43 protein-coding genes and 1 tRNA gene are annotated in these 43,825 nt (G+C 61.8%); 21 read left to right on the top strand and 23 right to left on the bottom strand.

The annotated features are described in order from the left end of the window. Positions 1-321 precede the first annotated feature (321 nt). The 7 genes from Q363_RS45405 (at position 322) to Q363_RS11610 (ending at position 6,299) form a co-directional block, all read left to right on the top strand. The gene (locus tag Q363_RS45405; protein ID WP_051978663.1) at positions 322-636 is read left to right on the top strand and encodes an SOS response-associated peptidase family protein; all 315 of its coding nucleotides are present in this window, start codon (positions 322-324) and stop codon (positions 634-636) included. A 49-nt stretch (positions 637-685) separates the two neighbouring features. Beyond that, entirely contained in the window at positions 686-889 is a 204-nt protein-coding gene (locus Q363_RS45400; protein ID WP_051978662.1) for an SOS response-associated peptidase family protein, read from the top strand. Positions 890-1,543: 654 nt separating this feature from the next. Continuing rightward, a tRNA-Arg gene (locus Q363_RS11630) sits at positions 1,544-1,620 on the top strand. Between the two features lie 211 nt (positions 1,621-1,831). Further along, positions 1,832-3,106, top strand: a complete 1,275-nt coding sequence (locus Q363_RS11625) for a Fe-S-containing protein (protein WP_035350250.1) — start codon at positions 1,832-1,834, stop codon at positions 3,104-3,106. A 9-nt stretch (positions 3,107-3,115) separates the two neighbouring features. Further along, the gene (locus tag Q363_RS11620; RefSeq protein ID WP_035350249.1) at positions 3,116-4,429 is read left to right on the top strand and encodes an ABC transporter permease; all 1,314 of its coding nucleotides are present in this window, start codon (positions 3,116-3,118) and stop codon (positions 4,427-4,429) included. Further along, the gene (locus Q363_RS11615; RefSeq protein WP_035350247.1) at positions 4,426-5,538 is read left to right on the top strand and encodes an ABC transporter permease; all 1,113 of its coding nucleotides are present in this window, start codon (positions 4,426-4,428) and stop codon (positions 5,536-5,538) included. Before Q363_RS11620 ends, Q363_RS11615 begins: the two co-directional genes overlap by 4 nt. A 26-nt stretch (positions 5,539-5,564) precedes the next feature. Beyond that, the gene (locus Q363_RS11610) at positions 5,565-6,299 is read left to right on the top strand and encodes an ABC transporter ATP-binding protein (protein ID WP_051978668.1); all 735 of its coding nucleotides are present in this window, start codon (positions 5,565-5,567) and stop codon (positions 6,297-6,299) included. 6 nt (positions 6,300-6,305) lie between these two features. Here Q363_RS11610 and Q363_RS11605 read toward each other — a convergent pair whose 3' ends face one another. Together Q363_RS11605 and Q363_RS11600 are read right to left on the bottom strand one after the other, a co-directional pair. Next, on the bottom strand, positions 6,306-7,163 hold the full coding sequence (locus Q363_RS11605) for an NAD(+)/NADH kinase (protein ID WP_035350246.1): 858 nt from the start codon (positions 7,161-7,163) through the stop codon (positions 6,306-6,308). Positions 7,164-7,190: 27 nt separating this feature from the next. Then, entirely contained in the window at positions 7,191-7,958 is a 768-nt protein-coding gene (locus Q363_RS11600; RefSeq protein WP_035350244.1) for a TlyA family RNA methyltransferase, read from the bottom strand. A gap of 127 nt (positions 7,959-8,085) precedes the next feature. Here Q363_RS11600 and Q363_RS11595 point away from each other — a divergent pair, with 127 nt between their 5' ends. Both Q363_RS11595 and Q363_RS11590 read left to right on the top strand, forming a co-directional pair. After that, positions 8,086-8,640, top strand: a complete 555-nt coding sequence (locus Q363_RS11595) for a sigma-70 family RNA polymerase sigma factor (protein ID WP_245632169.1) — start codon at positions 8,086-8,088, stop codon at positions 8,638-8,640. Further along, the gene (locus Q363_RS11590; RefSeq protein WP_035350241.1) at positions 8,637-9,560 is read left to right on the top strand and encodes an anti-sigma factor; all 924 of its coding nucleotides are present in this window, start codon (positions 8,637-8,639) and stop codon (positions 9,558-9,560) included. The genes Q363_RS11595 and Q363_RS11590 overlap by 4 nt, the downstream gene beginning before the upstream one ends. A gap of 49 nt (positions 9,561-9,609) precedes the next feature. On the opposite strand, the gene Q363_RS11585 is transcribed toward Q363_RS11590, so the two are convergent. Further along, a complete protein-coding gene (locus tag Q363_RS11585; protein ID WP_245632168.1) occupies positions 9,610-10,974 on the bottom strand; it encodes a YncE family protein in 1,365 nt (454 codons plus the stop codon). A 77-nt stretch (positions 10,975-11,051) separates the two neighbouring features. Here Q363_RS11585 and Q363_RS11580 point away from each other — a divergent pair, with 77 nt between their 5' ends. Beyond that, entirely contained in the window at positions 11,052-11,903 is an 852-nt protein-coding gene (locus Q363_RS11580; protein ID WP_035350240.1) for a DUF92 domain-containing protein, read from the top strand. Here Q363_RS11580 and Q363_RS11575 read toward each other — a convergent pair. Together Q363_RS11575 and Q363_RS11570 are read right to left on the bottom strand one after the other, a co-directional pair. Further along, entirely contained in the window at positions 11,900-12,508 is a 609-nt protein-coding gene (locus Q363_RS11575) for a YdcF family protein (protein ID WP_245632167.1), read from the bottom strand. The genes Q363_RS11580 and Q363_RS11575 overlap by 4 nt on opposite strands. A 131-nt stretch (positions 12,509-12,639) precedes the next feature. Next, positions 12,640-13,284 (bottom strand): L-threonylcarbamoyladenylate synthase, encoded by a 645-nt coding sequence (locus tag Q363_RS11570; RefSeq protein ID WP_035350237.1) that lies wholly within the window; start codon positions 13,282-13,284, stop codon positions 12,640-12,642. Between the two features lie 102 nt (positions 13,285-13,386). Between Q363_RS11570 and Q363_RS11565 the strand changes: the two genes are divergently transcribed. Next, positions 13,387-14,247, top strand: coding sequence for a TrmH family RNA methyltransferase (locus Q363_RS11565; protein ID WP_084080254.1), 861 nt, complete (start codon positions 13,387-13,389; stop codon positions 14,245-14,247). Then, a complete protein-coding gene (locus tag Q363_RS11560) occupies positions 14,244-15,581 on the top strand; it encodes a replication-associated recombination protein A (RefSeq protein WP_035350235.1) in 1,338 nt (445 codons plus the stop codon). Before Q363_RS11565 ends, Q363_RS11560 begins: the two co-directional genes overlap by 4 nt. A gap of 4 nt (positions 15,582-15,585) precedes the next feature. Here Q363_RS11560 and Q363_RS11555 read toward each other — a convergent pair whose 3' ends face one another. The 7 genes from Q363_RS11555 to lnt all read right to left on the bottom strand — a co-directional run bounded on the left by Q363_RS11555 (position 15,586) and on the right by lnt (position 22,586). Then, positions 15,586-16,188: a thioredoxin family protein gene (locus tag Q363_RS11555; protein ID WP_035350277.1), complete on the bottom strand. Its 603-nt coding sequence runs from the start codon at positions 16,186-16,188 to the stop codon at positions 15,586-15,588. 65 nt (positions 16,189-16,253) lie between these two features. Then, positions 16,254-16,658 (bottom strand): YybH family protein, encoded by a 405-nt coding sequence (locus Q363_RS11550; RefSeq protein ID WP_035350234.1) that lies wholly within the window; start codon positions 16,656-16,658, stop codon positions 16,254-16,256. Next, positions 16,655-18,757, bottom strand: a complete 2,103-nt coding sequence (locus Q363_RS11545; protein ID WP_035350231.1) for a protein-disulfide reductase DsbD family protein — start codon at positions 18,755-18,757, stop codon at positions 16,655-16,657. Before Q363_RS11545 ends, Q363_RS11550 begins: the two co-directional genes overlap by 4 nt. 42 nt (positions 18,758-18,799) lie before the next feature. Then, on the bottom strand, positions 18,800-19,219 hold the full coding sequence (locus Q363_RS11540) for a CoA-binding protein (RefSeq protein ID WP_035350230.1): 420 nt from the start codon (positions 19,217-19,219) through the stop codon (positions 18,800-18,802). A 34-nt stretch (positions 19,220-19,253) separates the two neighbouring features. Beyond that, complete coding sequence (locus Q363_RS11535; protein WP_051978661.1) at positions 19,254-19,760, bottom strand: DinB family protein; 507 nt, start codon at positions 19,758-19,760, stop codon at positions 19,254-19,256. Positions 19,761-19,812: 52 nt separating this feature from the next. Beyond that, positions 19,813-20,944 (bottom strand): peptide chain release factor 2 gene (gene prfB / locus Q363_RS11530; RefSeq protein ID WP_157466756.1). Its coding sequence is split into 2 segments (ribosomal slippage): positions 19,813-20,874 and positions 20,876-20,944, totalling 1,131 coding nucleotides; the frame shifts between segments, so codons are not numbered across the junction. Positions 20,945-20,948: 4 nt separating this feature from the next. Next, positions 20,949-22,586: an apolipoprotein N-acyltransferase gene (gene lnt / locus Q363_RS11525; RefSeq protein WP_245632166.1), complete on the bottom strand. Its 1,638-nt coding sequence runs from the start codon at positions 22,584-22,586 to the stop codon at positions 20,949-20,951. Positions 22,587-22,637: 51 nt separating this feature from the next. Between lnt and Q363_RS40395 the strand changes: the two genes are divergently transcribed. The 3 genes from Q363_RS40395 (at position 22,638) to Q363_RS11515 (ending at position 25,717) form a co-directional block, all read left to right on the top strand. Next, complete coding sequence (locus Q363_RS40395; protein ID WP_157466754.1) at positions 22,638-22,790, top strand: hypothetical protein; 153 nt, start codon at positions 22,638-22,640, stop codon at positions 22,788-22,790. Between the two features lie 123 nt (positions 22,791-22,913). Continuing rightward, positions 22,914-25,298 (top strand): APC family permease, encoded by a 2,385-nt coding sequence (locus Q363_RS11520; RefSeq protein ID WP_035350228.1) that lies wholly within the window; start codon positions 22,914-22,916, stop codon positions 25,296-25,298. 128 nt (positions 25,299-25,426) lie between these two features. Continuing rightward, on the top strand, positions 25,427-25,717 hold the full coding sequence (locus Q363_RS11515) for a hypothetical protein (RefSeq protein WP_051978660.1): 291 nt from the start codon (positions 25,427-25,429) through the stop codon (positions 25,715-25,717). 106 nt (positions 25,718-25,823) lie between these two features. On the opposite strand, the gene Q363_RS11510 is transcribed toward Q363_RS11515, so the two are convergent. Then, positions 25,824-26,462: a class I SAM-dependent methyltransferase gene (locus tag Q363_RS11510; RefSeq protein WP_035350227.1), complete on the bottom strand. Its 639-nt coding sequence runs from the start codon at positions 26,460-26,462 to the stop codon at positions 25,824-25,826. A 19-nt stretch (positions 26,463-26,481) separates the two neighbouring features. Further along, on the bottom strand, positions 26,482-26,892 hold the full coding sequence (locus Q363_RS11505; protein WP_051978659.1) for a bactofilin family protein: 411 nt from the start codon (positions 26,890-26,892) through the stop codon (positions 26,482-26,484). 178 nt (positions 26,893-27,070) lie between these two features. On the opposite strand from Q363_RS11505, the gene Q363_RS11500 reads away from it, so the two are divergent. Beyond that, positions 27,071-28,057 carry a hypothetical protein gene (locus Q363_RS11500; protein WP_035350226.1) on the top strand — a complete coding sequence of 329 codons (987 nt, stop codon included), beginning with the start codon at positions 27,071-27,073 and terminating at the stop codon, positions 28,055-28,057. Positions 28,058-28,068: 11 nt separating this feature from the next. Here the strand turns inward: Q363_RS11500 and menC are convergent, their stop codons facing one another. The 3 genes from menC to mazG form a co-directional block, all read right to left on the bottom strand. Further along, positions 28,069-29,196 (bottom strand): o-succinylbenzoate synthase, encoded by a 1,128-nt coding sequence (gene menC / locus Q363_RS11495; protein ID WP_035350268.1) that lies wholly within the window; start codon positions 29,194-29,196, stop codon positions 28,069-28,071. Between the two features lie 48 nt (positions 29,197-29,244). Then, a complete protein-coding gene (locus tag Q363_RS11490) occupies positions 29,245-30,036 on the bottom strand; it encodes a GNAT family N-acetyltransferase (protein ID WP_035350225.1) in 792 nt (263 codons plus the stop codon). 241 nt (positions 30,037-30,277) lie between these two features. Continuing rightward, positions 30,278-31,099 (bottom strand): nucleoside triphosphate pyrophosphohydrolase, encoded by an 822-nt coding sequence (gene mazG / locus Q363_RS11485; protein ID WP_035350224.1) that lies wholly within the window; start codon positions 31,097-31,099, stop codon positions 30,278-30,280. A 71-nt stretch (positions 31,100-31,170) separates the two neighbouring features. Here mazG and Q363_RS11480 point away from each other — a divergent pair, with 71 nt between their 5' ends. Beyond that, positions 31,171-31,425: a DUF3311 domain-containing protein gene (locus Q363_RS11480; RefSeq protein ID WP_051978658.1), complete on the top strand. Its 255-nt coding sequence runs from the start codon at positions 31,171-31,173 to the stop codon at positions 31,423-31,425. A gap of 171 nt (positions 31,426-31,596) precedes the next feature. Here the strand turns inward: Q363_RS11480 and Q363_RS11475 are convergent, their stop codons facing one another. Further along, complete coding sequence (locus Q363_RS11475; protein ID WP_051978657.1) at positions 31,597-32,358, bottom strand: OmpA family protein; 762 nt, start codon at positions 32,356-32,358, stop codon at positions 31,597-31,599. Positions 32,359-32,622: 264 nt separating this feature from the next. Here Q363_RS11475 and uvrC point away from each other — a divergent pair, with 264 nt between their 5' ends. After that, on the top strand, positions 32,623-34,752 hold the full coding sequence (uvrC, locus tag Q363_RS11470) for an excinuclease ABC subunit UvrC (RefSeq protein ID WP_035350222.1): 2,130 nt from the start codon (positions 32,623-32,625) through the stop codon (positions 34,750-34,752). A 480-nt stretch (positions 34,753-35,232) separates the two neighbouring features. Here uvrC and ypfJ read toward each other — a convergent pair whose 3' ends face one another. Then, a complete protein-coding gene (gene ypfJ / locus Q363_RS11465) occupies positions 35,233-36,102 on the bottom strand; it encodes a KPN_02809 family neutral zinc metallopeptidase (RefSeq protein WP_035350221.1) in 870 nt (289 codons plus the stop codon). Between the two features lie 176 nt (positions 36,103-36,278). On the opposite strand from ypfJ, the gene Q363_RS11460 reads away from it, so the two are divergent. Further along, positions 36,279-37,886 (top strand): ArnT family glycosyltransferase, encoded by a 1,608-nt coding sequence (locus tag Q363_RS11460; RefSeq protein WP_035350219.1) that lies wholly within the window; start codon positions 36,279-36,281, stop codon positions 37,884-37,886. A 50-nt stretch (positions 37,887-37,936) separates the two neighbouring features. After that, complete coding sequence (locus tag Q363_RS11455; RefSeq protein WP_035350217.1) at positions 37,937-39,307, top strand: APC family permease; 1,371 nt, start codon at positions 37,937-37,939, stop codon at positions 39,305-39,307. Here the strand turns inward: Q363_RS11455 and glgA are convergent. Further along, a complete protein-coding gene (glgA, locus tag Q363_RS11450; protein WP_035350215.1) occupies positions 39,304-40,755 on the bottom strand; it encodes a glycogen synthase GlgA in 1,452 nt (483 codons plus the stop codon). The two genes, Q363_RS11455 and glgA, sit on opposite strands and share 4 nt — an antisense overlap. A gap of 77 nt (positions 40,756-40,832) precedes the next feature. On the opposite strand from glgA, the gene rsmA reads away from it, so the two are divergent. Next, a complete protein-coding gene (rsmA, locus tag Q363_RS11445; RefSeq protein WP_035350214.1) occupies positions 40,833-41,636 on the top strand; it encodes a 16S rRNA (adenine(1518)-N(6)/adenine(1519)-N(6))-dimethyltransferase RsmA in 804 nt (267 codons plus the stop codon). Positions 41,637-41,664: 28 nt separating this feature from the next. Here rsmA and Q363_RS11440 read toward each other — a convergent pair whose 3' ends face one another. The 3 genes from Q363_RS11440 to Q363_RS11430 form a co-directional block, all read right to left on the bottom strand. Next, complete coding sequence (locus Q363_RS11440; protein WP_157466752.1) at positions 41,665-42,390, bottom strand: hypothetical protein; 726 nt, start codon at positions 42,388-42,390, stop codon at positions 41,665-41,667. After that, positions 42,387-42,896: a crossover junction endodeoxyribonuclease RuvC gene (gene ruvC, locus Q363_RS11435; RefSeq protein WP_035350210.1), complete on the bottom strand. Its 510-nt coding sequence runs from the start codon at positions 42,894-42,896 to the stop codon at positions 42,387-42,389. The genes Q363_RS11440 and ruvC overlap by 4 nt, the downstream gene beginning before the upstream one ends. A gap of 63 nt (positions 42,897-42,959) precedes the next feature. Further along, on the bottom strand, positions 42,960-43,730 hold the full coding sequence (locus tag Q363_RS11430; protein ID WP_035350209.1) for a thiazole synthase: 771 nt from the start codon (positions 43,728-43,730) through the stop codon (positions 42,960-42,962). Between the last annotated feature and the right edge of the window lie 95 nt (positions 43,731-43,825).

Below are 43,825 nucleotides of genomic sequence, written 5' to 3'. Positions count from 1 at the left end.
GGTCTGGCCGGAAGTAAAGTTGAGCGCTCGTGATCCGTTCGATGACCAGCATGGTGCCGGAGCAGGCGGGACAACGCAGCTGGTTTGTTGTTTCGGGGCGATCTGGGCACGCAACAGCTCTGCTGCCCCTCTCTCGCGACGGGGCAATTCCGCTCAGCACCTGACCCGTCTCGGAGTTTGTTGCAGATCCTCACGTGGGCGAACGCACGTCGATTCCGACGTCACGTTGAAAGTAGCTAATTTGGGTGTCCGCATTCAAGAATACGCGAACCTCAGTCATAACCGAGGGATATTCCTGAAGCCGAGGCCTTTCACGCCCACGTGGTCGATGACGGTACCCCGTCGACGCCGTGGGACTACAACGTCGCGCCCACGAGCATGCAACCAATCATCCGTCACAGGCGACGTGAGCTCGTCTTGCTGCGCTGGGGCCTAATTCCCTTCTTCACGAAGGACAGTAAGGACGTCAAAGGCCTCTCCACCGTCAACGCCCGCGCCGAGACAGTCGTCTCGCGCACCTACCGCGAGCCCTTCAAGAAGCGCCGCTACCTCGTCCCCGCCTCCGGCTTCTACGAGTGGCGCCTCGATACGAAGAACAAGATTCCCTTCGCCTTCGACCTCCCAACGGCAGGATGATGGCATTCTCCGGTCTGTGGGATGCCTGGAAGGACCCCGCGAACGACCAGTGGCTGCAGAGCTACACCATCTCACCACCGACGCGAACGAGCTCATGGCCGCGGTCCACCACCGCATGCCTGTCATCCTGCACCCCGGAGACTTCGATCGTTGGCTCGACCGCGACTTCGACCCCACCCGCCCTCCAATCGACCTGCTGCGCGCCCCTTCCCCGCCGACGAGATGGAGGCCTTCGAGGTCTCGAAAGACGTAGGCAACGTCCGCAACAACGCTCCCGAGCTACTGAATAGCGAGTGAAACAATCTGGGCTTCCCAAAAACGGAACATTTGAGGGCAAGAATGAGGGCAAGCTAACGAGGCGCTATGGCTCGGACCCGCATAAATGCTGGAGTTGTTTGGAGGATGCTGGAGGCGTAAGTTATTGAAAGGACATGGAGCGATCTCGCTTCGAACCAGAGGGTCGGAGGTTCGAGTCCTTCCGGGCGCACCACTTACAGGCGGCGTGAGTCAAATCTGAAATCCAGATACGATTCACGCTGCCAACAGCTTCCCTCAGCTCCTTGAGCAGCCGCGCAAGGTCGTTCCGTATCAGGTGCGTGGGGCCTCACCTTTTCCGCCTATCGTCCAACTCGGGATGGTCTGCTGACAAGGGAAAATGGAGGGCTAGGATCGCAGCCAGCGGGAAGCCGATTCATCTCGGATACTTCTCTGACCCAGCCTTCGCACATGCTACCTATTGCCAAGCTGCAGAAGAACATTTGGCCCGCTTCGCAAGGTTCGAATAGACGAGGTATCAGGGTCCAACTGGCGTCCGTTTACGAGCGGCGTCTCAGACAGATTCGATGCCTTCGATTTGCCCTCAGACCCAAAATCCGGTATCTTGAAAAGGTTGCATTCAACGCAATGTGCGCCCGTAGCTCAGCTGGATAGAGCAACTGGCTACGAACCAGTAGGTCGGGTGTTCGAATCACTCCGGGCGCACCATTCTTCCCCCTTTACTTCTCAAAAAAACATAGCAACTGGCACTCTTCCGACAACTTGCATTCTGGACTAAATCAGTCCGAATGATTGACGACCATTTTAGTCCGCATTAGACTGAAAGAGGTCCAGGTGTTTCGGTTTCGATCCGCTCCCCAGGTGGGCTGCGGGCTCATCCGATCTCTTCGGCTGCGCTCGTTGAAGGAAGAACTACCTTATGCTGCAGGCATTTATTATCACTCTTCGAGAGGGTGTAGAAGCGTCCCTGATCGTCGGCATTGTCTTCGCCTACCTCACCAAGATCGGGCGATCGGACCTCAAGCGAACCGTCTTCTGGGCCCTCGGAGCAGCCCTGGCAGCAAGCGTCGTCGGAGCCATCATCATGGCCCACACTCAGTTCAACACCGACATCTTTGAAGGCTGGGTCATGCTCGGCGCCGCCGTCTTCGTCATCAGCATGATCTGGTTCATGCACAAGACGGCACGCACCATGCGCGGCTCCATCGAAGAAAAGGTTGCTAGCTACACTGGCTCCGAGGGCGTCTCCAAACTAGGGCTCTTCTTCTTCGTCTTCCTTCTGGTCCTTCGCGAGGGCGCCGAGACGGTGCTGATCCTCTCCGCCGTCACCCTCAACTCCACCGAACTGCTCAGCTTTACAGGAACGCTGCTCGGCGTGGCCGTCGCGGTCGTCTTCGGCATACTCTTCGTCCGTGGCAGCGTCAAGATCAATTTGCAGCGCTTCTTCCGCGTCACCACGGTGATCCTCTACTTTGTGGCGTTTCAGCTCATGGTCAGCGGCCTGCATGAACTGAGCGAGAACGGCGTGCTTCCCTCCAGCCAGGCTGAGATGCGGCTGATCGGCCCCATCGTGCGCAACGATCTCTTCTTCTTCGTCACCATGGTGGCTCTCGCCGGCCTGATGATCCTGCTGGAGTACAAGCGCCGCGCGCCCGTGACGCTCGCCGCCAACGCCACCCCTGCCGACCGCCGCCGCGCCGAGTGGACCCAGCGCCGCGAGAAGATGTGGATGAACGCCGTCGTCGGCACCAGCTTCCTGTTCATCTTCCTCTCGACGGCAGAGTTCATCTACGCCAAAAGTTCCACGGCACTCTCGCCCACGGCCACGGTGACTCTCGTCGGAACCCAGGTCACCGTCCCCACCACAGATATCAACGACGACAAGCTGCACCGCTACGGTGTGCACGTCGAAGATGGCAAGGGCGGCAGCGTAGAGGTTCGCTTCCTGCTCTACAAGAAGCCGGACGGAAACATCGTCTCAGTCGGCGATGCCTGCCGCATCTGCGGCCCAGTCGGTTTCTACATCGGCAGCCAGGGAATCACGTGCAAAATGTGCGCCTCTCCCCTGACCCCCTCTTCGATGGGCCAGGAGGGTGGCTGTAATCCGATCCCGCTCAAGAGCTCTATCAGCGACGGACAGGTCGTCATTCAGGCAGCAGACCTCAAGACCCTCGTCACGGTCTTCGAGCGATAGGCAGACCCAATGTTCTTTCGCCTTCTGATGGAGAGCTTTCGCCGCCAGCGACGTCGCAAGACGCTCGCCGGCTTGGCGATCCTCCTCGGTACAACCGCCGTCACGGCCATGCTGGCGCTTGCCACAACCATCGGAGACCGCATCCACAAAGAGCTCGCCGTCTACGGGGCAAACATCGTCGTCTACCCTGCCGCCGATCTGCTGGACGTAAAAATCGGCGGCATCGATGTAAAGCCAGCCTCAAGCGGAGCCTTCCTCAAAGAGAGCGATCTCAGGAAGCTCCGCGGAATCTTCTGGGCCAACAACGTCACCGGCGTCTCGCCCGAGTTGCCGCTCCGGATCATCGGAGCTGCGTCGACAGGCACCATCGATGCAGCTGCAACTGGTCTATGGTTCAGCCACGATCTCTCCAACGGCGGCGCAGCGCTCAAGACCGGAGCCGTCGCCCTCCATCCCTGGTGGAAGATCGATGGCGCCTGGCCGAACGAAGCCAAGACAACTCCAGAGAGCGCGGAAGCCGCCGCAGGAAAGGCCCTCGCAACACGGTTCGGACTCAAGGCCGGCGACGTCGTTCAGGCAACAACAAAGGACAAGACGACATATGCGCTCCGCATCACCGGCGTCTTCTCGACTGGCGACGCTGCGGACGCAGGTTTTCTTCTACCCCTGAACGCCGCGCAGACGATCGCAGGTACTCCTGACGCCGTTCGCCGCGTTGAAATCTCCGCCCGCACCAAGCCCGAGGACGCCTTCGCGCGCAAGGACCCCGATTCCCTGTCGCCCAAGCTGCGCGAGGTCTGGTACTGCCGGCCCTACGCCAACTCCATCGCCTACCAGATTCGCGAAGTGATCCCCGGCGCGCAGGCCGAGCAGGTACGACGCGTCGAGCAGAATGAGGGCAACGTCCTCAAGCGCATCAGTGGCCTCATGTGGCTCATCTGTTTGGCCGCACTGCTGGCGGCCGGTTTCGCCGTAAGCGCCGCAATGGCCACGGCGATCCTTGAGCGGCAGGCCGAGATCGGTCTCATGCGTTCGCTCGGCGCAAGCAAGGCAACCATTGCGATGCTCTTCTACGCCGAGACCGGCCTGCTGGCGATCCTCGCCGGTGGCCTCGGCTACCTCGCAGGCTCCGGACTCGCTGCCTGGCTCGGTGCGCGCATCTTTCCCGGAGACGGTCCCGCCTCTCTTGGAACCGTGCTGAACCCGGTGCTGCTTCCCGTCGTTATCACGCTTGCCCTCACCGTCGCCATCGCAGGCAGTACGCCCTCCATTCGCCGCGCCCTGACCATGAACCCCTCCGCCATCCTGAGGGCCGACGTATGAGCCGACTGAGCATGGGAGCGCTGCTGCGTCGCTCGCTGCTTCACCGGCGGGCACGAAGCCTCTCCGCACTTGTCGCCATGACGGTCTCGGCGGCCGTCGCAACCGCACTCCTCACGCTCTACGCCGATCTCGACGCCAAGCTGCACCACGAGTTTCGCAGCTTCGGCGCAAACATCATCGTCACTGCCCCGTCCTCGGACGACGCAAAGGGCCTCCCCGCCAACGCGCTCAAGCGAGTGAACGACGTCGTTGGCGAGAACGCCATCGCCGCCGAATTCGGCTACGCCGTCGCAACCACCGACCGAGGAACCCCCATCGTCGTCGCCGGAACGGACTTCGATGCGGCCCGCCGTCTCAACGCCTGGTGGCAGGTCGATGCGTGGCCCACCTCCAGCGACTCCAGTGCGGCGCTTGTCGGCCAGCGCGCGGCAAACTTCATCGCCGACGAGCACAACGTGCAGCTCACCTTTGCCGGCAAGCCCCTGGACCTTCACGGTGCAGGAAGACTCCGCACCGGAGGCGACGAGGACAGCCGAATCTACATCCCAATGGCTGCCTTCACCGCCTGGACCGACACACGTCCAGGCGTCATCGAGGTGCAGGTTCCCGGCGGCGCCGCGCAGGTTGAAGCCGCGATCACCCGCCTCAGACAGCAACTCCCTGAAGCGAAGATTGAGCCGGTCCGGCAACTCGTCGAGGGCGAGAGCCGCATCGTCGACAAGACCCATGCGCTGATGTACGGCGCCGTGCTTCTGATTGCCCTTACCGTTGCCGTCAGCGTTCTGGCGACGCTCTCCGCCAGCGTGCTTGAGCGGCGCCGCGACTTCGCGCTGATGAAGGCGCTCGGCGGCTCACAGAAGCAGCTGATGGCAATGTTCCTGCTTGAGGCACTCGTCCTGGCCCTGGCCGGCGTAGCGGCAGGATTCGTTATCGGCTCCGCGGCAGCATGGGCGATCAGCCAGCTCAACTTCCACACCGCGTCGCTGCCACACGTAGGAGTCCTTCCGCTGGTCCTGCTCCTGAACATTTTGATTGCTGTGCTCGCCGCTGTCTTCCCCGTTCGCGTTCTGCGCACGCTCGAGCCAGCGGCGCTCCTGAAGGGTGACTGACGATGATGGTAAAAGAGAACTCTGCGATGGATAATCTGGTCAATCTCGGGACGCGTCCTGATTGCGCAGTCATTGCCCTGAACGCGGTCACGCGGGAGTACGCCGGTCACGCCGGAGTAGTCCGTGCACTCGATCGAGCCTCGTTCTCGATCGTCGCTGGCGAATGGGTCGCGATCACCGGGCCTTCAGGCTCAGGCAAGAGCACGCTCGTCAACCTGATCGGCTGCCTCGATCGCCCCACCGAGGGTCAGCTCCGCATCGACGGCGCCGACGTCGCCACCATGTCGGCTAACGAGCTCGACCGCTTTCGCGCCGACAAGATCGGCTTCATCTTCCAGCAGTTTCACCTGATCCCTTATCTCTCGGCGTTCGAGAACGTGATGCTCGCTCAGTACTTCCACTCCATGACCGACGAGAAGGAGGCGCGCGCGTCGCTTGAGCGAGTCGGCCTCGGCCAGCGCGCCGAACACCTTCCCAGCGAGCTCTCCGGTGGCGAGCAGCAGCGCGTCTGCATCGCCCGCGCCCTGATCAACAACCCGCCCATTCTGCTCGCCGATGAGCCGACTGGAAACCTCGATGCCGCCAATCAGAAGATCGTCGCCGGACTCCTGCAGGATCTCCACTCCCAGGGCCACACCATCGTGATGGTCACCCATGATCCCGAGATGGCCGCTCTGGCCCAGCGCAAGATCGCCCTGAGCCACGGCAAGGTCTTCTGCCATCCGGTCGGCGGCGGCCCGGTGATCACTCTCAAGCGATAGGCATCGTCAGCGCTCGCCCCAGCTCAGCTTGCTGCGCAGCACACTGAACAATCCATTGCGCCGCGGCCGCAGGAGACGCACGCTGTGCTCCGAGCGGCAGCACCGTATCTCATCGCCCAACTGAAGCTCCACAGCCTCCTGTCCATCCACCGTAAGATAGGTCAGGTTCGGCACACCTTCAATGTGAATTGCCACGGTCGCATCGCCCGGCACGACGATCGGGCGAATCGTCAGCAGGTGGGGACAGATCGGCGTAACCACCAGCGCATTCACCGATGGCATCACGATAGGACCATCAGCCGCAAGGTTGTAGGCCGTCGAGCCAGTGGGCGTGGAGACGATGATCCCATCGGCTCGCATCGCGGCCACAAACTGCTGGTCGATCTCTACCGAGAAGTCGGCCATGCGGGCGATCGCCCCCTTTGAAACCGCAATGTCGTTCAGAGCATCCCACTGCTTGACGATCGAACCCATGCGGAACAGCTCCGCGCGCATCATGTCGCGCTGCTCGATGCTGGCGCAGTTGTCGCACCACGCCTCGAGCGCAGTGTAGAGGTCGGCCAGCGGAACCTCGGTCAGGAATCCAAGCGAGCCCAGGTTGATGCCAAGAATCGGTGTCGGCGAATGGGCGAAGGCGCGCGCCGCCGCCAGGAGCGTGCCATCCCCTCCAAGAACGATCACAAGATTCGGATGGTGCCGGGGCATATCGCCCCGCTCGATGGCGTTCGCCGCATCCAGGTAGGCCGCGCTCTGCGGATCGAGCAGAGGTTCGTAGTCGCGTGCCTCAAGCCATGCGATCAGTTCGCGCAGGATGGCGGCAAGCTCGGGCTTCTGAGGCTTGGAGATGATGGCTGCCTTGAACATTATTGTTAGTGTACTGGCTCGCCGCCTTCAATCCGGCTTCCCGAAGACAGCGCGGAGAAGATACTCGTGGTTCCCTTCCATTCCCTGGATCGGCGAATCAATCACATCCAGGCAGGTCCCCCCGAGTTCTGCGGCGCATTGAGTGACCCGCTCGATCGCCAGCTTGCGCGCCTCCGGGTCGCGGACGATCCCTCCCTTGCCGATGTGCTGGCGTCCCGCCTCAAACTGAGGTTTGATCAGGATTACCGCGGTCCCATGCCATGGCTCACCGGCAATGCTGAGCGCATTGAGCACAGCCGGCATCACCAGCGTCGCCGAGATGAATGACACGTCCATCGCCAGAAAGCTCGGCGGAGCAACGCCATTCGCAAGCAACTCACCCGCACCAAGAAGGCGTGCATTCGTGCGCTCCCGCAGCATCACCCGCAGGTCGTCGCGCAGCTTCTGAGCAATCTGTCCGTAGCCTGTATCGACCGCGAGCACCGTGGCGGCACCGGCCTGCAGCATGCAATCGGTAAATCCGCCAGTCGAAGCGCCAATATCCACCGCGTGGACACCCGCGAGCGAGATTCCCCAGTGCGCCAGCGCATACTCCAGCTTCAGGCCGCCGCGGCTCACATACTTCAGGTCGGAACCCAGCATTCGAATCGTCGCATCGGCCGGAACGCCGACGCCCGGCTTATCGACACGCTGCTCATTCACCAGCACCCGCCCCGCAAGGATCAGCGCCTGCGCCCGCTCACGCGATGCCGCGTGGCCGTGATCGACGAGCAATTTGTCCAGGCGGCTCTTCATGGCTGGGTGGTGGGGTGGCTCTTTCGTTAAGGTACATTGTGCCACTTGAGTTAGAGTGGCTAGGTATCTACCTGAATCCTTAGAACCAATCCGCTCACGGCGCAGGTGCGTTTTGATGTATAGAGAGATGGGATTAGCCAACGCTTCGCCGCAATCGCCGCAGGATGACGCTGCCCTCCTCGCATTGGTGCGGCGTGGCGACGAGCACGCGATGGCATCCCTATTCGACCGTTACTCAAGAGTCGTCTACTCCGTTGCCCTGCGCGTCCTCCGCGACCCGGCCTCAGCCGAGGACATCCTCCAGGAGGTCTTTATACAAATATGGCGCAGCCCGGAGGGATTCATCGCGGTTCGAGGCAGCCTGGGAGGATGGCTTACCGTCGTCGCCCGCAATCGCTCGATCGACGCGTTGCGAAGAAAGCGCCCGAGTGAGACCATCGACGATCTATCACTGGCCTCGCAATACGATCTTGCGAACGAAGCGGAGCGAAACACCATGGTGGAAAGAGCACGCGGAGTCATGGCAAAGCTTCCTGTGGAGCAGAGAAAGACGCTTGAGATGGCCTTCTTCGATGGCCTCACCCACACCGAGATCGCCGAGATGACCGGCGACCCCTTGGGCACAGTGAAGACGAGAATCCGCAGCGCGTTGATGACCCTAAGAAAGGCCTTCCTGGCATGAGCGTCGCACACTACGAACCGGCTGACCTGGCTCTCTTCGCCATGCAACTGCTCCCGCGCGACGAGTCCGCGACCATGTCAGCGCATGTAGCCGACTGCACCTACTGCCGGCAGGAGCTGGCGCACGTGCAGGGCGACCTCGCCGTCTACGCCCACACCGTCGAGATGCACTCCCCTCCCGCTCTCACCCGGGAGCGCCTGCTCAACCAGGTGGTCCGCGAGAAGCGGCAGGCGACGCCCATCGAGCAGGCTGAACGTGTCGAGCGAGTTGAGAGGATCGAGGCCGCCGTCGTCCCACCGCCCGGATACACTCGGACCCAGAACTATGCAGCCGGGCTCGGCAGCGGCCGTTACCGCACCGAGGACGAAGACCAGCAGCCCAGCCTTCTGAACAAACTCGTCACTAACGTCTTTCCCTGGATCGGCTGGGCTTTCGCAGCCGGCCTCGCAGTCACGGCGGGAGGTCTCTACCACGAGCGCGAGGCTCAACGAACCCGGCTATCCGCACAGGCAGGTGAGATCGACCGTTTGAGCGCTGATGCTGCCGCCGCAAAGCAGCTTCTGTCTACAATCACAGACCCTTCTGCGAAGCAGGTCACCCTTTCCCGCGCCTCCACCCCCGCAGTGCCTCCCGCGCCTCTGGGACGCGCCACCTACGTCGCCGACAAGGGTGCGCTGGTCTTTATCGCAAGCGGGCTGGATCCCCTTGAGACCTACAAGACCTACGAGCTGTGGCTGATTCCCGCTGATGGCCGTGACCCCATCCCGGCCGGCACCTTCCATCCCGACTCCCGCGGCAACGCAAGCGTCATTCTGCCGCCACTGCCCAAGGGAATCGAGGCGAAGGCGTTCGGAGTCACAATAGAAGACGAAGGCGGATCGCAGACCCCGACCATGCCGATCGTTCTGGCCGGAAGTTAGGGATCTAGGCCCTATCAAACGCGAAACGGTTCGGGCGTCCTGAGATGCCCTAAGGCAGCTGCGCCCGAACCATCACACCTTTTCCTTGCAGCGGAATCGTCGTCTCCACCCTGTCAGTATCCGTCCGGATGATCGTCATCTGGTCCGACTCAGGCGAAGTCACGTAGACCTTGCCGGTCGGAGTTCCGTTGATGACCGCAATAAAGTTCGGGTGCGTCGTTGCCGGAACAGGAATCGTAGCCGTCACAGTGTTCGTCGTCAGATTGACGACCGACACCGTACTGTCCGCCTGATTCACCACATACGCGCGGCTCCCATCCTGCAGTACCGCGATCATGCGCGGATTCACTCCCACTGGAACCGTCGCCAGCACCTGTCCGAAACCATTCGCATCGATCGGATTGTTGACGTCGCAGTTCGGATTGCCCGGGAGCGCCGATGCCGAGCACAGCGGAATATTGACAACGCTGACCGAACCCTTGGCGTCTCCGCTGCCCGCGTTCACAACCACCAGTTCGTTGCGGGTCGGCGCCAGGTCCGCCCACACCGGCGAGGTTCCAACCGGCACCGGATTCACCGCCGGAGCAGGCACAGCATCGAGCTGATTGGTCTGCGAGTTGATCACCGAGACCGTGCCGTCGCCCTGGTTCATAATGAACGCGCGCTTGCCGTCCGCCGTCATCACACCGTAAACGGGGCTGCTGCCGACAGGAATCGTACTCGAGATAGTGTTGCTTGATATCTCAATCGCCGCTACCTGCCCGTTACCTCCGCCCGTGCTCTGGCTGATCACGTAAGCGCGCGGCGAACTTGAGAACCCGGCAATGTAGACCGGCGTGTAGCCTGCGGCCACAGGAAGCTCCTGGTTGAGAGCAGGCGGCGCGCCCTTCAGCTGCGCCACTGCACCGCGGCCCGGCTCCGTAATGAAGGTTGATGTAACGTCCGGAAAGATGCTGTTCGGTGCTGCTCCATTCAGCAGCGTCGTCTGGATCACGTCCCTGGTCTGCAGCTGGTTCGAGACATCGAAACTGGTCAGGGTGCCGTCCCCGTTCAGCGTGTACCCCGTCGTGCCCGAGGCGTCCAGGATGAAGTAGTACGGAGCAACGCCGATGTTTGCGTTAATCAGCACCGTATCGCCGGAGAAATCGACGATCGTGATCAGGCCCGGAAGTCCCGGACCGGGGTTTGAGATCGCAATGGCATACTTCTGCGGCTGAGCCGCCGGACCCACTGGGTTGATAGCAGTCACCACAGGGCGGTACACGTTGCCACAACCCGTAAGCGCCGCCAGGCCCGCGACTGCAAGGGCGAATGTAGTGATGGCCTGGAGCCGAGAACTGACTCGAAACCGCCTGGACCGCCGGTTGGCCCCGGCCGCTGTGGTTTCCTCTGCTTCGATTCTTGCTAAATGCAAAACTGCTCCCACGGTGCTGCTGATGTTGGCTATGCTCTGGATGTGATTGTAAATCACCGCGAGAGAGGAGAATCGGCATGACCGGGGAATTCGATGGCTGGCACAAGACGATCGCCAAAGACAAAGACCGCCTGCAGTCCAGCATTTTGGCCTGGGTCGTCGGCATACTGCTAGTCCTGGCAGCCGTGGCCCCGCCGGTCGGCGCCCTCAAGCTGGGACTTCCCCTCTGGCCCCTCGCACGTCCCCTCCTCTTCAGCGCCGGATTCGCCCTGCTCGTCTGGCTGCTGCGCGCCGCAACCACCGCGGCCTCGTTCATGGGCTTCCTCATCTGCTTCATCCTCGCCCAGTCGCCGGAGGTGTGGACGCGCTACTCCGCCTATCCCGTCCCGCGTCCCGCCGTGGCAGCACTCGTCGCAGTCTTCGTCCTCTCCTTCGCTGCGACAAAGTTCGGACGAGCGAAGAAGGAGGCGCGCGGCCTCTCCGAGTCTCGCCATGGCCGAAAGGCCTCGCAGATCGTAGCCAATCTCGGAGTCGCAGCCCTCTTCGCCACCGCTGGCCGCTACGATGGCTCCATCGCCGCGCTGGCCGAGGCCGCTGCCGATACCGTATCCTCCGAGGTCGGCCAGGCCGCAGCCGGCCCCGCTCGCCTGCTGACCACTTGGCGAAGCGTTCCGGAGGGAACCGACGGCGGCATCAGCCTCATCGGAACCGCCGCCGGCCTTGCGGCCGCAGCCGTCATCGTAGCCATCGGCGCAGCCCACGACTCGCTCTCACCCGGCAAGGTTCGTATCTTTCTCGCCGCCTCCGCGGGTCTTTTCTTCGACAGCCTCCTCGGTGCCACCGCGGAACGACATGGCTGGATCGGAAACGATCTGGTCAACTTCGCCTCAACTCTCGTCGCAGCCCTGATCGCGACCGCCCTGAGCTAGATATCTTCCTCGCCCGCCAGCCACCGGCGCGGCCAGCCGATATCCAGATGAAGCTTCGACGCAGCATAGCTCACAATCTCGTGGATATACCGCATCACAAGGTCGTAACTACTGAGGTGTCCTACCGTCGCACGCGGAGAGGTGTAGACATCCAGGCCCGCATCCCGGCAGAGCTCGCGTATACGAAACAGATGCGTACCATCCGAAACGACGACGATATGGCGCAGGTTGTACTCGCGCGCAATCGCCGCCAGCCGCTGCACCTGCTGCTCTGTATCCATCGAGTGCGTCTCCGCGATGATGTTCCCGAACGGAATGCCATTCGCAAGCAGGTAGTCGCGCCCGACCGCACCCTCCGTATTGCCTGAGTCCTTATCACTGCCCCCGCCCAGCGTAATCACGATCGGAGCAATCTGCCTGCGATACAGATCCACCGCATGGTCCAGCCGGAAGTGAAAGGTCGGTGAGGGGCGGCCCCGGTACTCCGCCGCCCCAAACACGGCGATGGCATCGGCTTGCTGCGCCTCATCATGATCCGCCACCTCCGAGATCTGCTGCGCGACGTAGACAACCCATGCCCCCCCACCAAGCAGAAGCGCAAGCATCAGACTGCGAAGCAGCGTTCGTCCCCTTGAGGAACCCTTGTACCGTAGGTTGGATGCCGGGACGATCATGGCAGGATCGAGTGTACGGTATCCGGCCTCTCAGGAGTGAGAGATTTCCTCTCTCCTGAGCGCTAGCGTTGCAGCGTAAGCACAACCTCGTGCGTCGGAATGGCGCCCTCGCGAAGGATCATCCACGAGTTGCCCCCGCCCGAAAGATCGACGATCGTCGTCGCGACCGAGCGCGCCGTAGGTCCACCATCCACTATCAGCGGAATCTTGTCGCCCAACTGATCCCGAACCCCATTCGCATACGTGCACTCCGGCATGCCGGAGAGGTTCGCCGAGGTCGCCGTAATCGGCAGGCCGAGCGTAGCGACCACAGCGCGTGGAATCGCAGCCTCGGGCACGCGCAGCGCAACGTTGCCCGTGTTCGCCGTCACCCGAAGCGGGAGCTTCGACCCCGCCTTGACCACCAGAGTAAGCGGCCCCGGCCAGAAGCGCTCCGCCAGACGGTCGAACGCCGTATCCAATCCCCGCGCAAGCTCATAAGCCTGGGCGACATCATGGATCAGCAGCGAGAGCGGCTTGTGCCGCGCGCGCGACTTCAGCTCGTAGATGCGCTCCACTGCCCGCAGGTTCACCGGATCCACCGCAAGCCCATAAAAGGTATCTGTCGGTAACGCAACCACCTGTCCCGCGTGAAGTCTCGTCGCAACCTCGGATACCAGCTCCGGCTCGGGTTCGTCGGGATGAATGCGGAGAGTCTCGGCCGTCAAATCACGAAGCTCCTGTGCCTTATGCGGGCATCTCGGAACATAGCACACCGCTACTGCAGGCTCAAGGCACGCCCGCAAAACCAAACGGCGTAAGATTTTGAGATGGCGGTTGTAACAGCGGCGATCTCAAGTCGAACCAACGCACGAGTGAAGCAGCTCCGCGCTGCCTTTTCCGCGAACACTCGGCTCAGCGACGGCTTCGTCGCCATCGAAGGCGATCATCTGCTCGAGGAGGCACTGCGCAGCGGCATCACTCCCAAAGTCGTCTTCCTCAGCGAGCGGCGCGAGCCTCCCCGCGCCCTGCCGCACAGCGTTGAAGTCGTTCGCCTCACCGACCATGTCTTCGCCAGCGCTGTCGACACTCGCTCGCCGCAGGGCATCGCAGCTCTCGTCACCCCTCCCGTGCACCAGCTTCAGGAAATCCTCGAGTCTGCCTCTCCACTCGCGCTCGTCGCCGTCGGATTGCAGGACCCCGGCAACCTCGGCACCCTCATCCGTTCAGCCGAGGCCTTCGGCGCAGACGCCGTCCTCACGACCCCCGGCACCGTCAATCAGTGGAACCAGAAGGCCCTCCGCGCCAGTGTCGGCAGCACCTTTCGCATGCCCATCCTCTCCGTCACCAAAGCAGATCTCGAGGATCTACGACAGCGCGGCATCCATCTGCTGGCCGCCGTAGGAGCAGAGGGCAAGAGCGTTCTCTCTGCGCAGGATGCCGACCTCACCCAGGCCTGTGCCATCATGATCGGCAACGAGGGCGCGGGCCTCGCGCCCGAATGGATATCGCTCGCCACATCGCGCATCACCATCTCTTGCCCCGGCCCCGTGGAGAGCCTCAACGCCGCAGTCGCAGGCTCCCTGCTACTCTACGAGGCATCGCGTCAGCGCGCTGCATCGCATTCCGCCTCCGCTCCCGAACGTATCCCCGGCCCACTGCGGCGCCGCCCAACCGGAGCCAACCGATGAACCTCTTCGACACATCCCCGGTCGTCGCCGCCTCGGCCCCCTCCCGGCAGGCCCCGCTCGCCGAACGCATGCGTCCGCGTACCCTCGACGAGTACGTCGGCCAAGAGCATCTGCTCGCGCCCGGCAAGCCCCTGCGCGTCGCCGTCGAGAACGACGACGCCACCTCGATGATCTTCTGGGGACCGCCCGGCACCGGCAAGACCACCCTCGCCAAAATCATCGCCCATCGCACCCAGGCTAGCTTCATCGAGTTCTCCGCCGTCCTCAGTGGCATCAAGGAGATCAAGCAGGTCATGGCAGACGCCGAGAAAGCCTCGCACCTCGGCTCCCGTACCATCCTCTTCGTCGACGAGATTCATCGCTTCAACAAAGCCCAGCAGGACGCCTTCCTCCCCTACGTCGAACGCGGAACCATCCGGCTGATCGGCGCCACCACCGAGAACCCCTCCTTCGAGATCATCGCCGCGCTGCTCTCACGCTGCCGCGTCTACACGCTCGCCGCGCTCACCGAAGAACAGATCGTCGCCCTTTTGCGCCGCGCCCTCACCGACCCTGACCGCGGCCTCGGCGACTGGGGCATCACTGCTGCAGACGAAGCCCTCGCCACCATCGCCTCCTACTCCAGCGGAGACGCACGCAACGCCCTCAACGCACTCGAGGTCGCCGCGCGTCTCGCCCAGGGACGCAACGAGCACACCCTGACCAAAGACGTCGCCGCCGAAGCCCTCCAACGCCGCGTGCTGCTCTACGACAAGCAGGGCGAGCAGCACTACGACATCATCTCGGCGCTCCACAAGAGCGTCCGCAACTCCGACGCGGACGCCGCGCTCTACTGGCTGGGTCGCATGCTCGAGGCAGGCGAAGACCCCATGTACGTCGCGCGCCGCGTCGTCCGCATGGCCGTGGAAGACATCGGCCTCGCCGCGCCCGAAGCGCTCAATCTCTGCCTCTCGGCAAAAGATGCCATGCACTTCCTCGGTCACCCCGAAGGCGAACTCGCCCTCGCACAGGCAGTCGTCTATCTCGCGCTCGCTCCAAAATCGAACGCCGTCTACACGGCCTACAACACTGTACGCGGCGACATCCAGGCCACCGCGGCGGAGCCCGTGCCCCTACACCTGCGCAACGCACCCACAAAACTCATGAAGGAGCTCGACTACGGCAAAGGCTACCAGTACGCCCACGACGTCGAAGGCCGTGTCGCCGACATGGAGTGCCTGCCGCCCTCGCTCGCAGGCCGCCGCTACTACCATCCCACCGCTGAAGGCCGCGAAAAGCTCCTCGCGCAGCGCATGGAAGACATCGCGCGCATTAAGTCCCAAAAGCGCGGCTAGCGCATCAATCCTTGTACTTCACCGAACAGCCATAGGGACGCGTGCTAGCCACAGGAACCGGCTTCCCTGCCATCGCCGCAGTCAGCGCGTCATTCAGATAATTGCGCGCCGTCTTGATATCCGCCTGGTCCGTTGTCGGCTTATCGTCGATCGCCCCCTGATAGATCAACTTGCCCTGCGGATCGATCACGAAGATGTGCGGCGTAGTCTTGGCCTGATACAGATGCCCGATCGTGCCGTCCGGGTCGAGCAGCGCCGCAGTTGGCACCGCCTTCATCATCTTCAGGTACTGATTCTCTTCCGCGGCCGTCACGTGACCCTGTTCCCCCGGAGCTGATGAGATCACCGAGAGCCACACGACGCCCTTTGCAGTCCACTCACGCTGCAGCGACTCCATGTTACCGCTCAGGTAGTGCTTCTGGTCGTACGGACAACCCTTGTTCGCCCACTCCAGCACAACATACTTGCCGCGATACTGCGAGAGCGTATGGTTGACGCCGTTCGAGTCCGTCCCCTTGAAATCGGGCGCCGACGAGCCCGGTGCAAGCGCAAAAACGGAAAGGGTACTCAGACTGAAGGCGAAGGAAAGAATACGGCGATGAATCATGACGATCACCTCCACGCCGCTATTTTCTCCCCTGATGAAGACAGTGTGCAACGCAATCTGTCACATTACGCCGGCGCCAGCATATTGGCATCGCGCCATATGCGCCACTGGCCATCGTCGCCGCGGCGCAGCACCGTAAGCGTGTTGCCCGCTCGCTTCATCGTCTCGCCTCCGGCCAGCGGAGTAATGCTCACCTCCAGCAGATTCCACAGCACGGCAACATCCCCCGTCACCGTAATCTCCCGCGGGCTCGACCGGACCTCCAGCTTTACCTGCTCGATCATGGAGCGATAGCGCTCGGCAAACTCCTCGCGCCGCATCGGCACGCTGCCCGCAGTCAGAAAGACGACGTCGTCGGTCACCATGTTCAGCTGCGCGGCAAGATCACCTGTGCAGGAAGCCTGCCCCCACGCATCCACAAGCTCGCGGATGCGCTGTTCATCCTCGTGTGCCGCAACAGCTACGCTCATTGCTTCGCGTCCTTCTTCAGTGCGGTCAGAACAATGTCTTTGGTCAGCAGCTCAGGCAACACATCGGCCGCGCCCTTCCCTGCTGGATAGATCACATACGTCGGAACCCCGCTCCGGCCCACCGACGCCAGCTGCTTCGTAATCTCCGGATCATACTGCGTCCAGTCCGCCCGCAGCAGCGTCACCTTGTTATCCCGGAACTGCTGTTGAACATCCGACGACTTCAGAACCACGCGCTCGTTCACCTGGCACGACAGGCACCACGCCGCCGTAAAATCGATAAACACCGGACGCCCCTCAGCTCGCGCCTGCTCCAGTGTCTGCTGCGTATAAGGCTGCCATGCAAGCGTCGTGTCCTTCCGCTGATAGAGCGGCACTGCAAGCGCAATCACCCCAATCAAAAGAGCCGCAATCGAGCTCGACCACCGCGCCGGCCACTTGCCCAGAACCCACCCCGCCACCGCCAGCAGCAGGAAACAGCTCAGCAGCAGAGCGGCATGATAGACACCCTGCCCACCGGCAAAGAGACTCCCATACACATACGTCAGCCAGATCACCGTGGCAAAGAAGATGACTGCGGTGATCTGCTTGAAGGTCTCCATCCACGCGCCCGGACGCGGCAGCAGGCGTGTCCACGCAGGCTGGAGGCTCAACAACAGGTACGGCGCGGCCAGCCCAAGCGCCAGCGCCGTGAAGACCGCGAAGGTCACCCAGCCAGGCTGTGCCAGAGCGAAGCCGATGGCAGCCCCCATAAACGGCGCCGTGCAAGGAGTCGCAACCACCGTCGCCAGAACCCCGGTAAAGAAGCTCCCCGTATACCCCTGCTTCTGCGCCAACTCGCCGCCAACGCTCGTCAGCGACAGACCAATATCGAACATTCCCGCCAGTGACAGCGCAAAGAAGAAGATGCCCGACGCCAGAATCGCCAGGAAGGCAGGTGACTGCAACTGGAAGCCCCACCCTGCCTGACTTCCTCCCGCGCGCACAATCAAAAGCGCTGCCACAATCACCCAGAACGAGACCAGAATGCCCAGCGTGTACACCAGACCGTGGCTGCGAATCCGGCCGCGCTCTTCGTTCGACGACTGCACCAGCGCCAGCCCCTTGAGAAAAAGCACAGGAAAGACGCACGGCATCAGGTTCAGAATGATTCCGCCGACAAACGCAAAGCCCACCGCTGCCAGCGTCGTCAGACTGCCCGCCGCTCCGGCCGCTCCCTTGCCCTGCGACGACCCCGGCACCTCGCCGGCCACCACGGGAGTCGTCACCTCGTAGGCGTGCTCCTCGTCCAGCTTGATGACCCCATGCAGCGTCGCCGGCAGCTTCGTCAGCTCAGGCGCTCGTGGCACGCGCAGCCGCACGCCATCGGACAGCGGCTCAACATTCTGCTCGCCTGCGTTTGCAATCTGCTCCTGGTCATACGGATAGAACTCGGCGTCAGGAATGCTCTCGCCCGTGATCAGGTCGATCACAAACTCCTTCATGCCCCCGGTCACCGTCACCTTCAAGCCAGTCGCAACCGGCTTCGGCAGCAGTCCCAGCGCCTCACCCAGCGCACCAACAGGCTGTGCCGGAGCCGTAGCATGTGGATCGACAGTCAGGTTTAATCCCAGATGCGCCTTGCCCGGAATGCAGACCTCACGGCACACCAGCCAGTCCACCTTGGCATCCAGATGAATCGGGCCCGGCTTCAGGTTCTTCGCCGCAGTCAGCCGAACCGGAAACGCAACCTCGTCTTCGTAGCCGAAGTCCATCAGCGGCCCCAGCGGAAGCCGGCTAGGAATCGGAAAGTGCATCGGCCCGGCAGTAATGCCCTTGGGCAGCGTCCAGTTGATACGCGGCGGCTCACCCGAATCGCCGGCGTTGATCCAGTAGACGTGCCACTTCTCCTCGAGAGTGATGACAAGCCCAACGTCCAGCGTGCCGCCGGGCGCAATCGACGGCGCCAGCGAGACCAGCTCCGCCGTCAGGTGCTGCGCCTTCACCGGGCCCGGCCCACCATCCCCGACGACTTTTATTTGCGCACCGGCAAACCTACTGGTGAATGCGGCGCAGACGAGAAGAAGGAACGTGGCAAGCTGGCGGTAGCGAATGTTCATGAATCTCAATTGTAGGCTGTAGGTTCGACGTGGACGAAGCACTTAAGAGAGCCTCGCGTACCGGTGCTCCACCATAATGCAGCGATCCATCACCACGCGCATGCCTCCCTGCTCCGCGCGCGCAGCCGCCTCCAGGTGAATAATCCCCTGCTGAACCCAAATATTCTCAAAGCCCAGCCGAAGCATCTCATCGACGATCGCCGGAATAAACTTCGGCAGCCGAAAAACATTCACAACATCCGGCTTAATCGGCAGATCCGACAGCGACGGATAAGCCCTCTCACCCAGCACACTCTCCACCAGCGGATTCACCGGCAGGATGCGATAGCCATGCTGCTGCATATACGCCGGCACATAGTGGCTCGGCTTGTCCGGATTATCCGAGAGCCCTACAACCGCAATCGTGCGCGCCTCCGCAGGCGGCCGCCCAAGCATCGCGCGAATCGCCTCGGGCTCGTTCATCGTCCGATTTCTTTCTTCCGTCCTGAGATCACGTCTACTTGCCCCATATCCCCAGTAGCCGACGCAATACAACCAGCTCACCCAGATGGTACGCGTTGTGATCTGCAATCAGCAGAGCCTCGCGCAGCAGGTTCTGCCCCTCGCCCCACCGGAAGGGCTTGTAAAGATCCATCCCGGGCCGCGTAATCAGCCCCTCAAAGCTCTCGAGATCCTTGCGGATCGCCGCGATACACACGTCCCACGCCCGAGGCCCAGGTGGCTCAGGTGACTTCGGCCAGTAACCCTCCGGCCACTCGATTGGCTGATAGCCTCCGGTAGGAGGCGCGCTGAAGTCCAGAATGTCGCGCTGCGTTATGCGCAAATGCTCAAGAATCTGCCACGCCGAGTACGGCAGCCCCGCAGGCACCGTGCCGCGATGCTCCTCCGGAAAGTCCTGGACGACCTCATCGAAGGTGGCATGCGCCTGCCCACCACGCAGCAGCGCAAGCAGTTGCTTTTGGATCTCGTCCGTGCCCGTCGTGGCCTCCCCCGCCTTTGCCATAAACGCTCTTCTCCTCAATCCCGCAAGTTAGATGCGCCGGCACCCAGTCCGGTCACAGGTCGTCATCCACCGCAACGGCTGCCGGAACGCCCCCCTCGCGCCGCATCCGCAGATAGCCGCGGATGAACGGTTCAAGATCTCCATCCAGCACGCGATCCACATCGCCCACCTCCACCCGCGTGCGCAGGTCCTTCACCATCCGGTACGGCTGCATCACGTAGCTGCGAATCTGCGACCCGAACTTGATATCCAGCTTCGAGTCCTCGAGCTTCTTGCTCACTGCCTTCTTCTTCTCCAGCTCATACTCGTACAGCCGCGAGCGAAGCAGCTTCATCGCCTTCTCTTTGTTCTTATGCTGCGACCGCTCGTTCTGGCAGCCCGCCACCAGCCCCGTCGGAATATGGGTAATGCGCACCGCCGAGTCTGTCGTATTCACGTGTTGCCCGCCCTTGCCGCCCGAGCGGTACGTATCGATCCGCAACTCCTCCGGCTTGATGTCGATCACAATCGTGTCGTCGATCTCCGGCGAGACAAACACGCTCGCAAAGCTCGTATGCCGCCTCTTCGCGGAATCGAACGGCGAGATCCGCACCAGCCGATGCACGCCCGTCTCACCCGACAGCAGCCCATACGCAAACTCGCCCGAGATCGTAAACGTCGTCGACTTGATCCCGGCCTCGTCGCCGTCCTGAACCTCGTTGATCTCCACCTTGAAGTTCTGCCGCTCGCCCCAGCGGATATACATCCGCATCAGCATCTCCGCCCAGTCCTGGCTCTCCGTACCGCCGGCCCCGGGATGCACCACAACAATCGCATTCAGCGGGTCGCTCTCCTCCGAGAGCATCGTCTTCGCCTCCAGCTTCTCGGCAAAGTCCACCAGCGCCGGAATCTCCCGCGCCAGGTCCCCCTCCGTGTCCTCGCCCTCGCGGGCAAGCTCGAAGTAGGCCTCGATGTCCTCCGTCCGCCGCGCAAGCTCTGCGTCGTCGGCCAGCAGGTTCTCGATGCGCTTCCGGTCGCGCATCAGCGGCTGCGACCTCGCCGGATCGGCCCAGATAGCCGGATCGGCGGTCTTCTCTTCAATAACGGCTAGTTCACGCTTCAGGCGGGGCGAGTCAAAGATACTCCCGCAGATCGCGAATCTTCTCGCGCACCGGGGAGTACGTGTATTCAAGGTCACTCAGCATAGCTCTAGTCTACGGCAAACCTCGCCCGCAGGCTCAAGCCCAGCGCCGCCGCCGTCACCAGCGCGCACCCATACGCAAAAAGATCGCCGTGCTTCGCGTAAAAAGTAAGGTCATCCTCATAGCCAAACCCCACACGAACACTCGTCCGCACATGCCGTGGCGCCGCCTCCACGACCCGACCGTAAGGATCGATCGAGCCCGTCACCCCCGTATTAGTCGCCCGCAGCACCCAACGGTGATTCTCAATCGCCCGCATCCGCGCCATGTTCAGATGCTGCCACGGCGCGCTCGTATCGCCGTACCACCCGTCGTTCGAGATGTTGATCAGCACATCCGCGCCCTGCTCTGAGAAGTGGCGAACCTCGTCCGCAAAGATCGACTCATAGCAGATAAACGTCCCATAGCGATGCCCATTCACCGCAAATACCGTGCGCGTCCCGCCCGAGTTGAACGTGCCAGCCTCATGCAGCAGATTCTGCGCAAAGAAGAACAGCTTCTGAAACGGCACATACTCGCCAAAGGGAACCAGGTGCATCTTGTCATACCGCCCGGCGAACTCTCCCTGCGGAGTTACAAATGACGCCGAGTTGAACAGATAGTATCCCCGCGCATTCGCCGTCGTACGGTCAATCGCAATGTTGCCCACGATCACCGGCGCGCCCGCCTCCTTCGCCAGTCCCGAGATCGCCGCGCGAAACGCCGGATCGTTCTCCTGAAACGGCGCCGGTGACTCCGGCCACACAATCAGATCCGACCGCCGCGGCCCAGCCTTCGGAACAAACCTCACCAAAGGCGTCCCCGGCAGTTCCGGAATCCCCAGGTAAACCCTCTCTCCCGGATAGCGGCTCAGATACGCAAACGACTCCAGCATCTGCTGCTCCGAGGGCTCAGGTCCCTTCGCCGCCGCCCCCACCTCCAGATTCTCCTGCACCAGCGTCGCCGTCGCACTCGCCCGAACCCGAGGAGGCCGTACACGCCGCACTCCCAAAACGTACACAACGATGAACACCACGCCCGCGACCGTCAGCGCCAGCCTCGTAAACCGCCGCTCGCGCACCTGGATGCGCACCAGCCACAGCGCGTTGATCGCCGCAATCACAAACGACAGACCATAAGCTCCCGTCACCGGAGCCAGCCGCGTCAGCAGCGGATTGTCCACCTGCGCCACTCCCAGCAGGTCCCACGGCAGACTCGTAATCCGTGCCCGTGCCAGTTCCACCGCAACCCACGCAAACGGGCTGAGCAGCAGCGCCCCCTGCACTCCGAAGCGCGCCCGGAACGCCCCGAGCAGTCCACCAAACAGCGCGTGGTACAGGCCCAAATAGAGGCAGAACAGCACCAGGATCCCCGCGGCCACCGGCTTATCCAGCCCGCCGTACAGATACATCGTCTGGTAGATCCAGTAGCAGTTCCCCAGGTACCACAGAAAGCCGCAAAGATATCCCAGCTGCGCGCTCTGCCCGATCGTAAGCGGCTGGCCATTCCTGTCCTCGCCGCCAAGAGCCCAAAGCAGCGGAAGAATCGCCACCCAGCAGAAGGCGGTGCGCCACACCGGCGTCGGTCCGGCGATAGGGAACGGCAAGACCTGCAGAATGCCGGAGAGAGCGGACATGGCCCACAGCCGGGCGGGGATCAGTCGCATCGCTCCTGGAGTCTACCATCCGCCGTTTCCCGGACTACAATAGAGATCGGAATGGATCACCTCATCCATCTGCTCGCCGCCGTACTGGTACCGCTGTTCTTCATCGGAATGGCAGGCTCCATGCTCGTCGTGCTCGTCACCGTCGCCCGGGATCTGCAGCAAGTCTTCACCAGCGACGAGGAATCCAGCCAGGAGCCGCACTAGGCAAATCTCCCGTCGCGACAGATTTACCCGATTGACGCTAATGACCGACCCTCTTAAACTAAGCAGCTGACGGACGGTGGTTTTCTGGACGCGGACACAGCCGGAAATGCGCCCGCACACTCAATGGCTTCAGCGAAACAGACTATCGTTCTTCCGCAATCGAACCGGGTTCGCCTCGTTGTGGCGTCCTCGGTCATGCTCACCTTCATCTCCTTCTGGCGCGCCGCAGCCATCGTCCTCAACGATCTCGGCTCCTCCGCCTTCTACGCCGGTGGTCTGGCGGAAGAGGCGGTAGGCAAGGCAGCTCCCTGGCTCATCCTCAGCGTCGTCTTCTTCGCCTATGCGGTCCGCGCCGTATACGTCGAAAGCTGCTCCATGTTCACGCGCGGCGGCGTCTACCGCATCGTCAAAGAGGCCCTCGGCAGCACCTTCGCCAAGGTTAGCGTCTCGGCGCTGATGTTCGACTACGTCCTCACCGGCCCCATATCAGGAGTCTCCGCCGGTCAGTACATCATCGGTATGCTTAATGACCTCGCGGCCTTTGCAGCGCATCGGTTCCACTGGGCCGCGATCCCGCACCTGCGTCCCGATCTCGCCTCCGCCGCCATCGCCGCTGCCATCACCATGTACTTCTGGTGGCAGAACACAAAGGGCATCGAAGAGTCCAGCCAGCGCGCCCTCGACATCATGAAGATCACCACGGTCATGGTGGTCATTCTTCTCGGATGGGGAACCTACACCGTCTTTCATCGCGGCGCCGCACTCCCGCCGCTCCCCCTCCCCTCCAACCTGCACTTCAGCGACGACGCTCTCGGATTCCTGAAGGGCACTAAGTTCGCCGCCTCCCTCGGACTCTTCGGAGTGCTCATGGCCTTCGGCCACTCCGTGCTCGCAATGAGCGGCGAGGAGTCCCTCGCCCAGGTCAACCGCGAGATCGAGCACCCCAAGCTCAAGAACCTCAAGCGCGCCGCTCTCGTCATCGCAACCTACAGCTTCTTCTTCACCGGCCTCTGCTCCCTGCTCGCCGTCATGATCATCCCCGACGGCGTCCGGGTCCACGTCTATCGCGATAACCTCATTGCCGGCATGGCCATGTACATGGTCGGCCCCGAAGTTCTGCGGCTCATCTTCCGTGTATTCGTCGTTGTCGTCGGATTCCTCATCCTCGGCGGCGCCGTCAACACCGCCATCGTCGGCTCCACCGGCGTTCTCATGCGAATCGCCGAGGACGGCGTCCTGACCGACTGGTTCCGCAAGCCGCACAAGAAGTATGGAACCAGCTACCGCATCGTCAACCTCGTCGCTGGCCTGCAACTCCTCGTTATCGCCCTCACGCATGGAAACGTTGTCATTATTGGCGAAGCCTATGCCTTCGGCGTGATCTGGAGCTTCACCTTCAATGCCCTCGCGATGCTCGTTCTCAGGTGGAAGTATCGCGGAGAACGCGGCTCTAAGGTCCCTCTGAATCTTCGAATCGGCAAGACCGAGATTCCCATCGGACTTATCTCCGTCTTTCTCGTACTGTTTACAACTGCAATCGTCAATCTATTCACAAAGTCGGTAGCGACGGTGAGTGGAGTTATCTTCGCCGCCGCCTTCTTCGTCATCTTCTCTTTCTCCGAGAGAAACAATAAGAAGCGGCATGATCTCGCAACACGTCAGATGCGGGAGCACTTCCAACTCGAGCATCAGGACACCGTCGGTTGCGAGGCCCTCGATATTCGCCCCGGAGCCGTCGTCGTCACCATGCGCGATGCCGCCTCTCCCTTCGCCCTCAAATGGGCGCTCACCCACACCGACACCGACGAGCAGGACATCGTTGTCCTCGCCGCGCGAATGATGGGCGCCGGAGGCCCCGAATACGTCGACGCCTCCGAGCAGCTCTTCAGCGAACACGAGCAGATGCTCTTCACCAAGGCCGTCTCCGTCGCCGAGAGCTTCGGAAAACACATCTCGCTTCTCGTCGTTCCGGCCGGCGATATCTTTGCCGCCATCGTCCGGACGGCTAACTCCATCGCCGCCGCCGCGGTCGTCTCCGGTCTCTCCAGTAAGCTCACTGCCGAGGAGCAGGCCTATCACGTAGGTCAGGCGTGGGAGGCTCTCCCCGAGCCCAAGCGCCAGTTCACCTTCTACGTCATCAAGCCCGACGGCGAGGCTCTCAGCTTCCACATCGGGCCGCATGCTCCAACCATCAATCCCGATGAGGTCCAGCTGGTGCATCGCCTCTGGCTCAACCTCCGCCGCTCCCCCGAGATGCGGGAACTGCATCACAGCGACATCATCTCCTATGCCTTAAATCGCATGGCTGCTGAGTTTGCGCGCGACAAACAGGAGACGCTCAAGGGCATCCAGCAGTACATGGAGCGCACAGATCATCGTCGCGCGCTCGGCAGCAGTTACTACGAAGAGATGGATGAGTCCGGCCCCGGCTACGCCATTCGCGCTCGCTCCGGTGTAACTCCCGATAACAAGGATGCTCCTGCAGAGCAACAAAAAATATCCAAATAACTATCCCCCGTTATTTACGAACGATGGATAACTTATGTATGGTTATCCTTGTTACTTCGCTTTATTTGTCCTGCTACGCATGGACTTAGGACTAAGTCGCTCTTTCAGGAATTCCAAGGAGGTACACCGTGGAAGTTAGCCGTATCATCGCCGAGATCGACGCCCAGATTCTGAAGCTGCAACAGGCACGAACTCTTCTTGCAGGCGCCGCCGCCCAGCCTGTCCGCGCAGGCCGTGGACGCCCAAAGGGAGCCGTGACTGTCTCGGTCACCAGGAGTAAACGCAAGCTGAGCCCGGAAGGACGAAAGCGCATTGCCGATGCGATGAAGAAGCGCTGGGCCGAACGCAGAAAGCAGACGAGCTCCAAACAGACCAGCGCCAAACAGACCAGCTCTAAACAGACCAGCGCCAAATCCTAGCCCGGCACAAGATCAAAAGCGCAAGCAGTCCGAGATCCCGCAAAATCTCGCCCTGCTTGCGCTTCTTACTTTCTAGGTTCCTTCTCTGTCACAGCTCAACCACGAGCTATCGCGTAATAATCACCTCGCGAAGACTATCCTTCGCCAGAAAAAACCGGTACGTGCTGAACTCGCGCAGCAGGTTTTCGATCTTGCGGTTGCTGTAAACATGAACCAGAGGATAGTTCCCCGCCTTCTGCATCTCAACCACCTCGGTATCCGTCAGGTGGTAGCGCGAGAACACCGTTCCCGGGTCGCTCGTTGCATGGAAGAACGCCAGCATCAATCCGCCCGGCTCAATCACCTGGTGCAACCGTGCAAAGATCGGCTCGATCAGGGCCTCCGGCAGATAGTCTGCCGTGTCCCACAAGATCACAACGTCGAAGTTACGCCCGGAAAAGTTCAGGTTCGCTGCCAGAAACCGATCCACATCGTATCTCGGCTCCTCACCGCCTTCGCCCGGAATAATCCACTCCGGCTTCGCTGCTTCCTCCACCAGGTTCGCCATGTAGATGCTATGGCCAAGACCGGTCACATAGTTGATATTCGTCGATGAGGTCGGGCCGATATCCAGCACGCGAAGCGACTCCCGCGCCTTCAGGTGCTTCTGCAGCTCCTTCCATCCGCTTGAGTGCCTCGGCACCCGGCTCGAATCCGCACCACGGGACGAGCCCGATCCTTCGCCCCCGCCGAAGAGATTGCGCATACGCTCGCTTTCCTTCCCGCTACGCCTTCGGCGCGAGCACGAGATTCTCCTGCTCACCTGCCGCCGCTGTTGCATGCGCGGCAGAGGCCTGCTTCGCCTCCGGCGCCTTCAGCTCCACCCTGCCCTTCACCATGGCGTTGTCTTCGATCGAAAGCCTGCCGCCAAAGATATCGCCATTCACAACAGCCGAGTGGCGCAGATCCACCCGCCCCGTCGCCTGCAGATTTCCCGTCACTTTGCCGTACACGATAATGTCGCGGACGCGGATATCGGCCAGCACCCTCGCATTCGGCCCGACCGTCAGAGCATGCTCAGGCAGAGTGATCGTTCCTTCAATGTCCCCGTCCATGTACAGGTCTTCATTGCCTGACAGTTCTCCCCTGATCGTGACCGACTTACCTATGACGGTAGACCCTTCTGCTGGCTTCATGCGCTCTCTCGGTTCTCCTGAAGGAAGTGTGTGAAATCTGTTGCGCCTTGCCCGAACTATACCCAACGCTCCGCTGCGAGGCAAACCGGAAAACTTTGCAGGTAGTCCCTACGTCATACGTAAGATAGTGACAGACCGTCTGCGAACAGGAAATCTGTTCCTCCAATGAGGTTAGCGGGTGAAGGTTGAACGTCGGAGACAGCGCCATCACTCCACACAGCGCGCGCTGTCCGCCGCCTCCGCCAAGGCACGTGCCATTGCGAAATCCCGCTCTATTCTGCTGCGCGGCCTCCTCGCCGCCGCCCTCCTCTCGCCGCATCTCTCCGCGAACGCCACCGCCCCTCCACAAACCGCCGCGATCGCCAGCGAGAGCGTCCCCGCATCTCTTCTCGCCGTGCCTCCGCGCTCCTGGGTCGTCGACACCGTCGCTCGCGAGCTCGACGCGCTCCACCACAAAAACTCCTACCTCCGCTATCGCATGCATATCGTCGATGCCAAGGGGGACCAGGTCCGTGACGTCATCGAGAGCCGCGACGGCACCGTGGCAAGGCTCCTCTACCGCGATGGCAAACCCCTCACAGCAGAGCAGGACAAAAACGAGCGCCAGCGCCTCAACGACATGCTCGCCAACCCCGATGCCTTCGCCAAGCATGTCAAGAACGACGACTCCGGCAGAAAGATCGCCGACTCGCTCATGCGCCTCATGCCCGACGCCATGATCTACACCTACGTCCCCGGCCAGCCGCAGACCGGCAAGAACCCCGGCATGACCGAGATCGTCATCGACTACGCGCCCAACCCGATGTTCCACCCTCCAACCACCACCGCCGCGGCCCTCACCGGCCTAAAGGGCCGCGCCTGGATCGACGCAAAGACCAAGCAGCTCGTCCGCATGGAAGGAAACATCTTTCAGGGCATCAACTTCGGCTGGGGGATGCTCGCGCACATCTACCCCGGCGGCACACTCATCCTCGAGCTGGCCGAGGCCGGCAACGGCCGCTGGATCTTCACCCACTTCACCGAACGCATCACCGTCCGGGCCCTCATGGTGAAGACCCTCAACATCAAGACCGACATCGATGCCTCAGCATTTCAGACTGTGCCCGAGATGAGCTACCAGGACGCCATCCACCTGCTCCTCAATACGCCGCTGCCCACCCGCTAATCCCGCAACCGCTACGCCGTCACCCGAGCCTTCGCCCGCAGCGTCTGCCGGCGAACCGTCAGGTCCTCGATCCGCTCCCGCAGAACCGCAAACCCCGAGCCAGCGCCCGTCGGAACCGTAATCTCGCCCTTCTTGCTCACCGTCACTTCGGGCTCGATGATGTCCTGCGCCCAGTAGCGAGCCGAGGCCGACACATCCCCTGGAAGCAGGAAGTTCGGCAGCGACGACAGCGCGATATTGTGCGCCCGCCCAATGCCCGTCTCCAACATGCCTCCGCACCACACTGGAACCCCGCGCTCCTCCGCAACGTTGTGCACCGCAATCGCCTCGCTGAAGCCTCCCACGCGGCCCACCTTGATGTTGATGATCTGGCACGATTCCATATCGATCGCCGCCAGCGCATCGCGCCGGTTGCGGATCGACTCATCCAGGCAGATCGGCGTCTTGATCCGCTTCTGTAGCATTGAGTGGAAATAAAAATCGTCGTACCACAGCGGCTGCTCCGCCATCAGCAGCTTGAACTGGTCCCACGTCGCAATGTGGTCGAAGTCCTTCATCCGGTACGCCGAGTTCGCATCGCAACTCAGCATGATCTCAGGCCAGCGCTTCCGCACCGCCTCAAAGATGTGGTTGTCCCATCCCGGCTTGCACTTCAGCTTGATGCGCTGATAACCCGCCTCCACCTCAGTCTCAATCTTGTCCATTAGCTGCTCGAGCGAAGGCTGAATCCCAATCGACACACCGCACGGAATTACCTTGCGCGTGCCGCCCAGCAGTTCGGCCAGCGGAACCCTCTCCGCCTGCGCCTCCAGGTCCCACACTGCGTTCTCCAGCGCCGCCTTCGCCATCCGGTGCCCGCGCACCTGCTTCAGCACATCCGGCACGCTGCCGCCGCCCTCCAGGTCGGCCTCCAGCAGCTTCGGAGCCAGCTCCGTCTCCGTGATGATCCACGCCGTGTCAATCATCTCGTCGCTGAAGTAGGGATGCTCCCCCGCCACGCACTCTCCCCACGCCGTCAGCCCCTCGCTCTCAATCTCGATCAACAGAATGCGCCGCCCCGTCGTCAGCCCAAAGCTGGTCTCAAACGGATACGCCAGCGGCATATTGATCTCTCGCATGTGAATGGCATCGATGTTCAGCATTGTTGAATCCCGTCCTTCCCCTTTACTTCCATCGCGTCTGTCGCGCTATTTAGTCTTTCCGGAACTCCAGGCTCCCTGCTCCGCGTCGTTCCACGGGCCAAGCAGAAAGCTTCCGTTCCCCTTTGCATCGCGCTCATAGCCGACGACGACCAGACCTCGATCAAACGCCGACTCCAGCGCCGCGCGGTTACTCGCCTGCGCCTGCTTCGCTAAATCTCTTTGTTCGGGGTCCTGCTTCCACTGGTAGATGGTCTGCGGGACGGTAACGCGTTCGATGACTTCTATCGGCTGAGCCTCGCCACGCAGCGCGCCCATCACCCTGGGCGACCTCAGCCACCATTCCGCGTATAGCCTATCCGTCGGAAGCCCCCCCTGCAAGGGAGAAGACGAAGGCCCATAAAAATCCGCCTTATAGCGCCGCGAGATCGCCCCCAGCCGGGCAATATTCAGGTGCGCATTCTTGATCTCCAGCGGATCAAACGTCCACTCCATCAGATCAAAGCCCCGCGCAATCGCGTCGTCTCTCTGCGCCAGCTTCAACCTCCGCCCCAGTCCCGCGTTGCGGTACTCCGGCAGCACCGCCAGCATGTGCGAGTGCAGGTACGGATGCCCATCCCGATACCCCGGCAGCGCCATCGCGAACCCCACAATCGTCTCGCCATCGAACGCTCCCAGCACCTGCCCGCCAATCCGCTGCGCCACCAGAAACACGCGCCTCGGAATCAGATCGCCATCGCTGTACCCCCACACCTCCAACTGCAGAACCACGCACCGCTCAAACTGCTCCAGCGTCGTCAAAGACCGAATCTCTAAATTGCCCTGTGGTTGCGTGCTCATCGTCTGTTCTTCTCTATCCACGTCTCCAGGATTAGCAGGCCTTCAAGGATGCTTAAAAACGCTGCCTCAAAAAGGTCAAGGTTTCAGCCATCCTGCCTCAAATGCGGCCTTAGCCGCTGGGTACCGATCTTTGCTCGCGAGAAACTTTTCAGAACCGACTTCAGCCCACGAGACCCTTTCAGTTACAAACAGGGCTTCAGCCCTGTTTGTTTGCGGCCGCAGTCGCGAGAGACCCTTCACTTCACTCATCCGCCTCCCCCGCCTTCGCCTTCGCCCACAACTCCTCAAGCTCATCCGGCGTGCGCGCCGCAAGCTCCTCATGCCCTCCTGCTGCGCTCTCCATCGCCACAAATCGCCGCCGGAACTTAGCGTTCGCCGCTCGCAGCGCCTGCTCCGGATCAACCTTCAAATGCCGCGCCAGGTTCACCGCTGTAAACAGCAGATCGCCCATCTCCTCCTCGACCGCCCCAGGAGGGACCGTTCCCTCCACCTCGCTGCGAAGCTCACCGATCTCCTCATCCAGCTTCGCAAACAGGCCCTCAACATCCGGCCAGTCGAACCCCACCTTCGCGGCGCGCGAACCCAACTTCCCCGCCTCCATCAGCGCCGGCATCGACCGCGGAATATCCCCCAGCAGCGACGCATCCTGCGTCTTCGCCCCCGCCGCCGCCTTCTCCTCGCGCTTGATTTGCTCCCAGTTCTTCAGCACCGTCGCGGCGTCCCGCGCCTCCACATCGCCAAAGATGTGAGGATGCCGCCGCACTAGCTTCGCGTTCAAATTCTCCGCCACGTCTGCAATCGTGAAATACCCCTCATCGGCCGCCATCTGCGCGTAGAACAGAACCTGCAGCAGCAGATCACCCAGCTCATCCTTCAGTTCAGGCCACGCCCTCCGCTCAATCGCGTCGAAGACCTCATACGTCTCCTCCAGCGTGTGCCGCTTGATCGTGTCGAAGGTCTGCTCCCGGTCCCACGGACACCCATCCGGACCGCGAAGCCGCGCCATGATCTCTACAGACTCCAGAAGACTCCGCGCAGCCTCTTCCCGTGCTGATAACGCCATACCTCCACTTTACTCGAAGCTCACCACCGCTCGCATCTGCGCGTGTTAGCATCACTACGAACAAGACGAAAATGACGACTGAGCCAAACTCACAGAAGCCATCGAAGCAGGCAAACACAGCGAGCCAGGCAAACAAAAAGAGCCCCGCCATCTGGACTCTCCTCGCCGTTCCCTATCTCGCACTCTGCTTCCCGCAGATCTACGCGCGCGCCACACCTACGCTTCTTGGCTTCCCTTTCTTCTACTGGTACCAGTTCCTTTGGGTCATCCTCACGTCGATCATCCTAGGCGTAGCCTACCTCCGCCTGAAAGAACCTACCGACTAAAGCACTAACAACCAATCACTAACTACTGTCTTAGGAGGGTGGCTGGCAGGGACGTACCCTTATGCTGCCCCGCCGCCGCTGGGAGAGGGAGTGAGGCGCGCGCGCCGCAGCATATCGGCTGCCGCGCCTCATGGCGTGTTGGTCGTGCAGATTGGTGTTGCGGAAAATCTTTTACTGGGCAGCGTTCGGTCCGCTCGTAGATGCCTGCTGATCCATGTTCGTCATCAGCTTCACCTCCACGCGACGGTTCTTCTTCCGTCCGTCAGCAGTGCTATTGCTCGCGACCTCCTGATCCTTTCCGATCCCGATCAGATAGAACTTGTGCGGAGCAATATTGTGCTTCGTCGCGAGGTAGTTCACCACCGCGTCCGCCCTGCGCTGGCTCAGCCCGTAGTTATAGTTCGCGTCGCCGGTCGAGTCCGTACCGCCCGTCACCGCCAGAATATAGGCGCGCTTATCCGTCAGCCCTGCCGCGAAATCATCCAGCGTCTTCTTGTCCGCAGCCGTCAGCACCGCCTTGTCGAACCCGAACGTCACGCTCACATCCGCGATCGGCTTGTAGTTATCAAGGTTCGCGATCACGCCATTCAGCGTATCCACGCGGTTGTACGCCTCTTGCGCCGACTTGCCCGCCGCATCGGCTGACTGGCCCGCTGCCATCGCATGCTGATCCGCCGTGTCCGCCGCGCCCTGTGCCTTCGCAATGCCCTTCTGCGCGCGCTCGTCTGTGTCCACAATCGTTCGGTGATCGCTCGCCGTCTTCGCATCCAGGTCGTTCGTCTGCTGAATAATCGGCGCCGTCTGCGAGCGAACATAGTTCTTGCTCGAGCAGCCCGTCGTAAACGCAAGCAACATCGCTCCCGTCAGCACCACCGTTGCGGCAGAACCCATCTTCAACTCTTTGCCAAAGTTAGAACCAATCTTGGAGGTCATACGATTCATCTCCTTCATCGCGGTCAAACTGCTCTCTGCTTTCCCCTAATACTGCAATCCTCGTGCCAAACTTAAACCAACGATAACCAGGTCCTCATCAACAACTTACCGCAACCCTTTGCACCTTTTCGACTCCCCGCCCACCTCCATATTCGGAACTTTTGATGCGACTCCGCGTCAAATCTACTCGTACAACCCGCCGCGTCAAACTTGACTACACTGAACAGAGCCCTCTCACAGCAGCGGCGCCTTCTCCCTGACGGAATGGACCTCTACCAGAAAATCCGTACCCTCCCCACCTCCCCCGGCTGCTACCTCTACAAGAACGCCGAGGGCGAGGTCATCTACGTCGGCAAGGCCAAGAACCTCCGCGCACGCGTCCGCTCCTACTTCCTCCAGGCCTCCCAGGCCAACGCCAAGACGGGCACTCTCATGCGCGAGGCCGTCGACGTCGACTACATCACCGTCGCCAACGAGCACGAGGCCCTCGCCCTCGAAAACAACCTCATCAAGCAGCGCAAGCCTCGCTTCAACATCCTTTTGCGCGATGACAAGACCTACCCCTACATCAAGCTCACCCTCGCCGACCGCTACCCCAAGGTCTTCGTCACCCGCCGCCTGCGCCGCGACGGCTCCGCCTACTTCGGCCCTTACTTCCCCGGCAACCTCGCCCACCGCCTCGTCGACCTCATCCACCGCAGCTTCCTCATCCCCTCCTGCAAGGTCGATCTCTCCCGCTACCACCCCCGCGCCTGCCTGCAGTACTACATCAAGCGCTGCCTCGGCCCCTGCGTCGAAGGCCTCACCACGCCCGAGGACTACCGCCAGGCCATCCGCGACGTCCAGCTCTTCCTCGAAGGCCGCCCCGGCGAGCTCGAGCAGCGCCTCACCGCCCGCATGACGGCAGCAGCCGAAAACGAGCAGTACGAGCTGGCCGCCCGCCTCCGCGACCAGATCACCACCGTCCACCAGATGCAGGACAAGCAGCGCATCGCCTCCGCTGAAAACGAGGACGCCGACGTCTTCGGCTTCCACTTCGAAAACGAGATGCTAGCCGTCAACCTCTTCCACATGCGCTCCGGCAAGATCGTCGACCGCCGCGACTTCTTCTGGGAAGACCTCCCCGACTTCGCCGCATTCGCCATCGAAGAAGACGTAACCGAAGCGTTACTCATCGATAGTTCCGAAGGTGTAACTCTGGAAGTGTCATCCCGAGCGGAGCGCAGCGAAGTCGAGGGATCTGCGGTTTCATCACTCGCTGCCGCCACAACCACCGACCCCACCCTCGAACCCAACCCCACCACCCCCGCCCCCGAGATCCACGACGACTCCCCCATCGCCGAAGAACACTCCCCCATCACCGATCCGGTCTCTCACCTAACCACTAACAACCAACCACTAACCACTGCCTTCAACCCCGCCGCCTTCTTCTCCGCACTCCTCAAACAGCTCTACCTCGACCAGGGCTACGTCCCCCGCTCCATCCTCGTCCCCGTCGACTTCCCCGACCGCACCACCCTCGCCGAGCTACTCGCCCAGCGCACCGGCCACCGCGTCGACATCGCCGTCCCCCAGCGTGGCGAAAAGCGCTCCCTCGTCGACCTCGTCTGCCAGAACGCCAAGCAGTCCTACGACCAGCGCTTCCGCGTCCTCATCCCCTCACAAAAAGCCATCGCCCAGGCCCTCCAGGACGCCCTTACCCTAGAAGAACTCCCTCGCCGCATCGAGTGCTTCGACATCTCCCACATCCAGGGCGCCGAGACCGTCGCCTCCATGGTCGTCTGGGAGGACGGCGCCATGAAAAAATCCGACTACCGCAAGTTCCAGGTGCGCACCGTCACCGGCGTCGACGACTTCGCCTCCATGCACGAGGTCGTCCGCCGCCGCTACTCCCGTCTCCTCGACGATAAGAAGCCCCTCCCCTCCCTCATCCTCATCGACGGAGGCCTAGGCCAGCTCCACGCCGCCGCCGACGCCCTCAACGAGCTCGGCATCACTACCCAGCCCCTCGCCTCTATCGCCAAGCGCGAGGAGATCATCTACGTCTACGGACAGGAGGACGACCCCATCGTCCTCGATCGCCGCTCCCCCGTCCTCCACCTTGTCCAGAAGATCCGCGACGAATCCCACCGCTTCGCCATCTCCTACCACCGCAAGCGCCGCGAGATGCGCGACCGCAGCTCCGAACTCCTCGAAATCCCCGGCGTAGGCCTCCGTACCCGCCAGCGTCTCCTCGAACACTTCGGCTCCATCCGAGCCATCCGCCAGACCGCCGAAAAGAACCCCGACGCCCTAACCGCCGTCGTCAACAAGGCCACCGCCGACCGCATCCGCCAGCACTTCGCCGCCGATCAGAACACTCCCGCAAACCCCACTCTAACCATCCTCAACTGACGCTGCATCGCTCCAGAACTGACGGTGCATCGGCTCCAGAATCGAAGGTGCATCGCCCCAGAACTATCGCTCCAGAATTGACGCTGCATCACCCCAGAATTGTCATCCTGAGCGGAGCGGCATAGCCGCGCAGTCGAAGGACCTGCATTTTCTCTGCACCGCCACCACTTTAACTTGAGACGAACCCTCATCCCTTAGCCGCGACCAATGCAGTGCAAAATCTTGTCAAGCCCCCTCAAAATACATCCCCCACAAAACAAACAAGATCGAGCTCAAAAAAGCTGCCGATCTATTCCCTCCCATCCGGTAAAATAAGAAACAGCAAACAAAGAAAAGCCCCGGACCTCTTCGTTCCGGGGCTTTTCTCTTTACAATCAATACTTTACGTCGATCATATCAATAAAATCAATAACTTACCGTCAAAGTACCGACATAAACCTTTTGTCTTGAAGACTTTGCACAAATAAGGCAGGAGGGGGACTAGAAGCTGCCCGCCGCCTGGAAGGTATTGCACTGGTTCACCTCGCCGGACCGGAGCCCCCGCATAAACCACTGCTGCCGCTCGGCCGACGTCCCATGCGTAAAGCTCTCCGGACTCACCGCCCCGCGAGACATCTTCTGGATGTGGTCGTCGCCAACCGCCGCCGCAGCCTTCAGGCCCTCCTCCACATCCTCCCGGTGGATGATCTTCCGCTTCGCCGCGGTGTTTCCCCAAACGCCGGCCAGGCAGTCCGCCTGCAACTCCAGCCGCACCGACAGCGGATTCTGCTGCGAAGGATCCCGCGCCGCAAGCTGCCGCATCTGCCGCTCAATCCCCAGGATGTTCTGGACGTGATGCCCCAGCTCGTGCGCGATCACGTAAGCCTGTGCAAAATCAGCCGTGCTTCCGCCCAGCCGTCGCAGCTCGTCCCAGAACCCCAGGTCGATGTAGACCTTCCCGTCCGCCGGGCAGTAAAACGGCCCCGTCTGCGACTGCGCCACGCCACAGCCCGAGTGAGTGTAGTCGCGAAACAGCACCAGATGTGCCCGGCGATAGGGCTTGCCCGTCTGCTCCGGCAGCAGCTTCTGCCACTCGGCCTGGACATCATCCAGCACGTAGGAGACAAGATGAGCCGAGCGGTCCTCCTCCCGCGAGGCAGTCACCGGCCGGTTGCTCGCCGTCGAAGTAGCAACATGTCCTCCGCCGGAGAGATAAGCACCAATGTAGTTCCGCCCCGTAATCAGGCTGATGATCAGCAGAAACACGAAGCCGATGATCCCCAGTCCGCCGCCGCCAAACCCAAAACCTCCCCCCGAAGACCCCCGCCGGTCTTCGACATCACGACTCATCTCACCAGGTGTCCAGTCCATACCTCACCCCACTCGTCCTGCAAAAGAGCGAAAGCTACTCTCCTCAGATGCAGCTGAAAAAATTGTAGAACCCGAGAACGAAAATAGTCCCACCCCGTAACAACGTAAGAAAGAATAGAGTCTCCATCGCAAGCTCGCCCGCTCCAGAATAAGCACTTCCACGAAGGATTCTTCGGATGACCGATGCAACCGCGAACGCCACAACGACGATCGTGCGCCCCGCCGATCCAACCCTCCGCGAAGCCCTCTCGCTCGCCCTCCTCTTCGCCACCATCAAGCTCCTCCTCCACATCGCCACCAATCTCTGGGAGGCGCGCATCGATTACGGCTACTTCCGCGACGAGCTCTACTACCTCATCTGCGGCCGCCACCTCGCCTGGGGCTACGTCGATCACGGGCCGATCGTCGCCCTGCAGGCCCGCCTCGCCGAGCTCATCTTCGGCCACTCGCTCACCGGAATCCGCATGCTCTCCGCCCTCGCCGGAGCCACGCGCGTCCTCCTCACCGGTCTCCTCGCCTGGGCGCTCGGTGGCCGCCGCTCCGCCCAGGGCCTCGCGGTGACCGGCATCCTCCTGGCACCCCAGTACCTAGGCCTCGACAGCTACCTCTCGATGAACTCCTTCGAGTCCGCCTTCTGGATGGGGTGCACTCTTGCCCTCACCCTCATCCTCCGCGGACGGAACGAAAAATCGTGCTGGATATGGTTCGGAATCTGCGGAGGCGTCGGTCTGCTCAACAAGCCCTCCATGACCTTCTTCCTCCTCGCGCTGCTCATCGGCCTTCTCCTCACCCCGCAGCGTCGCCCGCTCTTCAGCCGCTGGGCCGCCATCGGAGTTGCGCTGCTCGTCCTCATCGCCCTGCCCAACCTCCTCTGGCAGGTCCACAACCACTGGCCGACGCTCGAGTTCCTCCACAACGGCCAGCTAGAGAACAAGAACATCAAGCTGGGTGCGCTTCCCTTCCTCGGCAAGCAGATCCTCAATCTGCAACCGATCTCCATCTTCCTATGGATCCCCGGTCTCGTCTGGCTCTTGCGCAGTACCTCGGCTAAGCAATGGCGATTCCTCGGCTACACCTATCTCCTCTTCCTCGCCATGATGATGGCCCTGCACGCCAAGGACTACTACGTCGTCCCGATCTACCCGGTACTCTTCGCCGCCGGCGGCATCGCATGGGAGCAGCACTTCGCCAATCGCAAGCTGGTTCGCGCCAACTCCCGGTTCGGCTTCCCTGTCTACCAAACGACTCTCATCGTTGGCGGTCTCATCAGCCTTCCGATGGCGATCCCTGTCATGCGCCCCTCAACATGGCTCGCATATACGAAGGCCCTCCACCTCTACGACGCCACAGGCAACACCGAGAACGAGTCGAGCGGCATCCTCCCCCAGTTCTACGCCGACCGCTTCGGCTGGCAGGAAGAGGTTAACGAGGTCACTCGCATCTATCACTCCCTCTCACCGGAGGACCAGAAGAGAGTCGGCATTCTCTGTTCCAACTACGGCGAGGCCAGCGCCATTAACTTCCTCGGGCGCGATCTTCCCAGAGCCATCAGCGGCCACAACAGCTACTGGATGTGGGGACCGAACGGCGCAACCGGCGAAGTCATGATCATCGTCACCGGAGCAACACCCGAAGAGCTTCGCGAAAACTATGATTCCGTCGAGATCGCCGGCCGCATGGACAACCCGCTCTCCATGCCCTACGAGCGGCGCAACATTTACCTCGTCCGGGGCCGCCATAAAAATGTCACGACGGACTGGAAGGACTTCAAGCACTACATCTGATCGATTCACCGAGAAACAGCCGCGCCGCTGTGCTACTCTCCGTGAAAACCATGCAACAAACGGCGCAGCAGACACAGACGGAACTCCCGCGAGTCCTCAACGCCTCGCACGCTACGTCGATCGTCGTCGGAATCATTATCGGCAGCGGCATCTTCCTCGTCCCGCGCGAGATGATGGCCGCCGTCGGCTCCTCCGGCATGGTCTACGCGGTGTGGATCGTCGGCGGTCTGCTCTCCCTCTTCGGAGCCATGACCTACGCCGAGATTGCTGCACTCCGTCCTAAATATGGCGGCGAGTACGCGTTCCTCCGCGAAGCCTACGGCGACCTGACAGGCTTTCTCTACATGTGGACGTGGATCACTATCGCGAAGCCCGCCTCCATCGCAACCATCGCCGCTGGTCTCGCACGCGTCCTCGCCACCTTCCCGACCTTTCACTTCCTCGAGCTTCCAGCCTTCGGACCTCTGCTCTGGAGCCAGGTCTTCGCCATCGTCATGACCTGGCTCATCACCGGCCTCAACATCCTCGGCACGCGCAAGTCCGGAAACGTGCAGCTCGCGCTCACCTGGCTCAAGGTGCTCCTGATCGTCGTCATCGCCGGCGTCTGCTTCGGAGCCGCCGGAAGCCACGGCTCATGGCACAACTTCGCCACCGAGTTCACCGGCGCGCGCGGCGGATTCTCCGGCTTCATGGTCGCTCTGATCGCCGCGCTCTGGGCTTACGACGGCTGGAGCGACGTCACCCAGATGGCCGGCGAGATCCAGCGGCCACAGCGCAGCATGCCCCTGGCCCTGATCGGCGGAGTCGCCATCGTCGGCGGCCTCTACATGCTTACCAACGCGGCCATCCAGTATGTGATGCCCGCCGCAGCCATCGCCGCCGCCGATCGCCCCGCCGCCGATGCCCTTCGCCTCATCGCTGGAAACTGGGGTGCCGGACTCGTCTCTGTTGGAATGGCCGTCAGCATCTGCGCGACCTTCGTCGGATCGTCGCTCTCAGGGGCACGCGTCCCCTTCGCCGCCGCACATGACGGACTCTTCTTCCGTCAGCTCGCCCACGTGCATCCGCGCTTCCACACACCATCGACCGCGCTGATCCTGCAGGCGATCCTCAGCTCACTGCTTCTCCTCGCTATAGGCCGCTTCCAGGCGCTCTTCTCGCTCGCCATCTTCGCCGAGTGGTTCTTCTACGCGCTCACCGCAAGCACCATCTTCGTCTTCCGTCGGCGCGAGCCCAGCACAGCCCGACCCTATAGCGTCTGGGGCTATCCGGTGCTGCCCGCACTCTTCATCGCGGCAGCCATCGTGCTCCTGGTCTTCTCCTTCGCCGACCAGCCACGCAACTCCATCATCGGAACCGCCATCATCCTGCTCGGCATCCCTTTGCACTACTGGTTCCAGCGTAAGATCCGCACAGCTTAGCTGCTGCGGTTCATAATCACGCGCTCGTACACACGCACATACTCCTCGGCCGGCTTGTCCCAGGAAAAATCCTGCGCCATGCCGCGCTGCATCATCGCGGTCCACGTCTTCTCGTCGCGAAAGGTCGCAAGCGCCCTGTGAATTGCATCGAGCAGAACGTTGGAATCGTAGCCCCAGAACTTGAAGCCGTTCCCACCTCCGTCCGGCAGCTCTTCGATCGTGTCCTGAAGCCCGCCGGTAGCGCGAACGACCGGAACGGTGCCGTACTTCAGGCTGTAGATCTGGTTCAGGCCGCCGGGCTCGTAACGTGAAGGCATCAGGAAGATGTCCGAGCCTGCCTCGATCTTGTGCGCCATCACGTTGTCGAACTTCACCCGAACCCGCATCTTTTCCGGATGCCGTTCCGCCATCTCGGTCAAGAGGCGCTCGTAGTACTCTTCCCCGTTGCCAAGCATCACCAGCACGACATCTTCCTGCATTAGCCTGTCCAAAATGTCGACGATAAAGTCGAAGCCCTTCTGCGTCGCAAAGCGCGACACGACGCCGATGACAGCGGTCTCATCGCCGACGTCCTCCAGCCTCAGCGCGTGCAGCAGGTCCCGACGACACTCCCGCTTCCCGTCAAGCTTTTTCGCGGAGTAGTGTGCTGCGATATACGGATCTATGGCCGGGGCCCACTCGCTATAGTCCGCCCCGTTCAGGATGCCGAACAGGTCCGCCGAGCGCCGCCGCAAAGTGTCTTCCAGTCCATTGCCGAACTCCGGAGTCTGAATCTCCTGCGCATAGGTCCGGCTGACAGTCGTAATCGCATCGGCATACACAATGCCGCCCTTCAGAAAGTTCACCTTGTCGTAGTGCTCCAGTTTGTCCAGAGTGAACATGTCCCACGGCAGCAGCAGCGTCTCCATAGTCCGCGGTGGAAACCATCCCTGGTAGCCGGCGTTGTGGATCGTGAGCACCGCGGGAACGCGGCGGAAGACCGGATCGAAGTAGTAGATCGACCGCAGCATCACGACGATCATCGCCGCCTGCCAGTCGTGCACATGAAAGAGGTCCGGCACGCCCATCACCTTCGTCGCCTCGATCACGGCGCGGCTGAAGGTTCCGAAGCGCTCGGCGTTGTCCGGATAGTCGCCGGAAGGCGTCGCATAAAAGCTCTCGCGGTCGAACAGCTCCGGCACATCGACGAAGTAGATATGCACGCCGTCCTTCACTCCGCCATCCAGAATGCGCGCGAAGCGGTTGTACGAAGGAAATGGGATCGTCACACTCTGGAGAACAACCGGCGCATTGGGCACGGCCTTCGCCACCTGCCGGTAGTACGGAAGAAACGTCTGCACCTTGTGCCCCATCTTCGCCAGCGTCTTCGGCAGCGCGCTGACCACATCGGCCAACCCGCCGGTCTTCGCCCATGGTGTGCACTCCGATGCCGCAAAAACAATATGCATGCCTACCCCTCTCCATTCCGACCAAAACGTTAGTCTATACAAAGAGATGCAGCAAACGTCTGCAGCGCACCTGCCTCATGAAACGTAAACCCAAACTCGGCCAGAACTTCCTCGTCGACGACCGCGCGCGCCACGCCATCGCCGATGCCCTCGGCGACGTCACCCGCCGCACCGTCATCGAGATCGGCCCTGGTCGCGGAGCCATCACCGACATCCTGGCCCCGCGCTGCGGCCGTTTGATCGCCCTCGAGCTTGACCGAGAGCTCGCTCCCGCACTCGCGCTCCGCTTTCGCGATCAACCCCGGGTCCAGATCGTCGAAACCGACGTCCTCAAAGCGGACTTCGCCGCGATCATCCCACCTGGCGAGACCGCCGACGTCATCGGCAATCTGCCGTATTACATCACCTCGGACATTCTGCTGAAGCTCTTCGCCGCAGCCTCCGCCGGCCTGCTCTCCCGCGCCGTGGTCATGATGCAGCGCGAGGTCGCCGACCGCGTCTCCGCCTCGCCCGGTGTTCGCGACTACGGCCTGCTCTCGGCCACCGCACAGATCCATGCACAGGTGGAGCAACTCTTCACCCTGCCACCATCGGCCTTCTCTCCTCCACCTGAGGTCTACTCCAGCGTCCTGCGGCTGCACTTCCGCCCGCGCTTCTCCGAGCTTGGCGTAGACCCCACTGGCTTCGATGCATTCCTCAGGCAGAGCTTCGCGCAGAAGCGCAAGACGCTCGAAAACAATCTCCGCGCCGCGGGATACTCCTCCGTCCAGCTCATCGCTGCCTGGCCCGCCAGAATCCCCCGTCAGGCGCGAGCCGAGTCGCTCGGACTCGAAGCCATGGCAGAGCTCTACCGCTCGCTGGCCGTCAGCGTCTCTCACTGAACATCATTGTGATTCGTACCGCCGGCTGTCAGCGCACGTTGCTCGTACTGTCGCTCGCCTGCGCCAGCAGCCTTGCCGCCTTCTCGCGCACTCGCTGCATCAGCTGCTCGTCAGCAACAATCGAAGTCAAGGTCGGCGCGATGTTGATTATTTCAATCGCGCGCTTCTCGGCTATCTCGTGGATCAACGTGTCCATCTCCGAGTAGAGCCCCAGCCGGTCGTAGCGGTGCAGAAACTCCAGCTTCCGCCCCTCGTCCATCGTGAACGCGAGCGCCTGAAACGTCTCCGTCAACTGGGTTACGCTCTTGTTCTCTGAGTAGTTGTAAAGGCACGAGCCACGCCCATCCGGCCCCGCGTAGCTCAGGGTCTTCTTGCCGGTATCCGCGATGTTCTTCGCCTTCGAGGCACAAGGGATATTGAAGTAATCCAGCGAGCGGGCCGTCCTGAAGATCGTCTCCGCAGTCGCCGGGCTCAGCTTCATCGGCCGATCGATCGACCGACCCCGCGACGCAGGCGCGAGCGAAGCGCTGCTCGCGCCGCCGCTCACCGGCGCCTCTTCACCCCGATACATCCCCGTCCCGTCCTGATAGACCACGATGCTGAACTTCGGCACTGGCAGGCCAGGACGCTCAAATTGAAAACTGACTTCGGGCTTCGCGGCCGCCGGTGTGCCCGCCGGCGAGTCCGACTGCGCCGCATAGGCGCTCGTTACGCTAATCACGATGCCCATCGCCGCTGCCAGATAACTCCTCACCGTCCGCCCCCCTGGAGTGTCACCGTCTGCGCCGTATGAATGTGGCATATCGCAATCGCGAGAGCATCCGCTGCATCCGCTGACTCCGGCGCATGATCGAGTTCGAGCAGCCGCGTCACCATAAACTGCACCTGCTCCTTCGCCGCCAGCCCATACCCCACCACCGAGCTCTTGATCTTCAGCGGAGCGTATTCCATCACCGGAAGCCCGCAAGTCTCAGCCGCCAGCATAGCCACGCCGCGCACCTGCCCCAGCTTCAACGCCGACTTCGCATTCGCCGAGAAGAAGACCTCCTCGATCGCCACAACATCCGGCTCGTGGAGAGCGATGGCTGCCGTCAGCTCCGCATACACCTGGGCCAGCCGCCGCGGAGTCTTGTCCTTCTTGCTGAGCCGGATCGTCCCTGCCGCCACGTGAACCAGGCGCGGCATCCTCGCGTCACAGTCCACCTCCACGACACCATAGCCGGTGAACTCCGTCCCGCAGTCAATCCCGAATACCCGCATGGGCGAAGTTTACTTCATTTCTCTGCCGCTTCCGACTGGCGAGATTGAGTCCTCGGCTCCGTCCTACCGCGAGATTCCCTCAAGTGGCGAACTGGCCGTCGCATACAGCTTCCTCGGCATCCTACCCGCCAGATACGCCTGTCGCCCGGCCAGCACCGCATGCTGCATGGCCTCAGCCATCAACAGCGGGTCCTTCGCCTGCGCGATCGCCGTATTCATCAGCACGCCGTCGAAGCCAAGCTCCATCGCCACCGTCGCGTCGGAGGCAGTTCCCACCCCCGCGTCGACGATCAACGGAACCTCGGTGATCATCTCACGCAGAATCCGCAGATTCGCCGTATTTTGCAAACCAAGACCGCTGCCAATCGGCGCTCCCAACGGCATCACCGCCGCCGCACCGGCGTCAATCAGCCTCCTAGCAAACACAATGTCATCAGAGGTATACGGGAGAACAGTAAACCCTTCCTTCACCAGAACTCGAGTCGCTTCAAGCGTTGCCTGAATGTCCGGATACAGCGTCGCCTGGTCCCCGATCACCTCGATCTTCACCCAGTCCGACAACCCTACCTCGCGTCCCAGCCGAGCCGCGCGAATCGCCTCCTCGGCCGTATAACAGCCAGCCGTATTTGGGAGCAGGAAGTAACGTCGCGCATCGATGAAGTCCAGCAGCGACTCGCTCGAGCGGTCGAGATTCACTCTCCTCACCGCGACCGTCACCATCTCAGCCCCCGAGGCTTCGATGGCCGCCTGCGTCTCCGGTCCGTCCTTGTACTTCCCCGTTCCTACGATCAGCCGCGACTGAAAGGCCCTGCCTGCGATTACCAGAGGTGTCATGGCTCAATTCTAAAACCAAATGCAAACGGCCTGCGCTCGGCCACAGTTGAGTGTGGGAGCAGCAGGCCGCCTGCCGGTGGACTGTTGAGATTGAC

This window comes from Edaphobacter aggregans DSM 19364 (assembly GCF_000745965.1).
GTDB lineage: Bacteria > Acidobacteriota > Terriglobia > Terriglobales > Acidobacteriaceae > Edaphobacter > Edaphobacter aggregans.
The sequence above is the reverse complement of the archived record's forward strand: the minus strand, read 5'-3'. Positions and strand labels throughout refer to the sequence as shown.

Bases quoted from the DNA above. Each gene is read 5' to 3' on its own strand.
- Q363_RS11625 (WP_035350250.1), top strand. From the start codon at position 1,832: ATGCTGCAGGCATTTATTATCACTCTTCGAGAGGGTGTAGAAGCGTCC.
- Q363_RS11620 (WP_035350249.1), top strand. From the start codon at position 3,116: ATGTTCTTTCGCCTTCTGATGGAGAGCTTTCGCCGCCAGCGACGTCGC.
- Q363_RS11615 (WP_035350247.1), top strand. From the start codon at position 4,426: ATGAGCCGACTGAGCATGGGAGCGCTGCTGCGTCGCTCGCTGCTTCAC.
- Q363_RS11610 (WP_051978668.1), top strand. From the start codon at position 5,565: ATGGATAATCTGGTCAATCTCGGGACGCGTCCTGATTGCGCAGTCATT.
- Q363_RS11605 (WP_035350246.1), bottom strand. From the start codon at position 7,163: ATGTTCAAGGCAGCCATCATCTCCAAGCCTCAGAAGCCCGAGCTTGCC.
- Q363_RS11600 (WP_035350244.1), bottom strand. From the start codon at position 7,958: ATGAAGAGCCGCCTGGACAAATTGCTCGTCGATCACGGCCACGCGGCA.
- Q363_RS11595 (WP_245632169.1), top strand. From the start codon at position 8,086: ATGGGATTAGCCAACGCTTCGCCGCAATCGCCGCAGGATGACGCTGCC.
- Q363_RS11590 (WP_035350241.1), top strand. From the start codon at position 8,637: ATGAGCGTCGCACACTACGAACCGGCTGACCTGGCTCTCTTCGCCATG.
- Q363_RS11580 (WP_035350240.1), top strand. From the start codon at position 11,052: ATGACCGGGGAATTCGATGGCTGGCACAAGACGATCGCCAAAGACAAA.
- Q363_RS11575 (WP_245632167.1), bottom strand. From the start codon at position 12,508: ATGCTTGCGCTTCTGCTTGGTGGGGGGGCATGGGTTGTCTACGTCGCG.
- Q363_RS11565 (WP_084080254.1), top strand. From the start codon at position 13,387: ATGGCGGTTGTAACAGCGGCGATCTCAAGTCGAACCAACGCACGAGTG.
- Q363_RS11560 (WP_035350235.1), top strand. From the start codon at position 14,244: ATGAACCTCTTCGACACATCCCCGGTCGTCGCCGCCTCGGCCCCCTCC.
- Q363_RS11555 (WP_035350277.1), bottom strand. From the start codon at position 16,188: ATGATTCATCGCCGTATTCTTTCCTTCGCCTTCAGTCTGAGTACCCTT.
- Q363_RS11550 (WP_035350234.1), bottom strand. From the start codon at position 16,658: ATGAGCGTAGCTGTTGCGGCACACGAGGATGAACAGCGCATCCGCGAG.
- Q363_RS11545 (WP_035350231.1), bottom strand. From the start codon at position 18,757: ATGAACATTCGCTACCGCCAGCTTGCCACGTTCCTTCTTCTCGTCTGC.
- Q363_RS11540 (WP_035350230.1), bottom strand. From the start codon at position 19,219: ATGAACGAGCCCGAGGCGATTCGCGCGATGCTTGGGCGGCCGCCTGCG.
- Q363_RS11535 (WP_051978661.1), bottom strand. From the start codon at position 19,760: ATGGCAAAGGCGGGGGAGGCCACGACGGGCACGGACGAGATCCAAAAG.
- lnt (WP_245632166.1), bottom strand. From the start codon at position 22,586: ATGCGACTGATCCCCGCCCGGCTGTGGGCCATGTCCGCTCTCTCCGGC.
- Q363_RS40395 (WP_157466754.1), top strand. From the start codon at position 22,638: ATGGATCACCTCATCCATCTGCTCGCCGCCGTACTGGTACCGCTGTTC.
- Q363_RS11520 (WP_035350228.1), top strand. From the start codon at position 22,914: ATGGCTTCAGCGAAACAGACTATCGTTCTTCCGCAATCGAACCGGGTT.
- Q363_RS11510 (WP_035350227.1), bottom strand. From the start codon at position 26,462: ATGCGCAATCTCTTCGGCGGGGGCGAAGGATCGGGCTCGTCCCGTGGT.
- Q363_RS11505 (WP_051978659.1), bottom strand. From the start codon at position 26,892: ATGAAGCCAGCAGAAGGGTCTACCGTCATAGGTAAGTCGGTCACGATC.
- Q363_RS11490 (WP_035350225.1), bottom strand. From the start codon at position 30,036: ATGAGCACGCAACCACAGGGCAATTTAGAGATTCGGTCTTTGACGACG.
- mazG (WP_035350224.1), bottom strand. From the start codon at position 31,099: ATGGCGTTATCAGCACGGGAAGAGGCTGCGCGGAGTCTTCTGGAGTCT.
- Q363_RS11480 (WP_051978658.1), top strand. From the start codon at position 31,171: ATGACGACTGAGCCAAACTCACAGAAGCCATCGAAGCAGGCAAACACA.
- Q363_RS11475 (WP_051978657.1), bottom strand. From the start codon at position 32,358: ATGACCTCCAAGATTGGTTCTAACTTTGGCAAAGAGTTGAAGATGGGT.
- uvrC (WP_035350222.1), top strand. From the start codon at position 32,623: ATGGACCTCTACCAGAAAATCCGTACCCTCCCCACCTCCCCCGGCTGC.
- ypfJ (WP_035350221.1), bottom strand. From the start codon at position 36,102: ATGGACTGGACACCTGGTGAGATGAGTCGTGATGTCGAAGACCGGCGG.
- Q363_RS11460 (WP_035350219.1), top strand. From the start codon at position 36,279: ATGACCGATGCAACCGCGAACGCCACAACGACGATCGTGCGCCCCGCC.
- Q363_RS11455 (WP_035350217.1), top strand. From the start codon at position 37,937: ATGCAACAAACGGCGCAGCAGACACAGACGGAACTCCCGCGAGTCCTC.
- glgA (WP_035350215.1), bottom strand. From the start codon at position 40,755: ATGCATATTGTTTTTGCGGCATCGGAGTGCACACCATGGGCGAAGACC.
- rsmA (WP_035350214.1), top strand. From the start codon at position 40,833: ATGAAACGTAAACCCAAACTCGGCCAGAACTTCCTCGTCGACGACCGC.
- ruvC (WP_035350210.1), bottom strand. From the start codon at position 42,896: ATGCGGGTATTCGGGATTGACTGCGGGACGGAGTTCACCGGCTATGGT.
- Q363_RS11430 (WP_035350209.1), bottom strand. From the start codon at position 43,730: ATGACACCTCTGGTAATCGCAGGCAGGGCCTTTCAGTCGCGGCTGATC.